At 64.3% G+C, this 57,384-nt stretch carries 48 protein-coding genes and 2 pseudogenes (1 of these 50 only partly in view); 24 read left to right on the top strand and 26 right to left on the bottom strand.

Annotation, left to right across the window (positions count from 1 at the left end; all coding sequences use genetic code 11):
- Window positions 1-57 carry the start of a Bug family tripartite tricarboxylate transporter substrate binding protein gene (locus QTI33_RS33100; RefSeq protein WP_286510834.1) on the bottom strand. 918 nt of this gene lie to the left of the window's left edge, so 57 of the gene's 975 nt are visible here — the first part of the coding sequence; the start codon lies at window positions 55-57; its stop codon lies off the left edge, out of view.
- Window positions 58-83: 26 nt separating this feature from the next.
- Entirely contained in the window at window positions 84-965 is an 882-nt protein-coding gene (locus QTI33_RS33095; RefSeq protein WP_286510833.1) for a TauD/TfdA dioxygenase family protein, read from the bottom strand.
- A 22-nt stretch (window positions 966-987) separates the two neighbouring features.
- Here QTI33_RS33095 and QTI33_RS33090 point away from each other — a divergent pair, with 22 nt between their 5' ends.
- The 6 genes from QTI33_RS33090 (at window position 988) to QTI33_RS33065 (ending at window position 7,325) form a co-directional block, all read left to right on the top strand.
- Complete coding sequence (locus tag QTI33_RS33090; protein WP_286510832.1) at window positions 988-2,040, top strand: LysR family transcriptional regulator; 1,053 nt, start codon at window positions 988-990, stop codon at window positions 2,038-2,040.
- Between the two features lie 150 nt (window positions 2,041-2,190).
- Window positions 2,191-3,189: a tripartite tricarboxylate transporter substrate binding protein gene (locus QTI33_RS33085; RefSeq protein WP_286510831.1), complete on the top strand. Its 999-nt coding sequence runs from the start codon at window positions 2,191-2,193 to the stop codon at window positions 3,187-3,189.
- Between the two features lie 54 nt (window positions 3,190-3,243).
- The gene (locus QTI33_RS33080) at window positions 3,244-3,375 is read left to right on the top strand and encodes a hypothetical protein (protein ID WP_286510830.1); all 132 of its coding nucleotides are present in this window, start codon (window positions 3,244-3,246) and stop codon (window positions 3,373-3,375) included.
- Between the two features lie 54 nt (window positions 3,376-3,429).
- On the top strand, window positions 3,430-4,419 hold the full coding sequence (locus tag QTI33_RS33075) for a tripartite tricarboxylate transporter substrate binding protein (RefSeq protein WP_286510829.1): 990 nt from the start codon (window positions 3,430-3,432) through the stop codon (window positions 4,417-4,419).
- A gap of 552 nt (window positions 4,420-4,971) precedes the next feature.
- Window positions 4,972-5,799, top strand: a complete 828-nt coding sequence (locus QTI33_RS33070; protein WP_286510827.1) for a transporter — start codon at window positions 4,972-4,974, stop codon at window positions 5,797-5,799.
- A 50-nt stretch (window positions 5,800-5,849) separates the two neighbouring features.
- Window positions 5,850-7,325 (top strand): DUF1254 domain-containing protein, encoded by a 1,476-nt coding sequence (locus QTI33_RS33065; RefSeq protein WP_286510826.1) that lies wholly within the window; start codon window positions 5,850-5,852, stop codon window positions 7,323-7,325.
- A gap of 704 nt (window positions 7,326-8,029) precedes the next feature.
- Here the strand turns inward: QTI33_RS33065 and phaZ are convergent.
- The 5 genes from phaZ to QTI33_RS33040 are packed head-to-tail and all read right to left on the bottom strand — an operon-like array spanning window position 8,030 to window position 12,331.
- On the bottom strand, window positions 8,030-8,845 hold the full coding sequence (gene phaZ / locus QTI33_RS33060) for a poly(3-hydroxyalkanoate) depolymerase (RefSeq protein WP_286510825.1): 816 nt from the start codon (window positions 8,843-8,845) through the stop codon (window positions 8,030-8,032).
- Window positions 8,846-8,853: 8 nt separating this feature from the next.
- Entirely contained in the window at window positions 8,854-10,500 is a 1,647-nt protein-coding gene (locus QTI33_RS33055; RefSeq protein WP_286510824.1) for a fatty acid--CoA ligase, read from the bottom strand.
- Between the two features lie 17 nt (window positions 10,501-10,517).
- Window positions 10,518-10,775, bottom strand: coding sequence for a DUF1289 domain-containing protein (locus QTI33_RS33050; RefSeq protein WP_286510823.1), 258 nt, complete (start codon window positions 10,773-10,775; stop codon window positions 10,518-10,520).
- A 52-nt stretch (window positions 10,776-10,827) separates the two neighbouring features.
- Window positions 10,828-11,883: a beta-keto acid cleavage family enzyme gene (locus QTI33_RS33045; protein ID WP_286510822.1), complete on the bottom strand. Its 1,056-nt coding sequence runs from the start codon at window positions 11,881-11,883 to the stop codon at window positions 10,828-10,830.
- Window positions 11,884-11,929: 46 nt separating this feature from the next.
- Entirely contained in the window at window positions 11,930-12,331 is a 402-nt protein-coding gene (locus tag QTI33_RS33040; RefSeq protein WP_286510821.1) for a carboxymuconolactone decarboxylase family protein, read from the bottom strand.
- Between the two features lie 139 nt (window positions 12,332-12,470).
- Between QTI33_RS33040 and QTI33_RS33035 the strand changes: the two genes are divergently transcribed.
- Window positions 12,471-13,475 carry an AraC family transcriptional regulator gene (locus QTI33_RS33035; RefSeq protein WP_286510820.1) on the top strand — a complete coding sequence of 335 codons (1,005 nt, stop codon included), beginning with the start codon at window positions 12,471-12,473 and terminating at the stop codon, window positions 13,473-13,475.
- A gap of 17 nt (window positions 13,476-13,492) precedes the next feature.
- Here the strand turns inward: QTI33_RS33035 and QTI33_RS33030 are convergent, their stop codons facing one another.
- The 6 genes from QTI33_RS33030 to QTI33_RS33005 form a co-directional block, all read right to left on the bottom strand.
- Window positions 13,493-15,310 carry an alpha/beta fold hydrolase gene (locus QTI33_RS33030; protein WP_286510819.1) on the bottom strand — a complete coding sequence of 606 codons (1,818 nt, stop codon included), beginning with the start codon at window positions 15,308-15,310 and terminating at the stop codon, window positions 13,493-13,495.
- Window positions 15,311-15,338: 28 nt separating this feature from the next.
- On the bottom strand, window positions 15,339-15,803 hold the full coding sequence (locus QTI33_RS33025) for a MaoC family dehydratase (protein ID WP_286510818.1): 465 nt from the start codon (window positions 15,801-15,803) through the stop codon (window positions 15,339-15,341).
- Window positions 15,804-15,838: 35 nt separating this feature from the next.
- Window positions 15,839-16,867 carry a YeiH family protein gene (locus QTI33_RS33020; protein ID WP_286510817.1) on the bottom strand — a complete coding sequence of 343 codons (1,029 nt, stop codon included), beginning with the start codon at window positions 16,865-16,867 and terminating at the stop codon, window positions 15,839-15,841.
- Window positions 16,868-16,881: 14 nt separating this feature from the next.
- Complete coding sequence (locus QTI33_RS33015) at window positions 16,882-18,204, bottom strand: MFS transporter (RefSeq protein WP_286510816.1); 1,323 nt, start codon at window positions 18,202-18,204, stop codon at window positions 16,882-16,884.
- 241 nt (window positions 18,205-18,445) lie between these two features.
- Window positions 18,446-19,570, bottom strand: a complete 1,125-nt coding sequence (locus tag QTI33_RS33010) for an AI-2E family transporter (protein WP_286510815.1) — start codon at window positions 19,568-19,570, stop codon at window positions 18,446-18,448.
- On the bottom strand, window positions 19,554-19,943 hold the full coding sequence (locus tag QTI33_RS33005; RefSeq protein WP_286510813.1) for a hypothetical protein: 390 nt from the start codon (window positions 19,941-19,943) through the stop codon (window positions 19,554-19,556). Before QTI33_RS33005 ends, QTI33_RS33010 begins: the two co-directional genes overlap by 17 nt.
- A 280-nt stretch (window positions 19,944-20,223) precedes the next feature.
- Here QTI33_RS33005 and QTI33_RS33000 point away from each other — a divergent pair, with 280 nt between their 5' ends.
- A complete protein-coding gene (locus QTI33_RS33000) occupies window positions 20,224-21,714 on the top strand; it encodes an MltF family protein (protein WP_286510812.1) in 1,491 nt (496 codons plus the stop codon).
- A gap of 143 nt (window positions 21,715-21,857) precedes the next feature.
- Here QTI33_RS33000 and QTI33_RS32995 read toward each other — a convergent pair whose 3' ends face one another.
- Entirely contained in the window at window positions 21,858-22,136 is a 279-nt protein-coding gene (locus QTI33_RS32995; protein ID WP_286510811.1) for a hypothetical protein, read from the bottom strand.
- A gap of 479 nt (window positions 22,137-22,615) precedes the next feature.
- Window positions 22,616-23,614 carry a GlxA family transcriptional regulator gene (locus tag QTI33_RS32990; protein WP_286510809.1) on the bottom strand — a complete coding sequence of 333 codons (999 nt, stop codon included), beginning with the start codon at window positions 23,612-23,614 and terminating at the stop codon, window positions 22,616-22,618.
- 124 nt (window positions 23,615-23,738) lie between these two features.
- Here QTI33_RS32990 and QTI33_RS32985 point away from each other — a divergent pair, with 124 nt between their 5' ends.
- The 5 genes from QTI33_RS32985 (at window position 23,739) to QTI33_RS32965 (ending at window position 27,828) form a co-directional block, all read left to right on the top strand.
- The gene (locus QTI33_RS32985) at window positions 23,739-24,992 is read left to right on the top strand and encodes an acyl-CoA dehydrogenase family protein (RefSeq protein ID WP_286510808.1); all 1,254 of its coding nucleotides are present in this window, start codon (window positions 23,739-23,741) and stop codon (window positions 24,990-24,992) included.
- A gap of 5 nt (window positions 24,993-24,997) precedes the next feature.
- A complete protein-coding gene (locus QTI33_RS32980; RefSeq protein ID WP_286510807.1) occupies window positions 24,998-25,726 on the top strand; it encodes an NAD(P)H-dependent oxidoreductase in 729 nt (242 codons plus the stop codon).
- A 126-nt stretch (window positions 25,727-25,852) separates the two neighbouring features.
- The gene (kce, locus tag QTI33_RS32975) at window positions 25,853-26,785 is read left to right on the top strand and encodes a 3,5-dioxohexanoate:acetyl-CoA acetone transferase (protein WP_286510805.1); all 933 of its coding nucleotides are present in this window, start codon (window positions 25,853-25,855) and stop codon (window positions 26,783-26,785) included.
- 42 nt (window positions 26,786-26,827) lie between these two features.
- Entirely contained in the window at window positions 26,828-27,679 is an 852-nt protein-coding gene (locus QTI33_RS32970; protein ID WP_286510804.1) for an SDR family NAD(P)-dependent oxidoreductase, read from the top strand.
- Between the two features lie 26 nt (window positions 27,680-27,705).
- On the top strand, window positions 27,706-27,828 hold the full coding sequence (locus QTI33_RS32965; RefSeq protein WP_286510802.1) for a hypothetical protein: 123 nt from the start codon (window positions 27,706-27,708) through the stop codon (window positions 27,826-27,828).
- Between the two features lie 305 nt (window positions 27,829-28,133).
- On the opposite strand, the gene QTI33_RS32960 is transcribed toward QTI33_RS32965, so the two are convergent.
- Window positions 28,134-33,926, bottom strand: coding sequence for an autotransporter outer membrane beta-barrel domain-containing protein (locus tag QTI33_RS32960; RefSeq protein ID WP_286510801.1), 5,793 nt, complete (start codon window positions 33,924-33,926; stop codon window positions 28,134-28,136).
- A gap of 457 nt (window positions 33,927-34,383) precedes the next feature.
- Between QTI33_RS32960 and QTI33_RS32955 the strand changes: the two genes are divergently transcribed.
- From QTI33_RS32955 to QTI33_RS32935, 5 genes and pseudogenes are all read left to right on the top strand, one after another.
- Window positions 34,384-35,754 (top strand): DUF1254 domain-containing protein, encoded by a 1,371-nt coding sequence (locus tag QTI33_RS32955; protein WP_286510800.1) that lies wholly within the window; start codon window positions 34,384-34,386, stop codon window positions 35,752-35,754.
- 42 nt (window positions 35,755-35,796) lie between these two features.
- A complete protein-coding gene (locus QTI33_RS32950) occupies window positions 35,797-37,197 on the top strand; it encodes a DUF1254 domain-containing protein (protein WP_286510799.1) in 1,401 nt (466 codons plus the stop codon).
- A gap of 630 nt (window positions 37,198-37,827) precedes the next feature.
- A complete protein-coding gene (locus QTI33_RS32945) occupies window positions 37,828-38,604 on the top strand; it encodes an enoyl-CoA hydratase/isomerase family protein (protein ID WP_286510798.1) in 777 nt (258 codons plus the stop codon).
- 3 nt (window positions 38,605-38,607) lie between these two features.
- Complete coding sequence (locus QTI33_RS32940) at window positions 38,608-39,627, top strand: Bug family tripartite tricarboxylate transporter substrate binding protein (RefSeq protein WP_286510797.1); 1,020 nt, start codon at window positions 38,608-38,610, stop codon at window positions 39,625-39,627.
- Between the two features lie 161 nt (window positions 39,628-39,788).
- Window positions 39,789-40,545 (top strand): annotated as a pseudogene (locus QTI33_RS32935) (acyl-CoA dehydrogenase family protein); the annotation flags it as partial.
- A gap of 78 nt (window positions 40,546-40,623) precedes the next feature.
- On the opposite strand, the gene pcaF reads toward QTI33_RS32935, so the two are convergent.
- Window positions 40,624-41,829 carry a 3-oxoadipyl-CoA thiolase gene (pcaF, locus tag QTI33_RS32930; protein WP_286510796.1) on the bottom strand — a complete coding sequence of 402 codons (1,206 nt, stop codon included), beginning with the start codon at window positions 41,827-41,829 and terminating at the stop codon, window positions 40,624-40,626.
- A gap of 77 nt (window positions 41,830-41,906) precedes the next feature.
- Complete coding sequence (locus QTI33_RS32925; protein WP_286373054.1) at window positions 41,907-42,875, bottom strand: Bug family tripartite tricarboxylate transporter substrate binding protein; 969 nt, start codon at window positions 42,873-42,875, stop codon at window positions 41,907-41,909.
- Window positions 42,876-43,079: 204 nt separating this feature from the next.
- Here QTI33_RS32925 and QTI33_RS32920 point away from each other — a divergent pair, with 204 nt between their 5' ends.
- The 4 genes and pseudogenes from QTI33_RS32920 to QTI33_RS32905 all read left to right on the top strand — a co-directional run bounded on the left by QTI33_RS32920 (window position 43,080) and on the right by QTI33_RS32905 (window position 47,232).
- Window positions 43,080-44,309 carry a CaiB/BaiF CoA transferase family protein gene (locus QTI33_RS32920; protein ID WP_286510795.1) on the top strand — a complete coding sequence of 410 codons (1,230 nt, stop codon included), beginning with the start codon at window positions 43,080-43,082 and terminating at the stop codon, window positions 44,307-44,309.
- Window positions 44,309-44,926 (top strand): glutathione S-transferase family protein, encoded by a 618-nt coding sequence (locus tag QTI33_RS32915; protein WP_286373056.1) that lies wholly within the window; start codon window positions 44,309-44,311, stop codon window positions 44,924-44,926. The genes QTI33_RS32920 and QTI33_RS32915 overlap by 1 nt, the downstream gene beginning before the upstream one ends.
- A pseudogene (locus QTI33_RS32910) lies at window positions 44,919-46,450 on the top strand (3-hydroxyacyl-CoA dehydrogenase). Before QTI33_RS32915 ends, QTI33_RS32910 begins: the two are co-directional and overlap by 8 nt.
- The gene (locus QTI33_RS32905) at window positions 46,447-47,232 is read left to right on the top strand and encodes an enoyl-CoA hydratase-related protein (protein WP_286510794.1); all 786 of its coding nucleotides are present in this window, start codon (window positions 46,447-46,449) and stop codon (window positions 47,230-47,232) included. Before QTI33_RS32910 ends, QTI33_RS32905 begins: the two are co-directional and overlap by 4 nt.
- A 384-nt stretch (window positions 47,233-47,616) precedes the next feature.
- Here the strand turns inward: QTI33_RS32905 and QTI33_RS32900 are convergent, their stop codons facing one another.
- The 8 genes from QTI33_RS32900 to QTI33_RS32865 form a co-directional block, all read right to left on the bottom strand.
- Window positions 47,617-48,555: a Bug family tripartite tricarboxylate transporter substrate binding protein gene (locus tag QTI33_RS32900; protein WP_286510793.1), complete on the bottom strand. Its 939-nt coding sequence runs from the start codon at window positions 48,553-48,555 to the stop codon at window positions 47,617-47,619.
- 370 nt (window positions 48,556-48,925) lie between these two features.
- On the bottom strand, window positions 48,926-49,750 hold the full coding sequence (locus QTI33_RS32895; RefSeq protein ID WP_286373061.1) for an amidohydrolase family protein: 825 nt from the start codon (window positions 49,748-49,750) through the stop codon (window positions 48,926-48,928).
- Entirely contained in the window at window positions 49,747-50,319 is a 573-nt protein-coding gene (locus QTI33_RS32890) for a carboxymuconolactone decarboxylase family protein (RefSeq protein WP_286373062.1), read from the bottom strand. Before QTI33_RS32890 ends, QTI33_RS32895 begins: the two co-directional genes overlap by 4 nt.
- 107 nt (window positions 50,320-50,426) lie before the next feature.
- Window positions 50,427-51,395 carry a LysR substrate-binding domain-containing protein gene (locus QTI33_RS32885; protein WP_286510792.1) on the bottom strand — a complete coding sequence of 323 codons (969 nt, stop codon included), beginning with the start codon at window positions 51,393-51,395 and terminating at the stop codon, window positions 50,427-50,429.
- A 91-nt stretch (window positions 51,396-51,486) separates the two neighbouring features.
- A complete protein-coding gene (locus QTI33_RS32880; protein ID WP_286510791.1) occupies window positions 51,487-52,047 on the bottom strand; it encodes a hypothetical protein in 561 nt (186 codons plus the stop codon).
- Between the two features lie 133 nt (window positions 52,048-52,180).
- Complete coding sequence (locus tag QTI33_RS32875; RefSeq protein ID WP_286510790.1) at window positions 52,181-53,164, bottom strand: Bug family tripartite tricarboxylate transporter substrate binding protein; 984 nt, start codon at window positions 53,162-53,164, stop codon at window positions 52,181-52,183.
- Between the two features lie 42 nt (window positions 53,165-53,206).
- The gene (locus QTI33_RS32870) at window positions 53,207-54,265 is read right to left on the bottom strand and encodes a Rieske 2Fe-2S domain-containing protein (protein ID WP_286510789.1); all 1,059 of its coding nucleotides are present in this window, start codon (window positions 54,263-54,265) and stop codon (window positions 53,207-53,209) included.
- Window positions 54,266-54,365: 100 nt separating this feature from the next.
- Window positions 54,366-55,241, bottom strand: a complete 876-nt coding sequence (locus tag QTI33_RS32865) for a helix-turn-helix transcriptional regulator (protein ID WP_286510788.1) — start codon at window positions 55,239-55,241, stop codon at window positions 54,366-54,368.
- Between QTI33_RS32865 and QTI33_RS32860 the strand changes: the two genes are divergently transcribed.
- Both QTI33_RS32860 and QTI33_RS32855 read left to right on the top strand, forming a co-directional pair.
- On the top strand, window positions 55,216-56,538 hold the full coding sequence (locus tag QTI33_RS32860) for an ABC transporter substrate-binding protein (protein WP_286510787.1): 1,323 nt from the start codon (window positions 55,216-55,218) through the stop codon (window positions 56,536-56,538). The genes QTI33_RS32865 and QTI33_RS32860 overlap by 26 nt on opposite strands.
- Before the next feature lie 36 nt (window positions 56,539-56,574).
- On the top strand, window positions 56,575-57,384 hold an 810-nt coding region (locus QTI33_RS32855; protein ID WP_286510786.1), incomplete at its 3' end, for a branched-chain amino acid ABC transporter permease.

Raw genomic sequence — 57,384 nt, 5'->3', positions numbered from 1 at the left:
CGCGGCGATCGCCGCATTCGCCAGGACCGCCAGCGCGAGAAGTCTTGTGAGTTTCATGACGTCTCCGTTCGAATGCGCTGCGTTCAGGCCGCTTCGGCCATCGGGCTCTGTGCCGCGACCCGTGCCGGGTCCGCCGCAGCAGGCGCATGGCCATTGATGGTCACCCGATGCCCATGTCGGCGCGCCGGGAAGTAGTCAAACAAGGCGTGGTGCTGCGTGCAACGGTTGTCCCAGAACGCGATCGAATTGTGCTCCCAGCGAAAACGACACTGGAACAGAGGGTGCGCGAGGTGGTCATAGAGAAAGCCCAGCAGTGCATCGCTCTCTCCCCGATTGAGCTGGGGAATATGCGTGGTGAAGCCGCTGTTGACGTACAGGATCTTCCTGCCGGTTTCGGGATGGACCGTCACGACCGGATGCTCAGTGCGTGAATAGGCAATATCCACCGGCTTGACGCCAAGACCGTTTAACCAGGGCTTGGCGCCATCGTGGATCGCGGTCAGGCCTTCAAGGAAGGTCTTCATGCTCGCCGACAGGGCGTCATAGGCGGCGTACATGCTCGCCCACAGCGTGTCGCCACCCACAGGCGGAACCTCCGTCAGGTGGAGCATGCTGGCCATGGGCGGAGCCTGGTCACAACTCACGTCGGTGTGCCAGCTTTCGCCGGTCGCACGGGTGGACTTCGCATCCGCATGAACCACCAGAAGCTCCTGGTGCTCTGGATGGCGACTGCGCTTGACCGGGTGCACGTGGAGCGAGCCGAATTGCCTGCCCAGGCTCATGTGCTGCAGCGGTGACAACTGCTGGTCGCGGAAGAAGATCACCTGGTTGTCCCAAAGCGCCTGCTTGATCTGCGCGAGGACCGGGGGTGCGACTGGTCGACCGAGGTCGACGCCGAACACTTCGGCGCCGATCGTCGGGGTGAGCTTGCGGATGGTCAGATTGCCTTCATGGTTGGCGTTCATGGGTCGTCTCCGATGGGTTTCGTTGGGCGATGCGCTGACCGAAGTCTGGTCAAAGCCGCTCGAAAACACCAATGAAAGCCTGGGCCGCGCGCATTACTCTTTGGTTATGTCGACCCGCCGCCGCCCACCCGCTTCAACACCAGTCAGCGCACAGGCCTTTCTGCAACGACATCTCAAGTTGCGCCAACTTCGCCTGCTGGTCGCGCTCGACCAGCATCGGCACGTCGGCCGGGTCGCCGAGGCCATGCACCTCACACAGCCCGCCGTGTCGAAGGCCCTGGCGGAACTCGAGCGCGGCCTCGGGATGTCACTCTTTGCTCGGACGCCCCAAGGGCTGGTTCCCACACCTGAAGGCGTTTGTCTGACCCGCCATGCGCAATCCGTCCATGAAGACCTGAACCGCGCCGCCCTCGCGCTGGATTCGATCGGCCAGCCCGAGGTCTGGCGCGTGGCGGTAGGGGCTATGCATGGCACCACATCGGTGATACCCATGGCTTTCGAGCGCCTGCAACGACAACGGACGCCGACGGCAGCTTTCGATCTCACGGTGCAGGAAGGCTCTCCTGACCTGTTGCTGCCCCTGCTGCGGGCGGGCAAGCTGGATGTCGTGATGGGCGTGGCGCCGGAACGAAGCGCCGCGGCCGATCTGAACGTCGTGCCGCTCTATGTCGACCCCATGGTGTGGATGGTGGCGCCCGGCCATCCACTGGCTCGCGCCGCTCGACCGACATTTCACGATCTTGCCGATTCGATTTGGGTATTGCCGCCCCGCGTGGCGCGGGTGCGCGCCGTGATCGACGCGATGCTCCGCAAGAACAGGGTGCTCGTGCCATCCAGGCTGGTGGAAACCGTGTCATTTGATTCGTTGCTGGGCATGGTTTGCGACCACGGCGCGGTTGCGTTGTCATCCAGACGGCTTGCCCGCAATGCCGAAACTCGCGGGCTCGTGCATGTGCTCGACATCGACATGGCCGGGCTGGTCCTGCCGATCTCGGCGATGACGTTGGTCGAGCCGGAATCGAGCGCCTATTCGGTCGAATTCGTCCAGTGTCTGGTGGAAGCCTCGGCACGATAGATAGATAGGCTCCTGGTGCCGCATCGGGCGCCTGTTAGTTCGCCTCCATGACCAAATAGTTATGGGCATGGCTTGGGTTTTCATTGGTGTTTTGGGGCAGCGTTGTTCACACTTCAGTCAACGCATTCAGAACATCCATTGGAGACCCCCATGAAGCCACGCCTGACGTCCCCCCTTCCCCGCCGCGCCCTGGGAGCCGCCCTGGTTGCCGCTTTCGCCATGATGGCCGCGCCTGCAGCGTTGGCACAGACCCCCTCCGACAAGCCGATTCGCATCGTCGCGGCCGGGCCGGCCGGCGCGACCACCGACATCGTGGCGCGCCTGCTGGCCGACGGCCTGCAAAAGGAGCTGAATCAGACAGTGGTCGTCGATCCGAAGCCCGGCGCCGGTGGCGCGGTGGCAGTCAACGATCTGATGCAGGCGCCGCACGACGGCCATACGGTGCTCGTCGCCCTCAATGCGCTGGTCAGCGAGATTCCTCATATCGTCAAGCTGCGCTTCGACATGGCCAAGGAGATCAAGCCCATCGCCGAACTGGGCCGCGCCGGCATCGTGATGGTGGGTCACCCGTCGGTACCTGCGAAGAGCCTGGGCGAGGTGATCAGCTATGTCAAGACCTCTCCGGGCAAGGTGAGTTATGCCTCCTACAGCGCCGGCACGCTGTCGCATGTGATGGGGCTGCAATTGAACAAGGCTGCCGGCATCGATATGTCACACGTCGGCTACAAGGGCTCAACCCCCGCGCTCACCGACGTGATGGGTGGGCACGTGCCACTGATGTTCGACGGGATCCCGACCGCGATTCCGATGATCAAGGCCGGCAAGATCGTCCCCTACGCGGTCAGCCTGCCGCAGCGTTCTCCACTTTTGCCCAACGTGCCGACCTTCACCGAACTCGGATACCCGCAACTCGAGGCGACGGGCTGGCAGGGCCTGTGGGTGACGCCCGACGTGCCGGCAGCGGCACAGACCCGGTTGCGCGAAGCGGCCCTGAAGGTGATGGCGCAACCCGCGACGCGCGAACGCCTGAAGGAATTGGGCCTCGAAGCGGGCCAGCAGCGGACGCCGGAGGAGTTGGCGAAGTCACTGCGCGTCGACTACGACCGCGTTGGCGCCGTGCTGAAGTCGATCGACTTCAAACCCGAGTGAGCAAGGGTGCAGCGGTGTTCGAACAGCTCAAGAAACTCGTCGCCGCGGAACCCAGTGGTCGACCTCGGAGATTGCCTGACGCAGCGCGAGCGCAAGGTGCAGGTGCTGGCCGGCAACGGATTCACGCTGAGCGAGAAGCAGGTTCGTCGACTGGCCATCCTTCGGGGGCCTATTTCTCACATGTAGACGGCGGAGCGGGCTCTTGGAGTCCACGCGCTCTGTGAACCAAAGGAAAGTTTCATGCGTACATTTGGCAAGGTGAAGCTCTACACAGGGCTCTTGGCGGCATTGCCCCTCGCGCTGACTGGCGCCAACACTGCGGCGCAGGGCGCCTACCCGGCACAGCCTCTCAAGATGGTGGTCGGCTTTGCGCCTGGGAGTGCCACCGATGTGCTTGCTCGAATCGTGGCGCAGGGCCTGTCGGAACGGTTGAGCCAACCGGTCGTCGTCGACAACAAGTCCGGGGCCGGAGGGAGTCTTGCAGCGGATGCCGTTGCGAAATCCAGACCCGATGGCTACACGTTGCTGTTCGTATCGAGTGCGATCGCCGTCAATCCCGCCGTCTATCCGAAGCTCCCATTCGATGTCACCGCGGATCTGACACCCATCTCGCTTGTCGGCCGCGCCCCCATCATCATGCTCGTCAACCAATCGGTCCCGGCGAAAGAATTGAGTGACTTCATTGCGTTCGCAAAGACCAAACCCGGTGCGCTGAATTTCGGTTCGTCCGGCCAGGGCGGAGCCGCCCACATGGCCACCGAGCTTTTCGGCATGACCGCTGGGGTGAAACTGACGCATATTCCCTACCGAGGCAACAGCCAGGCCATCACCGCGCTTCTTGCGGGTGATGTCGATGTGATGATGGACACCCTCATCAACGCACTGCCCCAGCTCAAATCGCCGAAGATTCAACCGTTGGCCATCACGGGTGATGCACGCTCGCCACTCGCACCTGACGTGCCCACCTTCCGAGAGATGGGATTGCCCCAGTTCGACGCCCGAGTCCTGTTCGGTGTGATGGGACCGGCAAGCATGCCGCGGCCGGTGGTCGAGCGGATCAACAAGGAAATCGCCGCAACGTTGAAGTCCAAGGATGTAGCGAAGCGGCTGTCAGAAGACGGAGGACTGACGATTGACGGGGGCAGCCCGGAGGAGTTCCAGTCCACGCTTCGCAAGGAACTCCCGATTTGGAAGAAGGTTGCCGCGGAGGCGAAGGTCGTCGCTGAATAGTGAGGACGAAAGTGCCTCGGCCTTCAGTCCTCGTCTCTCGGATCGGTTGAAGATCGAGCGACCGCTTCCACGCGACGAGATTGGCGCACCGAACCTCCGTATCGAACCCTGAACGTCTGTTCGCTGGAATGTCGAAGCGGGCGTTCATCTCGATCTCGTTGGTCGCTTTGCATGCCACCTCCGATCGAAGGTCAGGTTCCGACGTACACCGGTCGTGCACCGGCGAGGATGTCAAGGTCAGCTTTCAGAAGTCGCAGCCATTCGGCTCGAAATCTCGACCGGCAGCAACCAGTCTGAAGCACGCTTTCGAGCCTGGCCGTCGAACTGGGCCTACCGGCCACTTGCGGCCGTTCCCCTTGCATCCCTGCGGCGCCCGCTAAAACCGAAAGCGGACGCTTGATGACCGACATGGATGCCCGCGAGATGCCGTCGAGGGTGTCTGCCAGAAGGGCGCGCCTCCGTATCCACCCTTGAGTGCAATGTCTATTGGCCTTTGGGGCAGGTGCACGGTGACCTCTTTGGCCGTATCCTCGGCCTCAATCACAGAGGGGGATGAAATTGATTCAGCCTAGGCGTCTCGTTGCGTCCCTCATGGTTGCGGCTAGCCTCGCGTTGCTGCCCTCAATGCCATCCATAGCGCAGCAAAGCAATGAGGAGCTCGCCAAGGCTGCACAGAATCCGTTGGCCAGCCTGATCAGCGTGCCCTTCCAGCTCAACACCAACTTCGACTCCGGCCCCGAAGAACGCACACAGAACGTGCTCAATATCCAGCCCGTGGTCCCTTTCAGCCTCAACGAGGATTGGAACTTGATCTCGCGCACCATCATGCCGCTGATCTGGCAGCCAGCCTCCACGCCCTTCGAAGGATCGACCTTTGGGCTTGGCGACATCCAGCTCAACGGATTCCTGTCACCGAAGAACTCGGGCAGCTGGATATGGGGCGTCGGTGCCGTTGCGCAGTTGCCTACGCACACCAACGACCGGTTGGGCAACGACCGCTGGGGACTCGGCCCAACCGCCGTCGTGCTGCATCTCGAGAAGGGCAGCCCATGGGTCTTTGGTGCGCTGATCAACAACATCTGGTCGGTGAGCGGCTCTTCGACTGATCCGAAGATCAACCAACTGACCCTGCAGCCCTTCCTGAACTACAACTTTCCGGGCGGCTTTTACCTGACGTCATCGCCGCTAATCACGGCGAACTGGGAAGCGGCCGGCGGACAGAAGTGGATCGTGCCGATGGGTGGTGGGGTCGGGAAGATCGTGCGCTTCGGCAAGCTGCCCGTGAATCTGCAGGCCTCGGCTTACTACAACGTCGAGCGGCCTGACAACGCGCCTCGCTGGGCATTGCGGTTGCAGGCGCAGCTTATGTTCCCCAAGTAAGTGGTTCAGCCTCGTCGATTCTCGATACCCCACAAAGGACAGGAAGCATCATGAAATCTCAGCTGACGCGACTCACGAGTTGTGCCACCGTCGCCGCCGCCATGGCGCTCACGACAGGGTGCGCCACCAAGAGCGACCCTGTGTCCCAGGCCGCCAAGGCGGACGTCGCCAGCGGCGTCGCAGCGCCGAGTCTTGCCGAGACGAAGGCCATCGCCGAAGAGGCCTTCATCTACGGCCTGCCTATCGTGATGAACTACGCGGTGATGAACGAGTACGCCGTGGACAAGGGCGGCCCGCAATTCAAGGCACCTTTCAACCAGATCAAGAACGAACCCCGCGTCTACACCTACCAAGACACGGCGGTCATCACGCCCAACAGCGACACGCCGTACTCATTGCTTTGGCTGGACCTGAGGGCCGAACCGATGGTGCTCTCGGTACCCGCGGTGGACAAGAAACGCTACTACGCAGTGATGCTCAACGACGGCAACACCTACAACTTCGGCTACATCGGCAGCCGCGCGACGGGCAGCGGGCCGGGCAACTACATGGTCGTCGGGCCGGACTGGAAAGGCGAAACGCCGCCCGGCATTCGCAAGGTGTTCACATCGACCACGCCCTTCGCGCTCGCGGCCTACCGCACGCAGCTTTTCAACGCCAAGGACATGCCGAACGTGGTGAAGGTGCAGTCGGGCTACAAAGCCCAGCCGCTGTCGGCGTTCCTGGGGCGCGCCGCGCCGCCGGCGGCATCGGCCGTCAAGTTTCTCCCGGCCACCACCGCAGGGATCAAGCAGAACTTCTACGAATACCTGGACGCCGCGCTTCAGTATGTTCCACCTTCCGCTGAAGACCGGGACGTGCGCGCACGGATCGCTCGCATTGGCATCGGCCCGGGCAAGACCTTCGAGTTCAAGGACCTGTCGCTCGAACATAAGGCCGCTGTTGGGCTGGGCGCGAAGGCCGGCGACGAGAAGGTTGACAAGTGGCTGGCCAGCGGCTTGAAGAACGTCAACGGTTGGAACATCGGCTCCTTCTTCGGCGACCGCAACTTCTACAAGCAGGACTGGCTGATGCGCGCCGGCGCTGCCAAGGGCGGTATCTACGGCAACGATGCGGTCGAGGCCGCGTATCCGTTGACCCGCGTGGATGAGAAGGGCCAACCGCTTGATGGCAGCAAGCACAACTACACGCTTACGTTCCCAGCCGGTCAGACACCCCCGGTGAACGCTTTCTGGTCGGTAACGATGTACGACGGCAAGAGCCAGCTGCTGATCAAGAACCCGATCAACCGCTACCTCATCAACTCGCCCATGGTCCCGAGCATGAAAAAGAACCGCGATGGTTCGCTCACGATATACATCCAGAAGGACTCGCCCGGCAAGGCGCTCGAATCGAACTGGCTGCCTGCACCGGACGGCCCGATCTACCTCGCAATGCGCCTGTACTGGCCGAAAGATACCCCTCCTTCAATCTTGCCGGCCGGCGAGGGGACGTGGAAGCCACCAGGGATCGTGGCTTCCAAGTGAAGTCTGTCGTTGTCGGCTGACCTCTATCGCGAAGGTCTGCTGTCTGGAGCACTGCGGACGTTCGAGGCGCGAACTCGAAAGGCGGCAAAGGGCCCTACCCTGCCTGTCGTCGGCGCCAGTCGTACGGCAGGTGCGCAACGATTGCTGTCCTCCCTTCCGCAGGGCGAACTCACGCTGTGACGCCGATTCCGGTCACCCAGGTGCCACGAAGATCCCGGGACCAACGACCGGTCCCAAGGTGTTTCGGACATCGCCCATGCTGCTCCTCCCCCTCACGGGTGCACCAAGCGAATTTCGAAGCCGATCGAACGACCGCTGTTCACGTCGCCGAAGTGGTAGTCCGGGCCCAGAAGAGACTTTCGAGTTGGAGGTCTTCATGTCCGAAGTGCGATGCGAAGCCGTCGTCCGGCCGTTCGGCCAGCATCCCAGGGCGCGCCCAAGCGAGCCGGGGCTCACCGAAGCTCAAGGTTGATCTTCTGTCGCCAGAACTTCCCGAAGATGAAGGGGTGCGGGGGACGTCGTTGCCGGCATGAACTGACGCGCTAGCCCTCCTTGAAAGTTGGAGAACATGTCTCACGCGAGGTTGTGTCCGTCCGAAGTTTTTTTGCCTTTTGCTGTCGCCCTTCCGTTTCGAGACGCCAGCGCCGCCGGCCAACTTCGCAAGACGTACTCGCCGCTGGCTCTTTCCGAGAAGGAAGTTGCTCTCAAGACTTGTCGAGAAACGCGCGGATGGCCGCGACGGAATCGTCGGGGCGGGTCAACAGGAACAAGTGGCCGCAATCGAAGACCTTGAGATCCGAATTCCGGATCAACATGCGCATCAGCTTTGCGTTGGCCAACGGTACCAAGGGATCGTCGGCTCCTGCCATAAGCAGCGTGGGCTGGCGGAGGCCAGGTAGCCAATGGATGCTGGTCCAGCCCGCGATCGCAACGAGCTGCAGATAGTAGCCGAGCTTCGACTGCCATTTGATGTGCCGAATCAGCTCAGTGGCCAACGACGGATGGGTCCGGAAGTCGCCGCCATAGATGTCGCCGCTGATGCTACGCGAGTACTTTGCGTCGGTATAGCGCCTTGGAGTTGCCATCTTCCACAACACGGTGGGGCTGGCCGGAATCATGGCTAGGCCAGCGGCGGTTGCGCAGAGAACGAGCCGACGGCAGCGGTCGCTGAAGCGGTATGCGAACTCCTGTGCGGCGGCGCCGCCCCAGGAGACGCCCAGCACATCCGCCTGCCCGATCCGAAAGCGATCCAGAATCTGCGTGGCCATCCGCGCAATGCCACAGAGCCGATATGGCCCCTTCGGCAATTGCGATTGACCGACACCGGGAATGTCGAAGATGACGATCTCTCGCTCCGGCATCCTTTCGGCCAGCGGCGCGAGCAGCTCGATGTTGCCGCCGATACCGTTGAACATCAGCAGAGGCACGCCCTTGCCGTTGCCCGCCTGCCGAGCGACGCGCACGGGCAAAGGATCGGCGGCGGTACCGAGATTCATCATCTCGATTGCAAACGTTTTCATTGATGAACTCAAGCCGACAGCTCGCGCAGTGCCTTCTTGTTGATCTTGCCGACACTCGTCTTCGGGATCTCCGAAACAAAGGCGATGCGGTCGGACGCCGGGACCGCAAATTTGCTGATTCGCTTCGCATCGACGTGCCTCAGAAGGCGTTCGCGAATCGCGAACGACTCGATTGGCATCCCGGGCTTGCGGACGACGAACGCCATCGGGCGCTCGCCCCATTTTTCGTCGCGGACGCCGATCACGGCGCACTCCTGTACGCCAGGGACTTCGGCGATCAGTCCTTCCACCTCTATCGATGACACCCACTCGCCACCGGTCTTGATCACGTCCTTGATGCGATCGACGATCTGGACGAACCCGTCTGGTGCCATGACGGCGATGTCCTGCGTGTGCAGATAGCCACCGGCCCACAGTTCCTCGGAGGCCTCGGGCTTCTTGAAGTAGCCTTGCGTGAGAAATGGAGCACGCAGGACGATCTCCCCCTGGCCCTTGCCGTCGCGCGGCATGTCGTGCATCTCTTCGTCGACAACACGAAAGTCCACCAGCGGCACGGGGCGACCGGGAGAACACCGCATGCGCACCTCATCTCGCGGGTCGGCCGCAGTGAAGCCGGGCGGAAGCTGTGCCAGCGACACAATGGGTCCGGTCTCCGACATGCCGTAGCCGGCAAAGACATCGATGCCTCGGGCGAGAGCCGCCTCGCACAGTACTGGCGAGAGCGCCGAGCCGCCGATGATCATCTTCCAGCCAGAAAGATTCTGCATGCTTTCGTGAGATGCCTGCAGCATCATTTGCAGGATGGTCGGGACGCAGTGGGAAAAGGTCACCCGCTCCGACTCGCGTAGCCTCAGTAGGGTGTCAGGCACGTAGCGGCCCGGCAGGACGGTCCTGAGACCCAGCATGACGGCGACGTACGGTAACCCCCAGGCCAACACATGGAACATCGGCGTGATGGGCATGTATACGTCCTCGCGGTGCAGGCGCTGCCCTTCCTTCTGCGCGCCGAGGCTCGTGGCCGCAACCAGCGCATGCAGGACGATGTCACGATGGCTGTAGCTCACGCCCTTCGGATCGCCGGTCGTTCCCGTGGTGTAGAAGGTCGCGGCCTTCGTCTGTTCGTCGAAGTCGCGGAACTCGAATTCGGGCGAGGCCTTCCCGAGCAGCGCCTCGTATTCGCCCGCCACGTCCAGTATCGTGGACGGCACGTCATGGCCGTCGGCCATCACCACGATCTGCCGCACGCCCCGGAGGCCATCCTTGATCTGCTCGAGGACGGGAACGAATTCCGCGTGCACCAGCACGATCTCCGCGTCTGAATCGTTCAGCGTGTAGAGGATCTGCTGTGGCGACAACCGCACGTTCACGGTGAACAGCGTGGCGCCCATCATCGGAATGCCGAAGTAGCTTTCCAGGTAGCGATGGCTATCCCAGTCCATGACGGCCACGGTCGTGCCGTGACGCGCGCCCAGCGCGCTCAAGGCCGACGCGAGCCGGCCGATGCGCCGGCGGAAGTCACGAAAGCTGTAGCGCATCTCGCCGCGATAGCTGATTTCTTGGTCGCCGTGAAGGCTCAGCGAGTTGACCAGCAATTGCTTGATGAGCAAGGGGTAGGTGTACGCCGACGGCGTAGCGGTGATGAGGTTGGGGTGCATTTTTGTCTCCGTTTTTCTCAGGGGTTTGGCTGTGGCTCCAATGGCGCGGTGCGAGGCCGGTCTATGCGGCCGGCCGTGTCGTCAAGAGCAGGCGTGAACACTGCGCTCATGCGCAGTTCAATCAATGCAAGCACTTCGGCCTTGTGCTGCTCGGCCATCCGCGGCCAGGCGCCGATTTCCAGCGCAGTCCTCTTGCATCCCTGGCAGTACCTCCCGTCCTGATCCATGCGGCAGATGCTGATGCAGGGGTCTGCAATAGGATGGTTCTGGCTCATCGCGGTGTGCCGAAATACGGATTGGCGAAGCGGTTTGCAGGGAGCACCGTGCTCAAGCCGAGATGCGCAACGGCACGCCACGCTGGCCCGGCGCACGGTTGGGCGGCATGCCCAGGCGGGCCAGCGTCTCGTCGGCATCGCTCCAGAACCGGCCAATGCCGAAGATGCTGCGTGCCTCCGCGCCGGTGGCCACTTCACGGCGCAACTCGCGCGCCTGGCGCACGACCATCTCGATCTGCTGCACCGAGGTCATGCGCTCGCCGTGCGGGCCAAACAGAGTGTCCTCGATGCCCACCCGCACATGCATGCCAAGCGCGATGGCCATCGTGTTCATCGGGTAGATGTGGCGGTTCAGCGTCTCCAGTGTGAGCACCGCTCCGTCGGGCGTGCGCCGTGCAAACTCCAGCATGTCGGCCGGATGCAAGCCTGCCGAGCCGCCGCCGATGGCCACGTAGTTGAGGTTCAGCGGGCCGCTGTAGACGCCACGGCGCACCATGCGCAGAAGGCTTTCGAGGCCCGTCAGGTTGCCCAGCATGAAGTGCGGCTGGATGCCGTTGGCCACCAGGCGGCGGATGTGCTCCTCGTGCCACGACGGGTTGGAGGGCACAATCATGTCGCGATAGGCGGCCTGCACCACCGGGTTGGCGAGAGAGGTGCCTTCGACGTCGGCCGCTGTCATCAGCTCCATCACGTTCATCTGCTGGGTGTTGACCGCCACCGTGACCTGGTCGGGCCGCGGGTCGAGCTCGGCCAGCATGTGGCGCGTGTCGTCGCTCATCCACTTGGCGGCCTGGCCTTCGCTCTCAGGGGCGAAGGAGATCGAGCCGCCCACCTGCAAGATCATCTGCGGCACCGCTTCACGCAGTCGCGCCAGCATCTCGTTGAACTTGGACAGGCGCTTGCTGCCCTTGCCGTCGTCTTCGCGAACGTGCACGTGCAGCACGGTGGCGCCGGCGTTCCAGCAGTCGACTGCCTTTTGCACCTGCTGGTCCATCGTGACGGGGATGTCGTCGGAGTCGCCGGCGGCCCATTGGGGGCCGTAGGGGGCGACCTGGATCACGAGCTTTTGCTGGTTTTCGGGCAGGAGGGAATCGTCGAGGAAGTGCATGGTTGTCTCCGGAAAGGGGTTCAGGTGGTTGGGTTCAGATGGGGAATCAGCCGACGGTCGCGCCATTGCGCTCGGCATGTGCGGCGGCTTCTTCGAGCAGGATCGGTGCCCCCAGGCTCATCGTGTGGATGCCCAGCACGCTGACGCACTGCAGCACTGCATTGATTTCTTCCTTCGTGGCACCGAGTTCGAGCGCCTTGCGGATGTGGCGGCGCACGCCCGGGCCGTACATGTGAGTGCACGAGGCGTCCACGGCGATCGCTAGGAATTCGACGGTCTTGGCGTCGAGCACGCCCGACACCATGGGCGCGACGCCCATGGCCATGAATTTCTCCGTCCATTGCGCGTCGAGCGTGGCAAAGGCATCCCAGGCGGGATTCCAGTTGCCGGTGTTGCGCATACGGTCGCAGACCGGCGTGGTCGAGGGGGTGTTGTCGTGTTGTTGCATGGCCTTGTCTCCTGAAGTTGTCGCTGGGGGCGTTGACGTTTTCGGCTGGTTCGAGGGCTAATTGTTCCGGGAGAGGACTTGTCCTGATTGACCAGCGGTGACACGCGTTTAACCTTGGGGGACGCCAAAACACCCAGCCATGTCGAATCTCGTTCGCAGCGCCAGCCTGACCAACTACGCCGAGGTCGCGCGTGAGGCTGGCCTCAATCCGCTGGCCCTGCTCGCCGAAGTGGGCCTCAACCCGGCCTGCCTGCAAGACCCCGATCTGCGGATTCCGACCGACGCGGTGCGACGCCTGCTGGAGATTTCGGCGAACGCCAGCGGAATGGACAACTTCGGACTGCGCATGGTCGAGACACGGCAGCTGTCGAACCTCGGGGTCGTGGCGCTGGTGGCGCGGGAGGAACCCACGGTGCGGCGCGTGGTGCGCGCCATGCTGCGCTACAGCCATTTGCTCAATGAATCTGTCTATGCGAAGCTCGAAGAGGCCGAGGGCGTCGCAGTGATCCGCGAAGCGTTGCTCCTCGGCCATGAGGGCTCTTCGCGGCAGGCAACCGAGCTTCTCGTCGGCGTCATGTTCCGCAACCTCAAGTATTTTCTGGGCCCCGACTGGAGCCCGATTCGGGTGTGCTTCACCCACGCACCGCCGCGGGACCCAGGCCTGCACATTCGTCTTTTTGGCTACGTCGTGGCGTTCGGGCAGGACTTCAACGGACTGGTCTGTACCACGCGCGACATGGATGCGCCGAATCCGATGGCCGACCCGGTGATGGCACGCTATGCCCGGCAGATACTGGATGCCACCGCGGGAGCGGGCCGAATGGAAACGGTGGGCAGCGTTCGCCATATCCTGCTCGTGCTGCTGCCCTCGGGGGACTGCTCGATCGAGCAGGTGGCGCAGCAACTCGGCGTCGACCGGCGTACCGTGCATCGACGTCTTCTGCGCGAGGGCACCACGTTTACCGACCTCGTGAACACGGTCCGACGCGAGATGGCCACGCACTACCTCGAGGATGGCAAGCGCCCCATGTCTCAGGTCGCCGACTTGCTGGGCTTTTCGGCACCGAGTGCTTTCTCGCGTTGGTACAAGCAGCAGTTCGGCGAGGTTGCCGGGCGGCGGCGCCGTCCGGAAGCACGAACCTAGCGGCCGAGCGAGCGACGCTACTTCACCAACACGTACTCGCCCGGCGCCGCGCACAAGGGGCGATGGGTGGGCGAGCCGGCCTGGTCCGGCGCAGCGATCGTTTCACCCGATCGTTCCCGCATCCACGCGCGCCAATGCGGCCACCAGCTTCCGTCCTGGCGCACCGCGGTGCGTGCCCATTCGTCGGGATCGGCTTGGCGGCTCGGCGCGCTCGCAAAGAAGGCCTTCGGTGCGCCCGGCGGATTGATCAGGCTCTGCAGGTGGCCCGCGTTGGCAAGCACGAAGGTGGTGTCGTCGCCGAACACGCGCGCCGTCGCGTAGCAGCTCTTCCACGGCGTGATGTGGTCGGTGGTGCCGCCGATCACGTAGGCGCCGATGTCCACCTTCGACAGGTCGACTGGAACGCCCCGGATCGTCATCGTGCCTGCGTTGACATACGGGTTCTTCTCCATGATCTCGAGCAGGTCGGAGTGGAATCTTGCTGGCAGCCGCGTGGTGTCTGCGTTCCAGGCGAGGATGTCGAAAGCCGGCGGCTTGTTGCCGAGCAGGTAGTTGTTGACCCAGTAGTTCCAGATCAGGTCGTTGGGCCGCAGCCAGGCGAACATGGCGGCCATTTCGGAGCCCTCCACCACGCCCTTTCTGCTTGCGCGCGAGCGCGCCAGGCGCGCCGCCGCGGGCGAGTTGAACAGGCCCATCGTGCTCTCGCTCATCGCGCGCGCGCCGTCGAGCACGCACACCGCCAAGGTGACACTGGCCACCTTACGGTTTCCGGTGCCTGCGAGCCAACCCAGATAAGCCGCCAGCGTCATGCCGCCGGAACACGAACCCCACATGTTCACGTCGAGGCTGCCGGTGATCTCACGCGCTACGTCCACCGCCTCGTCCAGCGCCATGGCGTAGTGCTCGACACCCCAGTCCCGATGGACGGCCGTCGGATTGCGCCAACTCACCATGAACATCTGCACACCGCTGTCCACGGTCCATTTCACGAGGCTCTTTTCCGGCGCGAGGTCGACTGCGTAGAACTTGTTCACCTGCGGCGGAACCATGACCAGCGGGCGCCGATACACCTTCGGCGTGGTGGGCGTGTACTGGATCAGCTCGAAGGTCTCGCAGCGGTAGACCACCTGGCCCGGCGAGCTGGCCATGTTTTCGCCGATCTGGAACGGAGTGCTGTCCACCTGACGGGGCAACATGTTGTTGTGCCGCAAGTCGCTCACGAGGTTCCGGGCGCCTTCCACGAGGCTCATGCCGCTGGAGTCGACGGCCTTGCGCACGGCGGCCGGATTGCCCAGCAACCAGTTGCTCGGCGCCAACGCATCGGTCACGAGGGCGGTGAGGAATTGTGCCTGGCCCTTCTCGCGCTCGCCCAGCGTTGACTCGGCGACGAGTCTGTCGAATTCATCGCGCGCGAGCAGGTAGTTTTGCATCAGTCGCTTGTAGAGGAAATTGCCCTTCCAGGCTGGGTCGGCGAAGCGGCGGTCCTTGGGGTCGGGAGCGAGTTCGGAGCGGCCCTGGACGATCTGTGCCAGGGCCTTTGCATAGCGGGCTGTGGCGCCAGCGATGGCGTCCGGCGAGGCGGCGGCCAGTTCAAGCAGCGTCTGCGCGGCCTGAGCGAGATCGCCGGCCTGCAGGCCTAGGAGCGGATTTGGCGTCAGCGTGTTCTCGCTGGCGCGTGCCACCAGGTCGATGAGTGCGTGGATGGCGACCATCGAATCGGATGGCGCACGGTCGCGGGGCGCGGCGGGCCTGGGGTGGATCGCTGGCTTCCCCGAAGAGGCCTTCTTCGGTTCGGGCGCCCGGGTGGAGGTCGGTGCCTGTGTCTGTGTGGCCATGTCTGGTCTCTCTGTGCTTGTCCTGCGGTCAGGCGATCAGCAATACCATGGAGTGCGCCACAAGGGCCGGCTTGGCCTCCCCCTCGATTTCCATCGAGTTCTCGGTCGTCAGCAGGTGGCGTCCATGGCCCTTGTCCTCCAGAGAAACGATGCTGACGTGGTTGCGCACTCGCTTGCCCGCGCGCACGGGCGCGACGAAGCGGACCTTGTCCAGCCCGTAGTTCACAACCTGCCTGACGTCCATGCGCGAGATCAGCACGTCAAAAGCCGTGGGTGCGAGCAGCGAAAGGGTCAGGAAGCCATGTGCGATGGTGCCGCCGAAGGGGCTGTCGGTCCTGGCGCGCTCCCTGTCGACATGGATCCATTGCGTGTCGTTGGTGCACTCGGCGAACAGGTCGATGCGGGTCTGGTCGAGCGTGATCCAGGATGAGGAGGCGACGCGCTGCCCGGCGAGGGCGGCGAGGGATTGAAAGGTGAACTCGGGGTGTGACATGGCGGTGGATAGCTCGATAGAAGACAGGAAATGGCTCAATGGGCCAGGACAAGGAACATTGCGACGATGATCGCCAGGAACGCCGTCTCGATCACCATCAGCACGATCGGCTTCAGGCCCACGGTGGCAAGGTCCTTCAGGTGCGATTTCATTCCGATCGCCGCCATCGAGACCACCAGCAGCCAGGTCGAGAGCGTCTGCAACGCCTGTTGCAAGGCCGCGGGAATCAGCCCCACGCTGTTGATGACGACGATCACCGCGAAGGCCATGACGAACCAGGGAAGAAGCGGCGGCTTAGGTGTGCTGCCCGGCCCGGCGACGTGGTGCTTGCGGTAGGACAAGGTGATCACCAGGATCACCGGCAGCAGCATGGCGACGCGCAACAGCTTGACGATGGTCGCAATATCGCCGGTTTCCTTGGACATTCCGTAGCCGGCGCCGACCACCTGCGCCACGTCGTGGATCGTCCCGCCCAGGAAGACGCCCGCCTCCTGGCTGTCCAGGCCGAGCAGGCTGGTGATCATAGGATAGAGCACCATCGCCAGTGTCGAAAGCGTGCTCACGCCGATCACCGTAAAGATGGTGGCGCGCTCCTTGAGCTTGTCGTCGGCTTGAACAGGGATGACCGCAGCGATCGCCATCGCCGCCGAGGCGCCGCAGATGCCTACGGCGCCGCCCGTGAGCACGCCGAACCGGCTCCTGTAGCCCATCAGGCGCGCCAACCCGGCGCCGAAGCAGATCGTCAGCGCCACCGAGAGCACCGCCATCGCGACCGGCATGGCGCCGAGCGCCGTGATCTGCCCGAACGTGATGCGCACGCCCAGGAGCGCCACGCCGATGCGCAGCAGCGTGCTTGCCGAGAACCGGATGCCCGGCACACAGCGGCCTTCGGTCGACAGGAAGTTCAACGCCATGCCTAGCAGCAAGGCGAACAGCATCGATGAGATGCGGTAGTGCTCCGCCAGCGAGATGGCGGCGACCGCCACGACCACCGACACCAGGATGCCGTGGAAGTTCGTGCGGGCGGGCTTGCGCCAGCCGGCCAGGGTCAGGGATACATTCATGGGTAGGACTCGCGTCAGGCCGCTTGCTGCGCGCCCCCGGCCCGACTGCGTGCAGCCGCATCGAATTCGTAGCTGCGCGAGGCGAGGACGAAGCAGACCGCCGCTGCCAGGGCGAGGCCCGGTGTCAGCGTCAGTGCAAGCTTCAGCCCGATCAGGTCCGACAGCACGCCGACGATCAGCGGGCCTGGCGCGAGGCCGATCAGGTTGTTGGCCAATGTCATCGTGGCCGCGACAGTTGCGCGCACGCCAGGGTGGGTGACATCGCAAACGATGGCACTTGAACATCCGCCTTGCGCCGCGGCGAACAAGGCGCCGAGGAAGATCATGCTCAGCCCGAGAGGACCGGGCGGCAGCGCGAACGCAACGATCAGGATCAGCGCGGTCAGGAGCGAATAGGCGGCCGGGACCAGGGCTCGACGCCGCGGATGATTGCGGCTCAGCCGGTCGGCCAGGCCACCGCCGAAAAGCATGCCGATGCCCGCCGCCAGGACGGCCACGCCGGCCATCAGCCCGGCCTTCTTCACGTCCATGTCGTGGTAGCGGGTGAAGTAGGTCGGCAGCCACGCGATGAGCATGGCCGGCATCGCCATCTGCAAACCGCTGGCGAGGTAGGTGAAATTGCCTGAACGCACGGCAAACACCTCGCGCGCTACTTGCGCCAGGCCGGGACGTTTGGGCGCCTCGCCGCCGCGCGCAACGTCCGGCGTCAACTCGACGGTCGTGTAGTCGCGCACGACGAAAGGATAGATCAAGGCCAGCAGCAGCCCCGGCGCGCCCACCACGAAGAAGGCCATGCGCCAGCCGGAATGGGCTGCGACGACGCCTCCCAGAACCACGCCGAGCACCGAGCCGAACAGACTCGCCGACAAGAAGGCGCCCAGTACGGCGGCACGCTGCCTGGCCGGAAACACGTGCGCGAGCAGCGCGGCCCCTGCAGCGCCGTAGGCTGCTTCGCCCAGGCCCACAAAGGCCCGTGCCCACAGCAGCTGCCCGTGGTTTTGCGCCAGGCCGCACGCGATGGTCGCCAGGCACCAGACGAAGGCCATGAGCGTGATGCTCCTGACCCGGCCCCAGCGGTCGGCGACCAGCGACATCGGCACCGTCAGGACGCCGACGACCAGTGCAACCACGCTCACCAGCATCGCGAGTTGCGAGTCCAGCAAGCCCCAGTCGGCCTTGAGTGCCGGGATCACGGCACCAATGACTTGCCGCGAGAGGTAGTCGGACAGCATCAGGCCGAAGGTGAGTGCGAAGACCACCCATGGGTAGGCACGCGGCAAGCGGGCGAAGGCGGCGGAGAAGGGTTTGGCGGCAGGGGCGGGCAGCGAGGGATTCATGGCGTTGTCTCTTGGGTGAGTTTTTGGGCGCGACATGGGGCGGGACATCGCGTGAAGGCAGTGTCTGCGCGCAGCTCGATCGCCGATTGACAGATGGGGACACCGAATTTCCCTCTCGGGACACGGAGGTGCTGCACGAAGGTCGATCATTGGCAGGGCTGCGCCCGTGACCGCCTTCGGCCTTGGGCCACACGCCGCCAGCCTCCCGCCCCGGCGGGAATGACCCGTTGCAAGTCGACACCTAGTCGATAGCCTGCGAGGCGCGCTCCGATGGCAAGGTGTCCGGATGGGTTGCGACCCACCACATGAAGATCTGATAACCCAGGGCCAATAGGGTCGCACCGACGAACATTCCTTCGATGCCGGCGCTTGCCAGGCCGCCCAGTGCGCCCAGCAGGACTACGGGCATGGGCGCATCGACACCGCGGCCCAGAAGCAGCGGCTTCAAGACGTTGTCAAGCATCCCCGCAACGAACAGCAGCACGCTGTAGAGGACGGCCGAAGCGGTGCCGTATTCACCGCTCATCCAGAGATAGGCGATGACTGGCAAGGTGACGATGAGCGCAGGCGCCTGCGCGACACCCAGTACCAGCACGACCATTGCGAGCACACCTGCGAACGGAACTCCGGCGACCATCATGACCAGACCCACCACGATGGCCTGAACGAAGGCGACGCCGAGGACGCCCAGCGCCACGGCGCGAATGGTCGCGGTGGAAAGTCTTACAAACTCTCCGCCGCGCAGCGGCCCCACGATGCGGCCGAAGATGCGCCGGGTGCTTGCGGCTCCCGACTCACCAAAGGCCATGATGATCCCGGCGATGATGAAGGACGCCAGGAACAGCAGCACCGTGCCGACGATACCGGCCACCATCTCGAGCGCTTTCCGGGCTAGGTCTCCGATCTGCGGCTGCATCCGCCGGACCACGCTCAGCAAATCCTCATGGGCCTGGGACCAGAGGGCGTGGACCCTTTTTCCGACAACGGGCCATTCGGCCACGCTTGCTGGGGGCTCGGGAATCCGCACGCTGTCGTCGCGCACGCTGGCGACCAAGTTATGAACCGAATCGCCCATGGAGGCCAACAGCACGGCGGTGGGGGCAACGATCAGCACGATGCCACCGAGCACCAGCAAGGTGGCCGCAAGCCCCTGTTTCCCCCCGAGCTTGGTGGCGAGTCTTTGATGTGCCGGATAGAGGGTGACCGCCAGGATGAGGGCCCAGACCATCAGCGACAGGAATGGCGAAAAGATCTGGTAGCACAGCAGCGTCAAGGCCAGGATCAGGCCCGCCCTGATGAAGACGTCAAGCAGCTTCCGGGACATGCGCGCTTCCAGTTCGAGATCAGCTTCACGGAGCGTATTCATGGCGGCGTTCCTCTTCATGCAGCGCCCCTATTTGCTGGTGTTCGCTTGGGGCAAGTAGTCGTCTGCCCAGCAGCTTTGCGGTGCGCTGGGATCCTTCTTCGTCTCTGGCCGCCACCGCCACGTCGTGAGCCAGGGTCAATTGGTCCTTGGCAAGCTCTGGTTTGTCTATGGACGCCCGGCCCAGTAGCGCCAAATCCTGACGGGTCCTTCCCGGCGGCTGAGCATCCCCTGCTGGTAGGCGAAGATCAGCAATCCGGCAACGCTGGCAATGAAAGCCACTGCGGCAAATGCCGAGCGTGTCAAAGAGAGAGTTGACATCGACATCCTCCTGCATGGACGTGGTGAGAGGGGTGTAGCCGATCGCGCTTTGCACTGTACGCGCTTCAGTTGCGCGCCGTCGCCCCGCATTCGTCGGACGGCTTGCGGCGTCAAGTCGGCGCATTCGTACGAGAGCCAGTGTCCGCGTCGAAGGAACTTTGACGATTGACCTGCCGGGACACGGGGTTGCCATCCCGGGACATCTCGGGGAAAACCCGTGCATGCTCGAGTGGTGCTAGCGCGGTTGCACCGATCCACCAACAGGCGCAGCATGCTGACACAGGCCAGACCTAAGGCGCCCTACGCGCAGCGCACAAAACCGGAGGAACTCGAAGATGAACACCGACCGTCGACTGCTGCGCTTTGCGCTTGCCTTATTGCTGTGCGGAGGCCTCGCGTTCGCCCAGGAACCGGGCTCGAAGAAGGAGCCCGGAAAAACCCTGACGATCGACCTGACCCACGCGAAACCGTGGACCGGCGACCTCGACGGAATGATCGAGCGGCGCGTGATCCGCGTGCTGACCGTCAACAGCAAGACCTTCTTTTTCGTCGACAAGGGCGTGAACCGCGGCATCGTCGTCGACCACTTTCGGCTGCTGGAGGACGAACTCAACAAGAGGCTTGCGGCCGAAGGCAAGCTCAAGAACAAGAACCTGAAGGTGCGGGTGGTCTTTATCCCGATGGGGCACGACCAACTGCTCACTGGACTTGCCGCGGGCAAGGGCGACATCGCCGCAGCCAATCTCACGATCACGCCGGAGCGCCAGAAGCTGGTGGACTTCTCCTCAGCGGGAATGAGCAACGTCAGCGAGGTTGTGGTAACGGGGCCGGCCTCACCGAAGATTGCAGACCTGGACAATCTCGCCGGCAAGGACGTTTTCGTGCGCAAGTCGTCGAGCTACTACGAAAGCCTCCTGGCGCTCAACAAGAGGTTCGCCGCCGAAAAGAAGGCACCGGTCAATCTCAAGGAAGCCCCGGAAACGCTGGAAGACGAGGACCTTCTCGAGATGCTCAATGCCGGCCTCGTCCCCATCGTCGTTGTTGACAAGTACATCGCAGAATTCTGGAAGCAGATATTCCCCAAGGTCACCGTGCACGACAATGTGGCAGTTCGCACCGGCGGCGAGATCGCCTGGGCTATTCGCAAGGACAGTCCGCAACTCAAGGCGCTGGTGGACGACTTCGCCAATCGCAACAAGCTCGGCACTTCGATGGGCAACCAGCTGCTGACGCGCTACCTGAAGAACGTCAAGTACGTGAAGGATGCGGCTTCGGAAGAAGAGCGCAAGAAGTTTCAGGCGCTGGTCGACTATTTCCGCAAGTTCGGCGACCAGTACAACGTGGATTGGGTGTTGATGGGCGCTCAGGGCTACCAGGAGTCTCAGCTCAACCAGAACGCAAAGAGCAAGGTGGGCGCCATCGGCGTCATGCAACTGATGCCCGCCACCGGCAAGGACATGAAGGTGGGCGACATCACGCAGACCGAGGCAAATATCCACGCAGGCGTCAAGTACATGCGCTGGATGATCGACCAGTACTACGAGAAGGAACCCATGACGCCACTGGACAAGGCGTTGTTCGCCTTCGCCTCGTACAATGCCGGTGCGGGCCGCATTTCATCGATGCGCAAGGAGGCTGCCAAGCGCGGCCTCGACCCCAACGTCTGGTTCCAGAACGTGGAGTATGTGGTGGCCGAGAAGATCGGGCAGGAGACGATCACCTATGTCAACAACATCTACAAGTACTACGTCGGCTATCGGCTGATGCAGGAAAACCGGGTTGCGGCGAAGGAAGCCGTCGAAAAGGTCAAAGGCGGCACCAAGTAGGAGTTCGCTTTCTTGCACTCAGTGCGGCCCCGACATCTCGTTGCCTCCACCCGCACCGGCGCTCGCGCCTTGCGCCTTTGCGGCCACTTGCTGGCGAACCAGACCAATGTGCTCGCGTAGCGTAAAGGCTTCGCTGGCGTAGCTCACAGGGGTGCGGCCTCGCGCGGCGGCCTGCTCGATCCGGCCCAAGTCTTCCAGCCATTGCCGGATCGGCAACGCACCGGTGCTTCGAGGAGCAGGTTGACGATTGGCGGCGACAACCCTTCGCGCGAAACCAACATCGCCCTGGTTCCGATCAACTTGACGTCAGTCACGGGAATGTGTTGTTCAAGATCGATCGTCCCGGGTGGCAAAGTCAACTTTGTGATGTATGAAAACTTGCGCTGATAGGCTTCCGCGCGTGCCAGGCTCAACAGTTCCAAGTCAAGCGCGCGTTCTCTTCCGCGCCGCCCGTCATGCGCTCCTCAACCGTCACGCGCTCGCGCGCCAGAATCTCTTTGTAGCGCCGCGCGTACTGGTGGTACATGCCGTCTTGCAGGCCGGACGCGAGCACGATGTGGCGCGGAATCGAGCGCTGCAGCAGCCATGCGCCAAGGATCCGCGACGGCGATGCATGCCACCGCGAGCGACGCCCAGCGCACCCGATCACGTCGTATTGTCATCGGCAAATCACGAAGTTTCATGCGCCATACTCGCGTCAATATCAGCGGAGGAATCAGCACGCGTCACTTGGCTTTCGGCGTTCAACAAGGGAGAAGTTTGCAATGCCGACGGATGTTCGCAATTGACGGACGGAGACATCCATTTATCAATCCGGGAATGTGCGGGAAAGCACGAATGCCCGCCTTGAAGCGATCCCATCCGCAGTTGACTTGTCGAAGCTGCGGCGCTGCGTTGAGGTCTAGGGGGACTCGGCACCCATGGACTGGTATCGACTTCGATAGGCGCCCGGGCTCAGTCCCATGCGCTCGCGAAACAGCCGCGAAAAGGAACTGGGGTCGTTGTAGCCCACCTGTGACGCGATCTGATCGACGCCGAGATCGCTGGCTTCCAGGAGGGCTCGAGCGGAGTCGATACGCAGGTGTTGCAAGTAGGTCAGCGGGGACTGATCGAGGACGGCGCCGAAGCGTCGGACCAACGTCCTTTCGCTCACGGCCAACTCGGCAGCAAGCTCGGATATGCGCACGGGTCGGGCCATGTTCGATTGCAACCAGTGCTGCGCGCGATGAACCACCGCGTCGGTGTGGCTGATGTCCGCGAGCATGGGCAGGTAGGGCGTCTGGGTCGTCTGGCTGACGTCGATGAGCATGCTCTTGGCGCATTGCGACGCGATCGCCGGGCCGGAGAATCGTTCGACTACTCGAACCGCCTGCAGCAGGTAAGACGCCGAGGCGCCGGCGCAGAGCAGGCGATCGACTTCCGTGAGCACGGGTCGCAATTGCAGATCGACACGCGGAAAGCGCGTACGGAACTGTCGTTCCAACCACCAGGTCGTCGTGGCGATGCGCCCGTCCAGGAGACCTGTCTGAGCCAGGATGAAGGTGCCCGTACAGTTGGCCGCGAGCCAGGCGCCGCGACGCCACTGCGATGTGAGCCACGCGCACACGGTGGACTGATCCTTGAGCAACTGGTCGAACTTCGAGTGGCCGGCGTAGTGCAGGCTCGGTATGAAGACGAGGTCGAAATGTTCACGCGCGCCGACCTTATGTGTCTGCAGTTGCAGGCCATTGCTTGCTGCAACGGGTTCGCCCGTCAGCGACACGAAGCGCCACTCAAAGAGCGCCGCGGAAGCACCCTGCTGCCTACGCAAATGCGAATTCGCCACCTGCAGGATGTCGGCGAACCCGCCAAGGCTGGAGGCATAGCAGCCGTCAAAGGCAAGGATTGCGGCACGAGGCATGGGTTGTCCGATTTCGCATTGAAAACGTCAATTTCGCCAATGTACCGCGGAAGCCCCGAAACCTAGACTCGTCTCACATCAACGGGCCGGCAGCGCCCACCACCCCCCACAGGAAACACGAGACATGAACGCCGGAGACAACACCATTGCACTGACACAGCAGGCGCCCGGGCGCCATCAACCGAAGCTCTATCACGACCTGCTCACGCCCGCGGAAACGCTGGCCATCCGCGAGGAAGTTCGCCGCTTCGCCGACGAGCACGTCGCGCCGGTGGCGTGGGAGATCGGCCACCGCGAGGAGTCGGTCGAGAATTTCCCGCGCGAGCTGTTTCGCAAGATGGCCGATGCCGGCCTGTTCCGCGTTCCCTTCGCGGCCGAGGTGGGCGGACGCGGGCTGAAGTACCCGGCCTGCGCCACCGCCGCGCTCATCGAGGAACTGGCCTACCACTCGAACTCCGTTGCGGCCGTCGTCGACGTGCATTGCATCCTGGCCGGCCATGCGCTGGAACATGCATCGCCTGCGCTGCAACAGCGCTACCTCGCGCCCCTGCTGGCCGGCGAGAAGATCGGCAGCTTCGCCACCACCGAGCCCGATGCCAGCACGGACCTGAGCATCAAGACGATGCAGACCTTCGCGAACCGCGAGGGCGGCAGCTATGTGGTCAACGGCCGCAAGCGCTTCATCACGAACGCGCCGGTCGCCGATTTCGTCGTGCTGCTGTGCGCGGAGGAAGGCCGCATGACGGAGATCGTGATCGACCTGGATTCACCGGGCGTCCGCGTCGGCGCGCCCGATCGGAAGATGGGAAATCACGGCCAGTTGACCGCCGACATCTATTTCGACAACGTGCAGGTTCCGGCGGAGAACGTCGTCGGCGCTGTCGGCGGCGGTCTCAAGATTGCCTTGCAGACCTTGACCTACGGACGCATCGGCATCGCCGCGAGCGGCGTCGGCATGGCGCAGGCCACGTTCGACCACGGCGTCCAGCGTCTGAAAACGCGGCAGGCATTCGGCAAGAAGATCGCGCAGTTCCAGTACTGGCAGTTCAAGCTGGCCGAGCGCGCCACCGAGATCGAGAATGCGCGCAACCTCTACATGAAGGCTGCCCTGCGCATGGATGCGGGCGAGGCATTTCCGGAGCCCGAGGCGGCCATGGCGAAGTGGTACGCGACCAACCTCGCTGCCGAGTTCGCGCGCGATGGCGTGCAGATCTTCGGCGGCTATGGCTTCATGGCGGAGCTGGCGGCCGACGGCTCGCACTACCGGGTGGAGGAGATCTACCGTGATTGCAAGATCGCGGAGATCTATGAAGGCACCAACGAGATCCAGAAGCTCGTGATTGCCAGGGCCATCTTCGGCAAAGACATCACGGGCTGAGCGCCATGAAGGTCTTCATCGTTCACGCTCACCCTGAGCCCCGTTCCTTTAGTGCCGCACTGAAGTCGGTGGCACTCGAAGAGCTTCGTCACCAGGGCCACGAAGTGCAGGTCTCGGACCTGTACGCCATGAAGTTCAATCCCGTTGCGTCGGCCGAAGACTTTGGCGTGCGGGCCAATCCCGATTACTGCACCTACGCGTTGGAGCAACGGCAGGGAATGCAGACGGGCACGATTGCCGCCGACATTCAGGCCGAGCTCGAGAAGCTGCTGTGGTGCGACCTGCTTATCCTGAACTTTCCGGTGTTCTGGTTCTCGACCCCCGCGATCCTGAAGGGCTGGATCGATCGCGTGCTGGTTTCGGGGACCGTGTATGGCGGAAAGCGCTTCTACGACCGTGGAGGCCTTCGCGGCAAGCGTGCACTCGTGAGCCTGACGCTGGGTGGACAGGAACACATGTTCGGCGAGAGTGGTATCCACGGGCCGTTGAAGGACATGCTCAGGCATCTCCTGCAAGGCACGCTCGCCTACACCGGCATGGGTGTGCTCGAACCCTTTGTCGGTTGGCATATCCCCTACGTATCCGACGACCAGCGGCGGCATGTTCTCGAAGCATGGCGCACGCGCTTGCAGTCCCTGAGCTGCGAAGAGGCGCTGCTCAGGTTTCCCAGCCTGTCTGAATACGACGAGCGCCTGTATCCGCGAGCCAGCCAACAACTCCTTGCGGAGACCTGATTGGGGCACAAGACGTTTTCGACATGGGTCGGTACTCGGAATGTCCCAATGGGGTAAATCCATGTCACTCCTGGTCAATCGGCCTTCCACCGACTCGGAACAATCAAGCTTCCAAAGGAGCAACGCATGTACCAACAGAATGTCGTCATCATCAGCTGCGCCGTCACCGGTGCGATCCACACGCCTTCGATGTCGCCGTACCTGCCTGTGACGCCAGAAGAAATCGCAGAGTCTTCGATCGCGGCGGCAAAGGCGGGCGCCGCCATCATCCACCTGCATGCCCGCGACCCGGTGACCGGCAAACCGGACCAGCGCCCAGAGGCTTTCATGCCCTTTCTGGGGCGCATCAAGGGCGAATGCGATGCGGTGGTCAACCTGACTACCGGCGGCTCGCCTTACATGTCGGTGCAAGAACGCATCCGACCCGCGACCGAGTTGCAGCCCGAGGTCGCCTCGATGAACATGGGTTCGATGGGGTTCGGCTTGTTCCCGATGCTGGATCGCTTCAAGGAATTCAAGCACGACTGGGAGCGGTCGTACCTGGAGGGCAGCAAGGACCTGGTCTTCCGCAACACCTACGGTGACATCGAAACCTCGCTGCGGGAACTGTCGGCCAGCGGCACGCGCTTCGAGTTCGAGTGCTACGACACCTCGCACCTCTACAACCTGGCCCACTTCATCGATCGCGGGCTCGTCAAGCCGCCCTTCTTCGTCCAGACCGTGTTCGGCATCCTGGGCGGCATCGGCGCACATCCGGACGACGTCCTGCACATGAAGCGCACCGCGGACCGCCTTTTCGGCAACGACTTCCGATGGTCGGTGCTCGGCGCGGGCCGCAATCAGATGAAGGTGGCGGCCATGGCTGCGTCGATGGGGGGAAATGTGCGCGTCGGGCTGGAAGACAGCCTGTGGATCGCTCCAGGAAAGCTGGCCGAGTCGAACGCGGAGCAGGTGCGCAAGGTCCGCGAGATCCTGGAAGGGCTTGGCCTGCAGGTCGCGACGCCGGCGCAGGCGCGCGAGATTCTTTCGCTCAAGGGCGCCAAGAACGTCGGGTTCTGAGTTGGCCCGCGCGACTGGCCTTGCTTACTCATGAGGCACCAGATGAATGAAGAGAAGAGACTGCGTGCGGCCCGCCTGGCCGGCAAGGTCGCCCTGGTCACCGGCGCCGGCCCTGGCCTGGGCGGCGTGATTGCAGAGGCGATGGCCGACGAGGGCGCGCATCTGGTGCTGTGCAACATCGACCAGGGGGCGCTGCAACACACGCAGTCTCGGCTCGAGGCACAGGGTGTGCAATGCCTCGCGCTGCGCTGCGATGTCTCCGATAGCGCCGCCGTCGACGCGATGTTCACGCAGGCTGTGCAGCGCTTCGGCACGGTCGACATCCTGGTCAACAACGCCGCGCGCGTGCCCAATGCGCCCGCCGAGGAGACACGGCGCAACCTGCACCAGCAATACGTGACGACGCCGATGCCGCGCCAGTCGCTGGGCATCGTGTCTTCGCTGTCCGACGACGACTGGCTCAAATGGTGGGGAGTCAACATGCACGGCGTGTTTTTTTGCACCCGCGCAGCGCTGCGTCTCATGGAGCCACGGCGCTCGGGCAAGATCATCAATAACGCCTCGATCGCCGGGCTGGGCGCTGGCAGCACGCACAGCCCCGGCTACTCGGCGACCAAGGCCGGCGTCATCAGCCTGACCAAGACCAGCGCGCTGGATGTCGCCGGCGCCAACATCTACGTGAATGCCATCGCCTGCGGCGGCATCCTGACGCCGCCGTTGGAGGACTATCTCGCGCGTGCCAGCGAAGAGCAGAGGAACCGCGTGAACCAGTTGATCCCGCTCGGGCGAGTCGGCCGGCCTGAGGAATACGCCTCGCTCGCGGTGTACCTTGCCTCGGACGAACACTACCTGGTCGGGCAGGTGATCAGCCCCAACGGCGGCATGATCATCTGATTGCCACAGTCGAAGGGAACATTTACATGAGCGCGCTGACGGTTGCGGCCACCGCTGCCGATCTAGCCATCTTGGAGTGGATCGCACAGGCCGTATCGCTATCCGCGCGCGAGAGGCAACGTCAGGATGTCGCCCTGAAGCAGTCATGAGTTTTAGATGCGCGAGCGGCAGCTCATGGCCGGGACTGCCATTTCGCAAACCCAACCGATAGCGGTCTATGGCCGACGATGCGATCACGTCGAAAGCCGGCTACCAGGCACGGCCGCGAACTGGAACTCGCGGCCAGGAACGGAAGTTCAGGGGTAGAACAATCCCCGTCCGGAACCGGTCGCTAAGCAGTCATGAGGCGTGCACCTCGTCCGTCGGCTCCGTGCCCTGAACCGACATTCGGGCAACCGAGATTGCACGGCGCAAAGCGGCCGTCTTCCGACGAGCCGAGGCTCAGGTTTGGACGCTACCAAGCCACCCGTACTCCGGCGTTGCCGCTGAAACCTTTGCGATGGTCGCCGCTGATGTCCGTGGTGTAGCCGGCCGTAGCGTAGAAACCGACGGCGCGCGTGATCTGGACATCGACCCCGGCGCCAATTTCCAGCGCCGTCGTGTCGCCGCCGCGTGTGGCGATCGGCACGCCACCGAATACGACCGAATCGGCGCCGCGCGAACCGTGCCAGATGTTCGCCCGCAGCCAGGGCTGCCATCCCATTCCGCCTTGCTGCATGGCGCCCTGCAGGCGCACGCCCAGACGGCCGGTGACGCCGTCGGTGTCGTCATAGGCGATCGTCGAGAAGCGATCCTGTGTGCTGTCCAGCGAGGTGCGCTGCCAGATGATCTGCGCCTGAGGCTCGAGTGCCCAGCCGCCACCCAGCACAATCGGATACCCGGCCTCGAGGGAAGCCGTGAAGGCGCTCCCCTCGGTGCTTGTGCCGACCCCACGATTGGAGCGCGGGGTGCCGTCGAACCACGTTTGCATCAGGACGCCGTCGACGTACCAGCCCGACGGACCGATGTGCGTCCAATAGGCGCCGAGGCTGTTGTTCTCCAGCTCGATCCGGCCAACCGGGATGTTCGTTCGGCCGAGCGCTGTGCCGCTCACGTCGCCGCTCGCCTGCCCGTGGCCGAAGAACACGCCAAACCGGTCGCGATGGCCGTCGGCACGGTCGATGCCGTACAGGTCGACGCCGACCTGCATGCCCCACAAGCTGCCATCGAATTCGGGGCTGACGGCGCCTGACCAGCGCTGCTCGGTCGATTGGCCGAGCAAGCGGCCCCAACCGGCTGCCAATGGACCATTGCCACTCAGGCGCATCTGCTCGCCTCGACGCTCGTGAAACGTGCCGAGCGTGACCAGACCCAGTTCGCCCGCGAGCGCCGGCACGGCCGCCTGCACGGCCACTTCGGGACGGTACAGCGGCGTTGCCGGTTGGCCCGGTGCAACTGCCGCCACGGGAGGGGAGTTCGGCGCCGCTTGTGGCGCCGGCGGCGGCACGGGCATTTCCGCCGTCGCGACCGGGGTGGGGGGCGCGGTCGAGCGCAAGTACCAGTTGTCGGCCGTGCCGGCCGTCAAGCCGCCACGAAACAGCACGTATTCGTAGGGCCCTGCTGCCACCGGTGCCGCCAGCGAGAACGCACCCGCCGCCGTTGATCCACCATTCACCGCCTCGACGACCGGGATGCCGTTGCCGGTGGTGAGGGCGCCGGCGCCGCCGAGATTGACGACCTGCATGGCGGTCGAGCCCGTGGCGGTGCCGCCGCCGCCGATCACCAGCTTGTCGGTGGGCGAAGCGTCGCTGCCCAGTTGCGACTCGACGCGCAAGCTTCCGCCTTGGCCGACGTAGTTCCCGTTGATCGTGAGCGTGCCGATCGAGTTGCCAGGCGAGACAACTCCGCTGTTGAACACGTTGCCGAAGATCGTGCCGTTACCACCCAGCGTGCCGGCGGCGGCCACGGTCGTGGCGGAGGCGATGGAGCCGTTGACCCAGAGGGTGCCTTGCTGCACGGTCGTCGGGCCGGCGTAGGTGTGGTTGCCAGGCAGGATCAGCAGGCCCGGGCCCTGCTGCACGACCCCGCCGCTACCGGAGATCAAGCCGGTGAACGTGAGCGCATCGGACCGGTTGAACACCAGCGTGCCGTTGTTCGCCACGTCCCCAATGAAGCTTCCCGTCGTGCCGCCATTGCCCAGTTGAAGCGTGGCGGGTGCCGCGATCGTCGTCGCACCTGCATAGGTGTTGTCGGCCATGAGGATCGTGGTGCCGGCCAGCGCGTTGACGGTGCCGGTGCCGCTCATCCGTGGTGCAAACTCGTAGCCGGACGAGGTGTGGTTGAAGTTGACCGTCGCCGTGCCGTCGACCATCGTCAAGGTGGGCGTGTCGAGTCGGCCTGGCGCGGCAGGCGCGTTGCCGGTCGCCCCACCGATGTTCAGCGTTCCCACCGACCCCGGAAAGTACGCCACGTAGGTCACTGGCGCGCTGACCGTGGCCCCTTCGTTGATCGTCAGTGTTCCGGTGCCGCCATTGCCGACGGTCAGGTCGGGGCCCGTGTTGATCCAACTCGAACCGGCGCCCGTCACGAGGGCGTTTCCCACGCCGCCGGCGACGCGCCCGACAAAGCCCAGCACGCTGGTCACCGTGCCCCCATCGGAAACCGTCAGCGAGCCGGTGCCGGCGCGCGCCACTTCGAAGCTCGAGTCGCTCGCCAACGTGGAGCCTGCCCCGCTGACCACGGCCCTGGCTTGCGCGCCTGCGTTCTCCCCGATCACCACACTGCCGCCGCGCACCAAGCCGGCCTGGTCGATGGTCATCGTGCTCGTGCCGGACAGCAGGCTGAGGAATCCGCTGGTGGTCCAGCGCGACCCGCCGCCGCTGACGCGGATGGTGGAGGTTGCACCGCCCCGGAATGCGCCGAGTGCGAACTCGCTCTGGACAACCCCACCGTTCTCGACCGTGAGCGACCCCGCACCGGCGTCGCCGATCGTGAGGCCGCTGCTGGTCGTCCACACGGAGCCGCTGCCCGTGACCATTACGGCGCCTTGCGAACCCGGGTTGGCGCCGACGACGCTCGTTGTGCCGGAGACCCGGCCGCCGTTCTCGAGAATCAATCTGCCGTTGCCAGAATTGCCGACGGTGACCGTGGCGGCCGGTGAGTTGATGGCACCACCGCGCACGTTCAAGGTGCCGCCGTCGACCGTGGTGTTGCCCGTGTAGGTGTTGCTGCCGGTGAGAACGAGCGTTCCGGCGTCGGTCTTGACCAGGCCGCCCGAACCCTGGATCGCCGCACCGATGGTGGCGGTCATCGCGGTGCCTGCAGCAGTGCCGTCACCTACGCGGATGACGGTAGAGGGCGTCGTGGTCGTCAGCGGCTGGCCACCGATCGTGTAGCCGTCCACTGCGAACTGCGCGCCGCTGAAGGTCACCGGGCCCGCGCCGTTGTCCACCGTCAGCGCGCCGGGCGTGCCCTGGAAGATCGCAAAGCCGTTTGTCTGCCACGGCGCATTGACGGTGCCGCTGCTCTCGGTCCAGGCATCGTTCGCAGGCGAGGCGAGCCACGTGCCGGATCCACCGTTCACAGTGGTGTTGTTGAAGAGCGTGCTGTCGCGCCCGTCCCAGAAGGTCAGTGCGACGCCCTGAGTGTTGACCAGGTTCACCTGGTTGGCCACCGAGGTCTGCACGAAGTAGGGGCCACTGCTGGCGGGCAGCGTGCCCAAATTCAACCCCTGGTTGTTCAAGGCGCCGCTGTAGTTGATGACCCGGTACACGCCTGGACCGAAGTTGCCTCCGGCCGACTGCGTGACGTTCAGCGTCCCGTCGAGCAGCAGGTTGCCGCCCACCACCATCAGGTCATTGAGGGGCCCGCCTGGCACATTGGCCTGGCCGAATTCATAGTCGAGCACTGCGCCGGCTGCGAGGGACAGGTCACCGCCGATGGTCAGAGTTCCGGGGCTGGCGCCGGGCGCGATTTGGCCGCCGTCCTGCACCGCCACCGAGCCGGCGATGCGGCCGGTGCCCCCTAGCGTCGCGCCGCTCAGGACGGTTGTTGCTGCACTGGCGAGCGAGCCGTTGACCTGCAGCGTGCCGCCGCCAATGGTCGTCGCGCCGGTGTAGGTGTTGTTGCCCGTCACCGTGAGCGTGCCGGCCCCGATCTTCGTCAAGGCGCCGGCCCCACTCGCGACGCCGCGGTACTCGCTGGAGAAGCCGTTGGTGTCCACGGCGCCGCCACCCGCCAGCAGGCTGACCAGCCGGTCGATGAAGCCGAAGTCAGATGCCAGGTAGCGAAGGGTGCCGCCATCGAACACGATGGCGTTTCCGAGCGAGCCCAGGTTGCCGGGGCTGCTGAAGGCCAGTACGCCCTGGTTGATGATCGTCGCGCCTGAGTAGGTATTGCTTGCAGTGAGAGTCAGCACGCCTGCGCCGTTCTTCGTCACCGACCCGGTGCCGCTGATGACACCACCGTAGTTCAGGTTGTCACTGCGATTGAAGACCACCGAGCCGTTGTCGACGATGTTGCCTGCCACGGTGCCGCTCGCTGCCCCGATGCCGATGTGCAGCTGGGTTCCTGCTTGCACCGTCACCGGACTGGTCAGCGTGCCGCTGACGCGCAGCACGCCGGCCTCGATCTGCGTGTTGCCGAAGGCACCGCTGCCGGAGAAGGTCCAGTCGGTTCCGGTCATCCGCAAGGTCTCGAAGTTGGCGAACGCGTTGGAGGCGGTGCCTGTGCCCTCGAGGATGACGCCGTCGGTCCCTGTGCCGCCATCAGCGAGCCCGGTGATCTGCGAGCCTGTTCGCAGGGTCAGCGTGTCGTTGCCGGCGCGCAGGTCGATCGCGGTGCCGACGTCGCTGCGGATGACACCGGAATTGATCAGGGCTTCCTGGCCGTTCACGCCGCGCACCCCGAAGCCGCTCGCGCTGGTGATGGTGCCGGTGTTCTCGATCCTGGAGATGAAGCTGCCCGCCAAGGTGTTGGACAGCACCCCGTCGGAATTGGTGCCCGTTGCCTGGATGGTGCCGGTGTTCAGCAGGCTGTTGTTGTTGCCCTGCATAAAGACACCGAAGGCGTCCCGCCCGCCGACCAGCAGTTGGCCGCTGTTGGTGATGGTGGTGTCGCCGTCATCCGAGCGCATGCCGTTGCCGCGCTGGCCGCTTACGTTGACCGTGCCGCGGTTCTCCAACGCGTTGTCCGACCCGGCCAGCACGTACAGGCCATGTGCTCCCGTGCCGCTGACGTTGATGGTTCCCATGTTGCGCAACACGTTGGCGGCGCTGCCCGCCACTTCCATCGCGCTGGAACCGATGCCGCTGGCCGTGATGGACCCGCCGGCCACGTTCTCCAGGGTGTTGCCGGATCCACCAGTTACCAGCATCCCGAAAGCCCGGTTCACGGTTTCCGAACTGCCGCCAGACGTGGTGATCGAACCGGCATTGGTCATCGACGATTCGCTCGCTTCGTTCAGGATCATCCCGTGCGAGCCTTGGCCGCGCGTGACGATGGTGCCGTCGTTGCGCAGCGTGTGGAAGAGTCCGCCGGCGACGCCTATCCCGAACGCTTCGTCCAGGTTGGATTCGATGATGCCGGTGGCGGTGTTCGTGAGTACCGACAGGTTGGTGGCCTGCGCATACATCCCCGAGCCCTGGACCGTGTTCAACGTGATCAGCCCCGCGTTGATCAGCTGGTTGCCATTGGTGCCGGAGGCCAGCAGGCCGGCCGCGAGGTCGCCATTGAGGGTCATCCGCCCGCCGGCCTCATTGCGCATCACATTGTTGGCCCCGACGCTGGCAAAGGTCAGAGAGTTGAACCCCGACGTGGTGAGCGTCCCAAAGTTGCGCAACGTGCTGTCTTCTCCAAGCGCGATGACACCGATGGTCTGCGTGACCGGTTGAATGCTTCCGAAGTTGTTGAGCTGCGCGCCCGCACCCAGCGTGATGAGGTTGCCACTACCGTTGCCCGTGATTACGGCATCCGCGTTGATATTGACCGTCACGCCGGAGGCTGCTGACGCATCGAGCGGTGTGGTCGTGGATGCCGGTCCAGTGCAGGTGACCGTCTGGCCGTTGGCTGGCGGGTTGGGCAGGCAGTCTGCCCTGGCCGGTCTGGAATGCGTGGATGCAAGGAGGCCGGCAATGACAGAAGCCGCGATGGCGGTGATCGTGCGGGTGAAGGGAGCGATGCGGTGGAACCCGGGGTGCCCGTTGCGCGAGCTGCACATGGGGCTGACTGGCTGCACTAACATGGCAATAGGCCCTTCCTTGTTGTTCACGGGAGCAATCCGACTCGAGCCGGTGATCGCTTTGTGAGCTTTCTATCATCCCGCCTTGCGACTGCGCAAGCGACGGCGAAGCGTCCCAGGGTGCAACTTGCGTTCGTAGCCAGGTCTCATCGCCGACTCCAGCTTGGATGCGGCAACTTCACGGTACGCTGCCCGTTACCTTTGAAAGCCACTGCAGCAATGCAATTTGGATGTCTGCGCCCTGGACGGCGCTGTTCATGACTTGCTCGAAAGGCGACGACGCGAACGCGGTCTCGTGGCATCGCCCGACCGATTGCGGCTTTGGAGGCGGAAAACAGTCGTCGGTAGCGGTCGCGCGCACGCATCAAGAGCGTCTGGCCTTCCCACACTGACTTGCGGCTGACCTCCCGCACTGCTCGGTGCTCGAGCCAACCATTCGGTATGCTCAATGGCTCATCCTTACCTTCGTCCCGGAGTGGACCTGCACATGAATCGCTCTCCCCTGAAGTTTGGCTGGCTGCTCGGTCTTTCGCTGATTGCTGCACCTGCACTGGCGCAAGTTGCGCCATCGCCTGCCCAGATTCGAGCCATCGCGAAGGATGCGTACATCTATTCCTTCTCGATGCTCGAGAACTACAACACCATGTACAAGCAGGTCGGTACGCCCGCCGGACGCGAGTACGTGGGCGGATTCGGCAAGTACCGCCACTACGCCGAGGCCTATGCGCCGGAAAATCATGACGTTGTCACGCCCAACAACGACACGCCGTACTCCTGGGCATGGCTCGACCTGCGCGCCGAGCCTTGGGTGGTGAGCTTGCCGGCAGTGGCCGACAAGCGCTACTACGTGCAGCAATGGGTCGATCTGTACACCTACAACTTTGCCTACGTCGGCTCGCGTGCCACCGGCAACGGAGCTGGCAAATTCATGATTGCCGGCCCCGGCTGGAAGGGAAAGACGCCTGCCGGCATCAAGAAGGTGTTCCGCTCGGAAACCGACATCGTCATGACCCTGACGCGCACAGCGCTGAACGGGCCGGAAGACGTCGACGCGGTGAAGGCGGTGCAAGGCGGCATGAAGTTGGAACCGCTCAGCAGCTACGAGCACAAGACCGCACCGTCTGCCGCGCCGTCCATCACCTTCCCGCCGTATGACGTTGCGAAGGCGCGTTCGCACGACTTCATTGGCTACCTGAATTTCCTGCTGCAGTTCACGCAGCCGCCGCACCCGAGCGAAGTGGCGTTGATGAAGCGCTTTGCGACCATCGGCATCGGCCCCGGCAAGCCGTTTGACGCCGCAAGCCTGCCGCCGGAAACGCTGGCCGCCATCGACCAGGGTGTGAAGGATGCGCAGGATGCGCTGGCGGCAAAGGCCAAGGTCACGTTGTCGTCCAACGGTCTCTTCGGCACGCGGGCCGACCTGAAGAACGACTATCTGACGCGCGCCATCGCGGCTGAGAAGGGCCTGTACGGAAACTCGCTGGTGGAGGCGTGGTACGGCGGCTACGTGGGTGACGGCACCCAGCTGCAGACCATCCACTTCACCAAAGGGGCGTTGCCGCCCGCCAAGTTCTTCTGGTCCATCACCCTCTACACGCTGCCCGACCGCTTCCTGTATGCCAACGACCTCAAGCGCTACTCGATTGGCGACCGCACTAAAGGTCTGCGGCGCGACGCCGACGGCGGCCTGACGCTGTATGTTGGGCATGCCTCGCCGGGTGCGGACAAGGAGTCCAACTGGCTGCCCGCACCCGACGGCAAGTACAGCGCCGTGGCCCGCATCTACGGTCCGAGCAAGGCGGCCATGGACGGCACGTGGAAGCTGCCGCCGCTGACGCCGGCAAGCACGTCCAAGTGAGCAGGTCCAAGCCCATCCATACCCTCAATACATAGGAATCTGATGATCAAGAGACGTTCCATCTCACTGGCATTTGCGGGATCCGTGGCGCTCGCAGCGCTGCCGTCCGCCATCGCCGCGACCGCGCTTTCGCCTGCGCAAGCGCGTGACATCGCAAGGGAGGCCTACATCTACGGCTTTCCCATGGAAGACAGCTACAGAACGATGTACGCGTTCTCCATCGCGAAAGGCAACCCTGAATACAAGGGACCCTTCAATTCGGTGTTGAACATCGCTCGGGTGTTCACGCCGGACGACAAGGCTTTCGTCACGCCGAACTCCGACACGCCCTACACCTTCCTCGGCCTTGACCTGCGTGCAGAGCCGATCGTGCTCACGCTGCCAGCCATCGAGAAGAACCGTTACTACGTCTTCCAGATGATGGACCTGTACACGTTCAACTTCGACTATCTGGGAACCAGGACCACGGGGAACGGCGGCGGCAAGTTCCTGATCGCGGGGCCGCAGTGGAAAGGCAAGGCGCCCAATGGCATCACGAAGGTGATCCGTTCCGAGACCGAGATGATCAACGTTATCGGGCGTACCCAGTTGTTCAATCCGGCAGACCTGGACAAAGTGAAGCAGATCCAGGCAGGCTACAAGGTCGAGACGCTTTCGGCCTTCACCGGCAAGACCGCGCCCGCACCGCTGACCGAACCCGAATGGATCAAGCCGCTGAGCGCGACGGAGCAGCGCACGTCGCTTGAGTTCTTCAACGTTTTCAACTTCGTCCTTCAGTTCGCGCCCACACATCCCAGCGAGAAGGCGCTGCGCGCCCGCTTTGCGCAAGCGGGCATCACGCCAGGCAGGAAGTTCGACGTGGCCGCATTGCCCCCCGACATCAGGACCGCCATGGAGCAAGGCATGGTCGACGGGCAAAAGCAGATCGATGCTCGCCGCGCGCAACTGGCGGGAAAGATCGACACGCTCTTTGGCACCCGCGCCTACCTGAAGAACAACTACCTGGACCGCGCCGTCGGCGCGCAGGTGGGAATCGGCGCCAACTCACGAGAAGAGGCGCTCTATCCGATCTACGAAAAGGATGCGTCGGGTCAGGCGCTGGACGGCAGCAAGAACCGCTACACCTTGCGCTTTGCGAAGGGCCAGCTTCCACCGGTGAACGCCTTCTGGTCGCTCACGATGTACGGCCTGCCTGACCAACTGCTGGTGAAGAACGAGCTCGACCGCTACCTGATCAATTCGCCCATGCTGGCGGACCTCAGGCCCGACGCCGATGGCGGGCTCACGATCTACATCCAGAACGAATCGCCGGGCAAGGACAAGGAGGCCAATTGGCTGCCTGCGCCCACGGGACCATTCATGCTGACCATGCGGTACTACTTGCCGAAGGCCGAACTGCTGAGCGGGCAGTGGAAGTCACCTGTGGTGCGGGTGGCGCCTTAGCCCGGCCGTCCGCCAAGGTGCCGCTCTGCAGCGAATGCCGACATCGAGGCTAGGTCCGTTTGATGCGGGGGACCTGCCGTTCCCGGTGGGCTTGGAGAAGTCCGCAACGGGCCCGGAGCGCCGGTTCGAGGTATTCCACAGCAGCCGCTCACGCGCGACTTGGTCATCGTCCTCCGTTGCCGGCCGTGATCTGACGCCTGCGGCATCGGCGACTGTCAAGTTCCAAAGTAGACCAGCCGTTCGTCAAGAAAAGCGCCAAGGTCGGGTAACGGCGACCGCTGTCATTCAGCAGCGAAATTCGAACGACAGCAGACAGTCTGAACCGGAAGTAGCCTCTGCGCAGGCAATCAGGACCCGGCCAGGAAGCGGTCGGTGGCTCCGCCCCCGAGCTATGTCCGCGTCAGGTGAAACCGGTCGTCACCCGGCTTAATGGCTGTATGCATGGCAACACCAGCTTTGGACAGACAGTTTTTGCCGCCGGACTGCGCGCTCCCGCCGCTCCTGCCCACACGTGACTTGTTGAAAGTCGCATATCAGCTCTGTGGGAGCGATAGCTTCGTCATGGCAGGCCCTTCACTAGACTGGCAGCACTGAACAACATGAGCGCGCTTTGCGCCGGAAACGGAGACCATGAACGACCTGACCCAACTCAACTACGAGCTGAACAACTTCGTAGCCACCCTCACCCTCAACAGCCCGCCCGTGAATGCGCTGACGCGCACGCTCAATGACGAACTCACTCTGGCCCTCGATCGGATCTCCGAGATGGACGAAGTGCGCGTCGTCGTGCTGACCGGCGCGGGCAAGGTGTTCTGTGCCGGAGCCGACCTCAAGGGCCGCGCGTCGGTCATCAAGGGGCCCGGCGACCTGCCCGCACATTCGAGGCGGACTCGCGAATGCTTCCATGCGATCCGGGAATGCGCCAAGCCGGTGATCTGTGCGATCAATGGCGCTGCGCTCGGTTCCGGTGTCGCGATGGCCGCCTCCAGTGACATCCTGATCGCATCGGAAAAGGCATCCCTCGGCCTCCCCGAAGTCGACGTTGGACTGCTCGGCGGCTGCCGCCACGCGATGCGGCTTTTCAGCCACTCTCGCCTGCGCCGGATGATGTTGACAGGCATGCGCGTACCAGGCGCTGAACTCTATCGGCTTGGGATCCTCGAAGAGTGCACGACACCGGAGGACCTGATGCCCAAGGCACTGGAGATCGCTACCACCATCGCCTCAAAGAGCCCGGTGTCGACCCGCATGGGCAAACACACGCTGAACGTGATCGAGGACATGAGCCTGCGTGACGGCTATCGCTACGAACAGGACATGACAGCGCTGATCGGCAAGACCGACGACGCGAAGGAAGCGCAGCGCGCGTTTGCGGAAAAGCGCGCGCCGGTCTTCACGGGACGCTGAGCCATGGCGTCCGATGACTCATGCCTACGTCTGGGCAACCCGCACCCGACGCGACGCGGGATGCTGCTGGCCTGCGGGTCGTTCGGGCTTTCGGCGCTTGGTCTGCCTGCCCAAGCGGCCGGGTATCCGGATAAGGCGATCCGCCTCGTGGTGCCTTTCCCCGCAGGTGGCGCGACCGACTTGATGGCACGCACCATGGGTCAGAAGTTGGCAGAAAGACTTGGCCAGGCCATGATCATCGACAACCGCGCAGGTGCTGGCGGCGGCATCGGCGCCGAAGCGGTGGCGACTGCGGCGCCGGATGGCTACACCCTGCTGTTCGCCACCATGGGTTCGCTCACCATCAACCCGAGCCTGTACAAGAATCTGCGCTATGACCCGGCCAAGAGCTTCGAGCCCATCACGCTGACGCACAACACGTCGAACCTGCTCGTAGTCAATCCGGACGTGCCCGCCAAGTCGGTGGCCGATCTCATCGAGCTTGCGCGCAAGAAGCCCGGAGAGTTGACCTTTGCATCGGCGGGCAACGGCACGACCAGCCACCTGTCCGGCGAGCTTTTCAAGAGCCTGGCCAAGGTCGACCTGACGCACGTCCCCTACAAAGGGAGCGCGCCCGCGCTGACCGATTTTCTCGGCGGCCGCACTTCGATGATGTTCGACACCGCATCGAACTTCGTCGAATACGTCAAGACCGGGAAGGTGCGCCCGCTCGGGCTCACCGGACGCAAGCGCTTGCCGACCCTGCCGAACGTGCCAACCATCTCCGAAACACCTGGCATGGGAAGCTACGAAATGTCGCTCTGGCTCGGGGTGCTCGCGCCGGCCGGCACACCCGCCAGCATCGTCTCGAAGCTGCATGACGAGATCGGCGCGGCCATGTCGTCGCCTGACATCATCCGCCAGATGGCCGATGCCGGTATCGAGGTTCGTCTCAGCACATCGAAGGAATTCGCGGCACTGATTCGCGCGGATACAGCGAAGTGGTCAGAAGTGGTCAAGCGCTCCGGCGTGCGCCTCGACTGATTTGCGATTGCCCGCCGTCCCGTCGCTCGCGAGACGGCTTCATTCCTTCGGCAGCATTCCAATTCTAAAAGGCAGGGATCAGGGACGCGGCCCTCAAGACTGAAGGACACACCAGGTTCGCCGAACCCTCCCCGAAGACATCGCGCTGCCAATGCTTCGACTCGAACCTTAATCACGCACTTCTGTACGAATTGATGGGCCGTATCGGCAAGGTGCTCAACTGCTCGGCGCCCGACACCGGTAAAATGAAGTCCATTGAACTCCACGGGCATCGAGGTGCAGACCAGCAGCTGGAGACGCTGCTTCGCGGCGAGATCCGGTCCGGCTTCCTGGTGACCGAACCGGCTGCTGCCTCTTCGGACGACGCAAACATCCAGTGCACCATCACGCGCGATGGCGACGAGCAAGTGGTTCGCGTCCGGCGCGGGCAGTCCGAGCTGCAAGATCTTCATCTCGATGGGAAAGGCCGGCCGGCCTTGACGCGCCGCGCCATGCGCAACAATCGATGGTGCTGGTGCCAGGCGACACGTCCGGCGTGAGCTTGCGCCTCCCGTCGGCGTTCGGCTATGACGACGCGTCGCTCGGCCACATGGAAGTTCTTTTGGAAAACGTTCCCGTGCCGGTCAAAACTTCCTTCTGGGCGGAGGCCGCGGCTTCGAAATCGCCCAGGGCCGCCTCGGGCCCGGCCGCATCCAACCACTGCATGCGTTCCATAGGCGCCGCGGAGCGCGCGCTGGAGTGATGTGCGACCGGCTTCGTTCTCGCATCGCCATCGGAAATCCGCTGGCCGAGCAATCCGTGGCATGAACGCATCGCCGAGTCGCGCTGCTTGATCGACCAGGCGCGATTGCTGACGCTGAATGCTGCGCACAAGACGGACACACGGTCGGCAACAAGGAAGCACACGCCGAGATCGCGGAGAGCAATCTGGCGCACGTTTGACTTCGAGCGCGCAAGATCTACGGAGCCCTTGCGTCGAGCTCCGTAGGACACCTATCAAACTCGTTCCAGGACGACCGCGATGCCCTGGCCGACGCCGATGCACATCGTGCACAGCGCATAGCGGCCGCCGCCCTTGTGCAGCTGGTTGATCGCGGTGGTGGCCAGGCGGGCGCCGCTGGCGCCCAGCGGATGGCCCAGCGCAATGGCACCGCCGTTGATGTTGACGCGCGCGTCGTCGTCCTTGAGGCCGAGCAGGCGCAGCACCGCGAGGCCCTGCGCGGCAAAGGCCTCGTTGAGTTCGATGACGTCGATCTGCTCGAGCTTGAGGCCGGTGAGCTGCAGCACCTTCTGCGTCGCCGGCGCCGGGCCGATGCCCATCACGCGCGGCGCCACGCCGGCGGTCGCCATGCCGACCACGCGGGCGCGCGGCGTCAGGCCGTGCTTGGCGGCGCTGGCCTCGTCGGCCAGCAGCAGCGCCACCGCGCCGTCGTTGACGCCGCTGGCATTGCCGGCGGTCACGGTGCCATCGGGGCGCACCACCCCCTTGAGTTTGGCCAGCGCCTCGAGGCTGGTTTCGCGCGGATGCTCGTCCTTGCTGACGATGAGCGGATCGCCCTTCTTCTGGGCCACGCTCACCGGCACGATCTCGCTGTCGAAGAAGCCCGACTTCTGGGCCGCGACGGCGCGCTGCTGCGAGGCCAGCGCCATGCGGTCCTGGGCCTCGCGCTCGATCTTGTAGTCGGTGGCGACGTTCTCGGCGGTCTCGGGCATCGAGTCGACGCCGTACTGCGCCTTCATCAGCTTGTTGACGAAGCGCCAGCCGATGGTGGTGTCATAGACCGCGTTGTTGCGGCTGAAGGCGCTTTCGGCCTTGGGCATCACGAAGGGCGCGCGGCTCATGCTCTCGACGCCGCCGGCGATCATCAGGCCCGCTTCGCCGGCCTTGATGGCGCGCGCCGCAGTGCCCACGGCATCGAGGCCCGAGCCGCACAGGCGGTTGATGGTGCCGCCGCCGACCTCGATCGGCAGGCCGGCCAGCAGCGCGGCCATGCGCGCGACGTTGCGGTTGTCCTCGCCAGCCTGGTTGGCGCAGCCGTAGAGCACGTCGCCGACCGCCTGCCAGTCGACGTTCTTGTTGCGTTCCATCAGGGCCTTGAGCGGCACTGCGCCGAGGTCGTCGGTGCGCACGCTCGAGAGGGCGCCGCCGTAACGCCCGAAGGGGGTGCGGATGGCGTCGCAGATGAAGGCTTGGGTGGACATTTCGCGGATCCAAACGATTGAGAAAAACAGCGCCGCTGCGGCGCTGAGCACTTCGAAATGATCAGGTGTTCGCCGGGTCAGTCCAGTTTGGCGCCCACCGCCTTGGCCAGTGAACCCCAACGCTCCGATTCGGCGGCGATGAACGGTCCGAACTCCTCGGGCTTGCTGCCGACGACTTCCACGCCCTGCTGCTCAAATTGCTGCTTCAGGTCGGGCGAGCGCAATGCGGCTCCGACGGCGCCATACATCTTGCTGATGATCTCGGGCGGTGTCCGCGCCGGCGCGAGCATGCCGTACCAGTTGTAGGCCTCGGCCTTCGGTAGACCGAGCTCGCCCACCGTAGGGACATCCTTGAGCACGGGAATACGAGTGGCGTTGGTCACCGCCAACGCGCGCACCTTGCCCGACTGAATGAAAGGCAGCACAACGGGGATGTCTACCAACATCATGTCGACCTGACCGCCCATGAGGTCGGTCAGCGCCGGTGCCGCGCCCCGGTAGGGAATGTGGTTGATGTTCAGCTTGGCTTCCCGCTTGAGCAGTTCGGCCTGGAGGTGCGGCGTGGTGCCGCTGCCGGCCGATGCGTAGTTGATCTTGCTGGCGTCGCCCGTGGCGGCGGCCTTCAGGTCCGCGAAGGTCTTGTATTTCGAACTGGCGGCCACCACAAGCACCGCCGGCACCTTCAATGCCTGGGTCACGGCAACCAGATCCTTCTGCGGGTTATAGGGCATCGACGGGACGATGTGCGGAACGATCGCCAGTGCGCCCGCCGAGGAGAACAGCAGCGTGTAGCCGTCGGCTGGCGATTTGGCGACCGCGTCGGCGCCCAGCAGGCCGCCGGCGCCGCCCTTGTTGTCGATGATGATCGATTGGCCGAGGGACGTGCTCAGCTTGGCTCCGAGTGCGCGGGCTGTCTGGTCAACCGGCCCACCAGCCGGAAATGGAACGACCAAGCGGATCGGCTTGGTGGGATAGGCCTGCGCCCATCCCGAGGCTGCTGCCAGAGCAAGGGTCAGTGCAGCCGCGGATTTGAAAAGTGCATTCATGGTCGATGTCTCCAGTTTGTCGTGGATGGACTTTAGGGACCGGGGCGATTTCTGCCACCACGCTCTGGCGCATAGCTGATATGCGAGGCCGGGCACGCGAGTCCTGGCCGGTATGCGCCGCGGCGCATCACAGTCTTGCGGCCCCACACGTAGCCCAAAGCGGATCCTGATTCCAGAATTCAGTCCACCACAAGGAGACTTCAAATGACCACCAACAAGGGCCCGCTGTCGCACGTCAAGGTGCTCGACCTGAGCCGCATCCTCGCCGCGCCCTGGGCCAGCCAAATTCTCGCGGATCTGGGCGCCGAGGTGATCAAGGTCGAGCGGCCCGGCGCCGGCGACGACACGCGCACCTGGGGGCCTCCGTTCCTCAAGGACGCTGAAGGCAACGACACGAAGGAGGCGGGCTACTACCTTGCAGTCAATCGCGGCAAGCGCTCCATCACAGTCAGCCTGGAGAAGCCCGAAGGCCAGAAGATCGTCAAGGAACTTGCCAAGCGAGCCGACATCGTGCTCGAGAACTACAAGGCAGGCACGCTGGCGCGCTATGGCCTGGATGAGGCATCGCTACGCAAGATCAACCCGCGCCTCATTTACTGCTCGGTCACTGGCTTTGGTCAGACAGGACCGCGGCGCGACCAGCCGGCCTACGATTTCCTGATTCAGGCGATGGGTGGCCTGATGAGTGTGACCGGCGAGAAGGATGGTCGGCCAGGTGGCGGACCGCAGAAGGTCGGCATCCCGATCGTCGACCTGATGACAGGCATGTACACCGCCGTTTCAGTGCTGGCCGCATTGGCACGGCGCAACGAAACGGGCGTGGGCGACAACATCGACATCGCGATGCTCGACGTGCAGGTCGCCACGCTGTCCAATCAGGCCATGAACTACCTGGTCTCGGGCAAGGTGCCGCGCCGCAACGGCAACGCCCACCCCAATATCCAGCCGCAGGACGTCTACGCCTGTGCGGACGGCGATGTGATCCTGGTGGTTGGCAACGACGGCCAGTTCGCGAAGCTGTGCGAGGTGTTCGGGCGGCCGGACTGGATCGTCGACGAGCGTTTCGCCACCAATGCACAGCGGGTGCGCAACATCGGCGAACTGTCGGGCCTGTTGCGCGACGTTTTCGCCGAATGGGAGCGCGACCGCCTGATTGCGGCGCTCGACAAGGCAGGCGTGCCTTGCGGCCCCATCAACACCGTGGCGGATGTTTTCAAGGAACCGCAAGTCAAGGCGCGCGAGATGCTGCGCTACGTGCCCCATCCGAGTGGAGTCGACGTCCCGCAGGTGGTCAGCCCCATGCGCTTTACCGAGTCGCCGCTGCAGACACAGTCGGCGCCGCCGCTGCTCGGCCAGCATAGCCAAGACATCTTGTCCGAGTTGGGCTACAGCGCGGCCGGCATCGATGCGCTGCGCGGAGCTGGAGCGATCTGATGTCCGCGACGATGAAGCTGCATTGGTCGCCCAAGTCGCCTTACGTGCGCAAGGTGATGATCTGCGCGCACGAACTCGGCGTTCTGCCCCGGCTCGAACTCGTGCGCTCGGTCGCAGCCATGCTCAAACCCAACGCGGCCCTCATGGTGGACAACCCGTTGTCGAAGATCCCGACGCTGGTGCGCGAAGACGGCTCGACGCTCTTCGACTCCATTGTGATCTGCGAATACCTGAACGATCAGGCCAACGGCTCGCTGTTCCCAAAACAAGGCGAGGCACGGTGGCAAGCATTGCGCTGGCATGCGCTGGGGGATGGCCTGCTCGATGTCCTGATCCTGTGGCGCAACGAGCGTGAACGCGAACATCCATTGCGGGCGCTGGCGGAGGCCTTCGAGCTCAAGACCCGCGCCTCGCTGAAGCTGCTCGATGCGGAGGCCGACGCGATCGGCAGCGCGCCGTTCTCCATCGGCCACGCGACGCTTGGCTGCGCCCTGGGATACCTCGACTACCGCTTCGACGCGTTCGGCTGGCGTGCGCTGGCACCCCGTCTCGCCGACTGGTTCGCCACGATGCAGGCCCGCCCTTCCTTCCAATCCACGGAGCCCGTCGATGGTTGAACAACACACCTCACCCCGTGGCGAGGCATTGCCGCTGGACAAGAGCGTCATCGTCATCGGTGCCGGCACCATGGGCAGCGGCATCGCTGAAGTGGCGGCGGCCGCCGGCCACACGGTCTACTTGCGCGACGCCAACGACGCGGCGGTCGAGCGCGGCCTCGGCATGATCCGCGCAAGCATGGACAAGCGGGTGGCGCGCGGCAAGCTCGACAGCGCGGCGTGCGAGGGAGCACTGAAGCGTATTCGATCCACACTGCCCGACGGCGCGATGGCCGGGGTCGGCCTCGTCATCGAGGTCATCTACGAAGACCTCGATGCCAAGGTGGCCGCGCTGTCTGCACTCGAGCCTCATCTATCTCCGGATGCCATCGTGGCCACCAACACCTCGTCGCTGTCGGTCACGGCGCTGGCCGGACGACTCAAGCGACCGGAGCGTGTCGTCGGCATGCATTTTTTCAACCCGGCCACGGTGCTGCCGCTGGTGGAAGTTGTCAGCGGCCACGTCACCGCGCCAGAGGTGGCGAAGACGATCTTTGCGACGGCGCTGGCCTGGGGCAAGACACCGGTGCACTGCCGCTCGACGCCGGGCTTCATCGTCAACCGCGTGGCGCGCCCTTTCTACGGTGAAGCGCTGCGGTTGCTGCAGGAGCAGGTGGCCTCGCCCGCAACCCTCGATGCCGTGATGCGCGAGTCCGGTGGCTTTCGCATGGGACCTTGCGAACTCATGGACCTGATCGGGCACGACGTCAATTTCGCGGTCACGCGTTCGGTGTACCAAGCCTTCTTCGACGATCCGCGCTACAAGCCGTCGCTGGTGCAGAAGGATCTGGTCGATGCCGGCTGGCTCGGGCGAAAGTCCGGCCGTGGATTCTTTGACCATCGAGACGGTGCAAGTCCCGTCGTGATCGACGAGCTCTCTACGGACCAGGCACCCTTGGTCGTCCGGGTTGAAGGCGACCTCGGTCCGGCGAGACCGCTGGTCGATCTTTTGGAAAAGGTTGACGGAATCCGACTGAAGCAGACGGCGGGCGATGGCCTGCTGCGCGTCGACGGGCTCGTGCTTGCGATGACCGATGGCCGCACCGCGACCGAGCGGGCCGCGGCGCTGGATGAGGCGGTGGTGCTGTTCGATCTCGCGCTGGACTACGCCAGCTGTGGTCGGATGCCATCGCAGCGGCGGCGCAGGCGAGCGATGCCGACGTACTCAAGGCCGCGGGACTCTTCGGCGCATTGGGCAAGCGTGTCTCGCAACTCGAGGACGTGCCCGGCATGTTGGTGATGCGCACGGTGGCCATGCTGGTCAACGAAGGCGCTGAAGCCGTGTACCAGGGCATCGCCTCCGCCGAAGGTGTCGATGCCGCGATGCGCATGGGTGTCAACTATCCCGTCGGCCCGATGGCCTGGGGACGCGAAATCGGCCTTGCAACTGTGCTTCGGACGGTTCGAAACCTGGGCGCAAGCTATGGCGAGGACCGCTACCGCGGTTCGGTGTGGCTGCAACGCGAAGTGCAGGCCGCGTCATGAATACCGAGACCGTTTCTCCCATGGTGCGCTGCGACCGCAGAGGCCGTGTCGGCATCGTGACCATCGATCGGCCGAAGCGTCGCAATGCCTTGAATCTCCAGGTCAAACGCGAGCTGGTTGAGCACCTGGAGGCGCTGGCCAGCGACAATGCCATTGCCGCGGTGGTGCTGACCGGCAGTGAAGGCTATTTCGTCGCCGGCACCGACATCGGCGAGATGTCGAGCATGCGACCAAGCGACCATGTGCGCCTCGAAACGGATCGCGTTTTCCACGTCGTGCGGCAACTCTCGAAGCCGGTGATTGCCGCAGTGGAGGGCTACGCGCTTGGCGGTGGCTGCGAACTGGCGCTGGCATGCGACATCATCATCGCGGCCGAAGATGCGAAGTTCGGTCAGCCCGAAATTCGTGTCGGAATCATGCCCGGTGCAGGCGGAACGCAGCGGCTGCTGCGCGCCGCGGGCCGCTACAAGACCCTGTTGTGGAGCCTGACGGGCGACATGATCCCGGCAGGCGACGCCTACATGTCCAATGTGGTGAGCGAGCTGGTGCCAACGGGGCAGGCGCTGGCACGTGGCGTCGAACTGGCCGAACAGATCGCTTGCATGCCGCCGCTGGCGGTGCATGCGATTCGCGACGCGGTGCGGCTGGGAGGCGACGTTCCGATAGATACCGCGCTCGCACTGGAGCGCCGCTACTTCGAGCGGCTGTTCGACAGCGAAGACCAGAAGGAAGGCATGCGTGCCTTTCTGGAAAAGCGCGCGCCGCGGTATGAGGGGCGTTGATCATGAGAGAACAGTCGTTCACCGGTGTCGAAGTCGATAGCCTCGACACGGCGCCCGCCGATCGCCTCCCTGGCCTGCTGCGGGGCCCCGCGTCCGGTGGCGTGGATCACGACGATCGATGAACAACGACGGGTCAATGCGGCGATCGTTCAATCGTTGCGACCGAACACAACATTGAGTTCATGAATCGGAGCGCCCAGGAATTCGCTCCTGACGTCTGTGAGGTCGAGGCGCTCGGAATTCCGCTACTTGTGAGCCGGCACGTGCATCCGCTGCATGTGTCAGTCTTCCGGTGCTGCAGTCGGTTGTCCTGCTGCATCGAGGCAAGGCAGCTGCCAGTGCGGCAGCAGAAGCGCTGAACACCACCGCCTCGCCGATTCATTGTCATTCCACGGTCGCACCGGACTTCCTGACGATCTCGGCCCACTTTGGGATCTCGCCGCGAATCAGCGCTCCGAAGGCCTCGGGGCTGCCGAAGGTGGGCTCGATGCCAAGCGTCGCCAACTGCTCGCGCAATGGCGGCGTTGCCATCGCGCGCCCCAGCGCGGCGTGGATCTTGGCGACCACCTCCTTCGGCGTGCCGGCCGGCGCCAGCAGGCCGAGCCAGTTGGAGACCTCGTAGCCCTTGACGCCGGCCTCCGCCACCGTCGGCACCAGCGGCAGCGCCTGCAGCCGCCGGCTCGAAGTCACCGCGAGCGCGCGCACGCGGCCGGACCTGATGTGCTCCTCGTAGACGGTGTAGGAGTCGAAGGTCATATCGATGCGGCCAGCCAGCACGTCGGTCAACAGCGGCGCGCTGCCCTTGTACGGCACGTGCAGCATCTTGACGCCGGCCATGCTCTCGAACAGAGCGCCGGCCAGGTGGCTCGAGCTGCCGTTGCCGGACGAACCATAGGTCAACGCGCCGGGTCTGGCCTTGGCCTGGGCGACAAGTTCGGCGATATTCCTCGCGCTCACCTGCGGCCCGACCACCAGCACGCGCGGCGTCAGGTGCGTCACGCTGATTGGCGCGAAGTCCTTCAGCGGGTCGTAGCGCAGCCTGGGATAGAGGGCCGGGTTGATCGCCTGCGTGCCCATGGTCGCAAAGAACAGCGTGTAGCCGTCGGGCGCCGCATGGGCAGCAGCCTCGGCCGCGGTGGTTCCGCCAGCGCCGCCGCGGTTGTCGACGATCACCTGCGTGCCGAGTTCGGTACCAAGCCGCTGCGCCATGCCGCGCGCCATCACGTCGGTGGCGCCGCCGGCCGGGAAGGGCACGATCAGGCGGACCGGCTTGTCGGGGTAGGTTCCCGCGAACGAGGGTGAGGCCGCGAACGCCAGCGCCATTGCGAAAAGTAGCGCGCGACGGTCCCTGCGGCTGTTCGCAGCGGAAGTTGGTTGTGTCATCGGTGTCTCCCGCGCGCCCTAGTGGCGCGCCAGCTGTGATGCGAGCGCAGCGGACGGCTGCGGGCATCGGCATTGAGTTCCCGGGGTTGGTGGTCTCGGCAAGGACACTGTCGGGTGCCGTGCCCGCCACGACCCCTTGCGCCGGCTGCGGTCGCATGTCGAGGCTGTTCTGCGCACTGTCGACCATCTTCCTGGCCGACACCTTCATACCAACGCAGCGTGTCGTTCGGCGACAACGACGAGTCCGCGGCACCGTGATAGACCGCGAGCTTGCCTCCGCCTGCTGGGCGACCCATCGCGGCGGCCGGATTCATCGGTACAGCCGCTCCGGATTGGCGCGAAGCACCTGGCTTGCAATGGCCTCGTCTCCAGCCCAATCCCTGAACATCGAGAGCAGTTGCGCAGCGTTGGGCGTGGGCGTCACCCGGAGGTGCGGCCAGTCGCTGCCCCACACCAATCGCTCGGGGTTGGTTTCGATCATCCTGCGCTGAAAGGCCCGCCCGGCTTGCCAGTCAGGTGCGCCGAGAAGGTTGCGATAGGCACAAAGCTTGACCCAGATCCTGCCCGACGCGAGCAGTTCGAGCAGCGCCCGAAACCCCGGTTCGTCCGTGCCGGCATTCACGTCGAAGCCGCCCATGTGGTCAATCACGATCGGAACGGGCAGCGCTAGCAATTTCGAGGCAATGGCGGGCAGTGCCTTGCAGTCGGTCCATAGTTCGGCATGCAGCCCGGCGTCGGCGAGCGCGGGCGCTAGCTCCAGCAGGTCATCGAAGGATGCGCTGCCAGCGAAGTTGCTGCCTGGGCCGCTTCGATGACTGAAACGTGCGCCTCGCACGCCGTGATCACGCAGGTCATGCAGCGCAAGCTCGTCGCCTGGTTGCACCACGACCACGCCGCGCAAGGAGGGTCGTGCCGCCAATGCACTGAGCAGCAGTGTGTGGTCCTTTCCGTATGCGCTTGGATGCACCAGAACGCCGTGCGCGAGCCCAAGTCGTGCGAGCAGCGCCAGATAGTTCGACTCGATGGCTTCCGGAGGTGTGTAGTTGCGCTCGGCCGCCAACGGAAATTGGTCGTAGGGACCGAACAGATGAGCGTGGCAATCCCAGCCCGCGCCTGCAGCGTCGAACTCGCTCATTGCAGGTCTGCCTTTTGTGGGAGCTGGAAGGCCGGTGCGACGCCATCAGGCAGTGGAATCTCGTGGCAGTTGAGCGTCATCGCGACCATCGTGTAGTAGCCGATCAGAGCAGTCAGCTCGACCACCGTGCGTTCTCCGAAGCGGCCAAGCGCGGTGGCGTAGGTTGCATCGGAAACCGAGTTGTGCCGGTTGAGTTCGACCGCGTAGTGGTAGACGGCAGCGTCATCGGCCGAAAGGCCGGGCGGTTTGGTCTGGGCAAGCAGCGCTTCGATGATCGGCTGTTCGATGCCAGCCTTCTCGGCTTCGGCGCGATGCGCATACCATTCGAAAGGCGAGTTGCAGGCGCGACCCGTGACCAGGATCGCGATCTCCGACTGCCGCGGCGTCAACGTCGTGCCATAGCGCAGCAGGGCGCCGATCGCCTGCCATTTGTCCGCGAGCTCCGGATTGTGGAGCGCGGCTCGGAGTGGACCCTGAATCCGCCCGCGCGGCCCTGAAATGATCTTGTCGTAGACGGCGCGCTGCTCGGGATCCATGGTCTCCGGCGCGGGCAGGGAAATTCTTGGCATGCACGTGTCTCCAGTGGTCGATCGTTGCCAAAGAGCTTAGGCGACCGGGACCGTGCGCGCATCCGTGCGCGAGGCAACGCTGCTATGCGTGCGCACGCAAGACGAGACTACGCGGGACCGCCGGAGTGCCACATCCCGCTGCGCGCGCTGTCTTCCACGACGCTGACGATTTCCGCAGCGACCGCAGATACCGCCCGTGCGGGCCCCTTGGTGCGCGCCAGGGCCATGGAAACGATGCGCTGCAGTGGCGGAGAAACGATCTTGGCCGCTTGCAGACGCCCTTCCTGTAATTCGGCCCACACCGCGTGGACGGGTAACACGGTGTAGAGCCGAGCTTCGGCGACTGTCGTTCGCATCAGCGGAAGCGAATCGGCTTCGATGGCCGGCGCCAGAGTGATGTGCTCCTGCCGGGCCATCGCGTCCAGTGCCGTGCGCAGCCCATTCGGAGCGCTCGGCAGGATGAAGGGCAACTCGTGCAGGGCGGAAAAGGCAACTTCGGGTGCAGCAGTCAATCGGTCACCTGCGGGGCCGATCAGGTAGCTATCGACGGTGGCAAGCGCCTGCTCCTGATCGTAATGTGCACTGCCGTACCGATAGAGAATGGCTATGTCGACGCGCGCGTCGGACAGCCATTCCTCTACCTGACCACTCGAGCCTTCGAGGATCTTGAGCTGGATTCCCGGATGGCGTTCGCGCAACTGTTTGAACAGGCGGCCGACTATCGGATTGGTGATCGAGGGCAGCGATCCGATGGTGACTCGGCCAGAGGGCTCGCGCGCCTCACCATGGATTTCCAGCTCTAGCTGCTCCGCATCCGAGAGAAGGGCCTTTACAAGCGGGAAGATGCGCTGGCCGACATCGGACAGCGCCACGCCGCGGCCTGTGCGATTGAAGAGCCGCGCCTTGCAATCCCGCTCCAGCGCGTTCAGATGGCGGCTCAGCAGGGATTGATTGCTGTCCAGAAAGAGGGCTGCTCGTGTCAGGCTGCCCAGTTCCGCAATGGCCAGAAATGCCCGCCACTTCTGCAGGTCAGACGCGATGTCAAGCTGGATGTGAGTGGCTTTGCCAGTTTGCATCGGACTTCGCCCGCATCGTTGTAAGCCTTCCATTGTCCGGCTTGTGCACAGCACTCAAGTTCCGGGTTTCCCTTACCACCCGTCGCCCAGCTCACTGGAGCTTGGCCGCCACTTTGAGCTGCGGCACGGCGCCCGCGCAATTTCGGTTGTGGTCCTCGATCGCCACGATGGTGACGGCGCCCACGATCAAAAGGGCGGCCATGTAGTGCTGTCTCGCGGCGCGGGTTTGAGTGTGCTCGTTCGACCGGCCCGCGATGACGGGGCTGCTGATCGAGCTCCCCACGCCGGCCAGCGTGCTGATGAGCGCATTGCCAGCCGGCACGGCTGCACACAGATCGAGGGCTGGCATGGACCAGAACGGACTCATGGCCGCGAAGGTGCCCGCGGCGTCGCGAATGAGTGCGACCAGGCCAGCGGCACACCAGCAGGCGTCGAGGGCGGTTTTCCGCCACTTCCAGAAGCTGCTTTCGCTTTGCACACCTGCCGCTGGCCGCTCAGTCACGGCGGACAGCAAAGGGCCCGGAACGCCATTTGGCGGTTTATGGAAGCTGCCCTTCGCGCGCGGCGTCGTTCTGACCAGCCGTTCCGCCCGCGATCGACGCTGGCATTGAACTCGAACTAGCTTAACGTTGTCGGCGAGGTCACGTTCCAAGATACACCAGCCCTTCGTCAAGAAAAAGGCCAAGGTCAGGTTTCGGCGACCGCCGTCATTCGGCAGCCAAATTCGAAAGGCCGCAGACCGTCGTCTGAAGCTGCCGTACCGGCAGCAGTTGGTGAGACGGGCGCTACTGCGCCTCGATGCCAAACTCCTGCATACGCTTCGTGATCACCTCGAAATCGCGCTTGTAATTCTGGCTGAACTGCTCGGGCGTGGTGTTGAGCATCTCGAGCCCGCGCTCGGCCATCTTCGCCTGGACCTCGGGCATCGCTGCCGCTGCGCGCAGTGCCGTGGTCAGTCGCTCGATCACTGCGGGCGGCGTCTTGGCCGGCGCCACGAAGGCGATCCACACCGCGGCTTCGAACAACGGATCGTCGAAGCCGAGTTCGCGCATCGTCGGCACCTGCGGCAGCACGGGCGAGCGCTCGCGACCCATGATCGCCAGCGGCACGACCTTGCCGGCCTGCACGTGCTGGCGCGCGAGGCCGGCGGAGGTAAGGCCGATGCTCACCGTGTTGCTCAGCAGGTCGGCCATCACGGGCGCTTCGCCGCGCTGCGGCACGTGGACCATGTGCGAATCGAGCTTGCGGTTGAGTGCCTCGCCCGCGAGGTGGCCGAGCCCGCCGGGCCCCCAGGTGCCGTAGCTCAACTGCTGGCCCGGCTTGGCCGCCAGCTTCTTGAAATCGTCCATGTTCTTCACGCCGAGCTCGAGGTTGGCCGACAGAATGGCCGGGCTGCGCACCACCTGCGTCATGAAGACGAAGTCGCGCTGCGGATCGTAGGGAAGGCTCTTGTACAGCGCGACGTTGTTGATCAGCGAATCGCCGAGCGTGATCGCGATCGTGTAGCCGTCGGGTGCCGCGCGCGCGACTTCGCCCATGCCCACCGCGCCATTGGCGCCGGCGCGGTTGTCGACCACCACAGGCTGGCCGAGCGACTTCGACACCTGCTCGCCGATGAGCCGCGCCACGAAGTCGTTGGCACCGCCGGCCTGCGCTGTGACGACGATCCGTATCGGCTTGGTCGGGAACGTGCCTTGGGCGAAGCCTGCACCGGGCAGGGCCGCAATGGGGGCGATGAGGCTCAATGCCAGGAGGAATCTGCGGCACATCGGGGGTCTCCTTCTTTTGTGTGGGTGAGAGGCGGGAAGGCTTCAGTCCATGGTGCCGATCGCAGCGGGTGCAGCGGATGCAGCGGCCGTGGCGGCCCGTTCGCGCTCGACCTCCTGCTGCAGCAGGCGGCGAAAGCGCACCAGGGCCTGGTCCATCGCAAGCAGCAGCATCGGCGTCCGGTCGTCGATGTTCCGGTGCTGCGCCGTGATCGTCTCGCGGTCCTCCTCGAAGGCCGTGACGAGGCCGCGGTAGATCGCTTCGGTCACGGCCGGGTCCCGGATGCTGCTTCGATGCGACTGCTGGAAGAAGTAGTGGGTCGTCGTTTCAGTCTCGGGCGTGAGCGTCTGGCAACTGTGCAGTTGCACACCGCCGCGCAGGTCGCCGGGCGGCTGGCCGACGGGCGCGCCACCCGACTGCATCAGCAAGGTGCCGGGCAGCACGAAGTCGTAGATGAAATAACGGTCAACGTTGCTGTCGAAGCTCTGGAACGAGCGCCAGAAGGGCGACGGAGGCACGTCGGGCACGTGCCGCGTTACGCGGATGCCGCTCGGGACGGGCTCGATCTTCGGCACGGCCTGCGCGATGGCGGTCGATCCGCCCAGGGTGCTTTCGTGCACGTAGCTCAGATGCGAGAAGTCGAGCAGGTTGTCGCAGACCAGCAGGTAGGGCGTGTCGTAGTGCACGTAGCCCGGCTTGTACGCCCAGTCGGGGTGGTCGCAGGAGAAGTTGTCGGGCAGCAGCGCTCGGTCGACCAGCGCCGGATCGCCCATCCAGACGAAGACCCACTTGTTGTGCGAGACCACCGGATAGGTCGGCACGCGCGTCTTGGCCGGAATGCTCGCGAGGCCCGGAGCCTCGATGCAGATGCCCCTCGCGTCGAATTTGAGCCCGTGGTAGCCGCAGCGCACGCAGTCGCCTTCGCGGCGCCCGCGCGACAGCGGCGCATGGCGGTGGCAACAGCGGTCCTGCATCGCGACCAGGCCGCCACCTTCGGTGCGGTAGACGAGGATCGGCTCGCCGAGCACCCTGCGCGTGAACATGCCCTCGGCGGGAATCTCGTGGTCCCACGCGATGACGTACCAGCAATTTCGAATCCACATGCCTGTCTCCACAAGATGCGAGCAATGTAGGGATTCCGGGCGCGCTCGTCTGTCCCCGCAGAAGGGTACAAAAAGCGCTTTGCGCCGCGCGCGGCGGCGGCTATTGAATGAAGCGAAGCAGCTGCTGGCGACCGTGGATCGCAAGCTTGGCGTAGGCGCGCTTGCGCAGCGTCGCGACCGTCGATGGCGCGATGCCGAGCTCGGCCGCGATGCCGTCGGCGCCCACGCCGCAGGCGATCAGCGCGCACACCGAACGCTCCCGCGCGGACAGCAGCGGTGCGGTGCGTTGCAGCGTGCGCTCGATGTCGGGCGCGCGCAATTGCAGGTCGTTCGAGGCCAGGTGCGCGCAGAGCGCGCTGCGATGCGCGCGCTTGAGGATCGGTGCTAGGCCCAGCAGCCGCTGGACGTCGCGCTCGTCGAAACTGCCGTCGCTCCGGTCGCGATAGAGGTTGATCGCGAACAACGTGCGCGGCAGTGGCGCATAGAGAAAGCTCAGCCTGCCCGTGAGCCGGCGGCCGACGAAGATCTGCTCGCGCCAGCCGGCATCGGGAATATCCGCGACGTCATAGAGCAGCGCGGTCACGGGCGCCTGCATCGAGGTCTCGCCAGCCATGCGCGTCGCAAGCCGCGTGAGCTCGTCGGCCTGCCGGAAGCGGCTCTTGTAGAGCGAGAAGCATTCGGCCGTGATGTTGTCGTGGCGGCCGGTGGAATGGCCCTCGACCTGCGAGGGCACGCCATCGACGTATTCGATCAGCGAGATGTATTCGACGGGCAAGACGTGATTGACGAAATCGAGCATCTCGCGCGCAGGCGCCCGACCCTCGCCAGCATCCAGAAGGCGCGCCACTGCACCCGCATCCAGCATGTGCCCTGCCGGCGGACTCTCGAGCAACCAGGTTGAAGCCATGAAGCGGGAATATAGGCATGCCGCACCGGAATCAACAGGGTGGATGCCCGAGGCGCGCGTTTGCCCCATACGGGTAAATACCAATCTGTTGGGATTGCAACTAGTTGATATGCCAAGCAAAATACGCCAACCGGAGCAGTCCACAAGCGGTGGCATTTCGGGCACCAACCACTACTGGAGACTCACGATGAAATTCCACCGTCGCGCCATTGCGTGCGCGCTCTTCGCTTCGGCCGCGTTGTCGCTCGCCGCTCCCACGGCGATGGCGCAAGCCGTCAAGGTCGGCATCGTCGGTCCCTTCTCGGGCCCATTCGCACACTACGGCACGCTCTTCAAGGCTGCGGCGGAAGGTTACGTCGCGAGCCAGGGCGGCAAACTTGCCGGCAAGGACATCGAGTTCATCTACCGCGACACGGGCGGACCGAACCCGGCGTTGACGAAGACGCTGGTCCAGGAACTCATCGTGAAGGACAAGGTCGATTACCTGGGCGGCTTCGTCTTCACGCCGAACGCCATGGCGGTCGCACCGCTGATCCAGCAATCACAGACCCCGACAGTCATCTTCAACGCCGCCACCTCGGCCATCACCGACAAGTCGGAATTCTTCATCCGCACTAGCTACACCTTGTGGCAGGTCACCGTACCAGTCGCGCAATGGGCGGCCAAGAATGGCATGAAGAAGGTCGTAACTGCCGTCACCGACTACGGTCCCGGCATCGACGCCGAGACCGCGTTCAAGAGCGAATTCACCAAGCAAGGCGGGACGGTCGTCGAAAGCATCCGCATGCCGATCGCCACCACCGACTTCGGGCCTTTCGTGCAGCGCATCAAGGCGAGCGGTGCGCAGGCGGTCTACACCTTCCTGCCGGGCGGCCCGCCGAACCTGGGCTTTGTGAAGGCCTACAACGAGAACGGCCTGGCCAAGGGCGGCATTCAGTTCCTCGGCTCGGCCGAGACCGACGAATACGACCTGCAGAAGTTTGGCGACGCCGCGCTGGGCCTGACGACCGCCTTCCACTACTCGGGCGCGCACGACTCGCCCGCCAACAAGAAGTTCGTCGCCGCGCTCAAGAAGCAGGATCCGAACGCCGTTGCCAACTACGCGTCGGTCGGCGCCTGGGATGGCATGTTCGTGATCCACAAGATGATCGAGGCGACGAGTGGAAAGAAAGACGGCTCCGCTGCAATCGCAGCCGCCCGCGCGCTGAAGTGGGAGAGCCCGCGCGGTCCGGTCAACATCGATCCGAAGACGCGCCACATCACGCAGAACGTTTACTTGCGCAAGGTCGAGAAGGTGGGTGACCAGCTGGTCAACAAGGAACTGCAGAGCTTCGGGCCGCAGACCGACTACGGGCTGGACAAGTAAGTCGTCGTCCAGACTTCCCTGCGAGAGATCCACTACGTGAACACCTTTCTCAACATCCTGATCGACGGATTGGCCTACGGGATGGTGTTGTTCGTCATCGCGGTCGGCTTGTCGGTGACGCTCGGCCTGATGCGCTTCGTGAACCTGAGCCACGGCGCGTTCGCGATGGTCGGGGGCTACTCCGCGGCCCTGCTGACACGTGAAGCCCAGTGGAGCTTCTGGCTCGCAGTGCCGGCCGCGATCCTGGCCACGGCCGTGCTCGGCGGCGTGCTCGAGGCGCTGGTGCTGCGGCATCTCTACCGCCGCAAGGAACTCGAGCAGGTGCTCTTCACGATCGGGCTCAGCTTCGTGTTGATCGCTGCGACCAACGCGCTGGTAGGGCCGCAGGTCCAGATGATTCCGCTGCCGCCGCTGCTCGCGGGTTCGGTCGACCTCGGCTTTCGTACCCTGCCGGCCCAGCGCCTGCTGGTGATCGGCGCCGGTTGCGCGGTGGCGGCGCTGGCCGCATGGACAGTGACGCGCACCCGCTTCGGCATCTGGTTGCGTGCGGCCGTCGACCACAGCGGCACCGCTTCGGCGCTCGGCATCCCGATCCGCACAGTGCAATGCGCGAGCTTTGCCGCGGGCGCGGCGCTGGCCGGCCTGGGCGGGATCCTCGGCGCCGAGCTGATGCCGCTCGAACCGTATTACGCACTCAAGTACCTGGTTCTGGTGCTGGTGGTCGTCTCCGTCGGTGGCATGGGTTCGATCACCGGCTCGCTGGTGGCCGCCGTCCTGCTCGGCGTCATCGAGACCGCGAGCAAGTACCTCGCCTCGGAATGGGGAAGCCTGTTCTTCTTTGTCGCG

Source organism: Variovorax davisae (assembly GCF_030316845.1).
GTDB lineage: Bacteria > Pseudomonadota > Gammaproteobacteria > Burkholderiales > Burkholderiaceae_C > Variovorax > Variovorax davisae.
This window is presented reverse-complemented; position numbering and strand designations above follow the sequence as displayed.

What these genes read in the sequence shown, in the direction of transcription:
- QTI33_RS33075 (WP_286510829.1), top strand. Translation starts at nt 3,430, where the DNA reads ATGCGTACATTTGGCAAGGTGAAGCTCTACACAGGGCTCTTGGCGGCA.
- QTI33_RS32900 (WP_286510793.1), bottom strand. Translation starts at nt 48,555, where the DNA reads ATGGCGCTGGCGTTCGCGGCCTCACCCTCGTTCGCGGGAACCTACCCC.
- QTI33_RS33085 (WP_286510831.1), top strand. Translation starts at nt 2,191, where the DNA reads ATGAAGCCACGCCTGACGTCCCCCCTTCCCCGCCGCGCCCTGGGAGCC.
- QTI33_RS33045 (WP_286510822.1), bottom strand. Translation starts at nt 11,883, where the DNA reads ATGCACTTCCTCGACGATTCCCTCCTGCCCGAAAACCAGCAAAAGCTC.
- QTI33_RS32895 (WP_286373061.1), bottom strand. Translation starts at nt 49,750, where the DNA reads ATGAGCGAGTTCGACGCTGCAGGCGCGGGCTGGGATTGCCACGCTCAT.
- QTI33_RS32965 (WP_286510802.1), top strand. Translation starts at nt 27,706, where the DNA reads ATGAGCGCGCTGACGGTTGCGGCCACCGCTGCCGATCTAGCCATCTTG.
- QTI33_RS32940 (WP_286510797.1), top strand. Translation starts at nt 38,608, where the DNA reads ATGGCGTCCGATGACTCATGCCTACGTCTGGGCAACCCGCACCCGACG.
- QTI33_RS33035 (WP_286510820.1), top strand. Translation starts at nt 12,471, where the DNA reads ATGTCGAATCTCGTTCGCAGCGCCAGCCTGACCAACTACGCCGAGGTC.
- phaZ (WP_286510825.1), bottom strand. Translation starts at nt 8,845, where the DNA reads ATGAAAACGTTTGCAATCGAGATGATGAATCTCGGTACCGCCGCCGAT.
- QTI33_RS33055 (WP_286510824.1), bottom strand. Translation starts at nt 10,500, where the DNA reads ATGCACCCCAACCTCATCACCGCTACGCCGTCGGCGTACACCTACCCC.
- pcaF (WP_286510796.1), bottom strand. Translation starts at nt 41,829, where the DNA reads ATGTCCACCCAAGCCTTCATCTGCGACGCCATCCGCACCCCCTTCGGG.
- QTI33_RS33025 (WP_286510818.1), bottom strand. Translation starts at nt 15,803, where the DNA reads ATGTCACACCCCGAGTTCACCTTTCAATCCCTCGCCGCCCTCGCCGGG.
- QTI33_RS33095 (WP_286510833.1), bottom strand. Translation starts at nt 965, where the DNA reads ATGAACGCCAACCATGAAGGCAATCTGACCATCCGCAAGCTCACCCCG.
- QTI33_RS32955 (WP_286510800.1), top strand. Translation starts at nt 34,384, where the DNA reads ATGAATCGCTCTCCCCTGAAGTTTGGCTGGCTGCTCGGTCTTTCGCTG.
- QTI33_RS32920 (WP_286510795.1), top strand. Translation starts at nt 43,080, where the DNA reads ATGACCACCAACAAGGGCCCGCTGTCGCACGTCAAGGTGCTCGACCTG.
- QTI33_RS32925 (WP_286373054.1), bottom strand. Translation starts at nt 42,875, where the DNA reads ATGAATGCACTTTTCAAATCCGCGGCTGCACTGACCCTTGCTCTGGCA.
- QTI33_RS32865 (WP_286510788.1), bottom strand. Translation starts at nt 55,241, where the DNA reads ATGGGGCAAACGCGCGCCTCGGGCATCCACCCTGTTGATTCCGGTGCG.
- QTI33_RS33065 (WP_286510826.1), top strand. Translation starts at nt 5,850, where the DNA reads ATGAAATCTCAGCTGACGCGACTCACGAGTTGTGCCACCGTCGCCGCC.
- QTI33_RS33030 (WP_286510819.1), bottom strand. Translation starts at nt 15,310, where the DNA reads ATGGCCACACAGACACAGGCACCGACCTCCACCCGGGCGCCCGAACCG.
- QTI33_RS32875 (WP_286510790.1), bottom strand. Translation starts at nt 53,164, where the DNA reads ATGTGCCGCAGATTCCTCCTGGCATTGAGCCTCATCGCCCCCATTGCG.
- QTI33_RS32915 (WP_286373056.1), top strand. Translation starts at nt 44,309, where the DNA reads ATGTCCGCGACGATGAAGCTGCATTGGTCGCCCAAGTCGCCTTACGTG.
- QTI33_RS32945 (WP_286510798.1), top strand. Translation starts at nt 37,828, where the DNA reads ATGAACGACCTGACCCAACTCAACTACGAGCTGAACAACTTCGTAGCC.
- QTI33_RS33050 (WP_286510823.1), bottom strand. Translation starts at nt 10,775, where the DNA reads ATGAGCCAGAACCATCCTATTGCAGACCCCTGCATCAGCATCTGCCGC.
- QTI33_RS33010 (WP_286510815.1), bottom strand. Translation starts at nt 19,570, where the DNA reads ATGAATACGCTCCGTGAAGCTGATCTCGAACTGGAAGCGCGCATGTCC.
- QTI33_RS32990 (WP_286510809.1), bottom strand. Translation starts at nt 23,614, where the DNA reads ATGCCTCGTGCCGCAATCCTTGCCTTTGACGGCTGCTATGCCTCCAGC.
- QTI33_RS33015 (WP_286510816.1), bottom strand. Translation starts at nt 18,204, where the DNA reads ATGAATCCCTCGCTGCCCGCCCCTGCCGCCAAACCCTTCTCCGCCGCC.
- kce (WP_286510805.1), top strand. Translation starts at nt 25,853, where the DNA reads ATGTACCAACAGAATGTCGTCATCATCAGCTGCGCCGTCACCGGTGCG.
- QTI33_RS32885 (WP_286510792.1), bottom strand. Translation starts at nt 51,395, where the DNA reads ATGCAAACTGGCAAAGCCACTCACATCCAGCTTGACATCGCGTCTGAC.
- QTI33_RS32970 (WP_286510804.1), top strand. Translation starts at nt 26,828, where the DNA reads ATGAATGAAGAGAAGAGACTGCGTGCGGCCCGCCTGGCCGGCAAGGTC.
- QTI33_RS32870 (WP_286510789.1), bottom strand. Translation starts at nt 54,265, where the DNA reads ATGTGGATTCGAAATTGCTGGTACGTCATCGCGTGGGACCACGAGATT.
- QTI33_RS32890 (WP_286373062.1), bottom strand. Translation starts at nt 50,319, where the DNA reads ATGCCAAGAATTTCCCTGCCCGCGCCGGAGACCATGGATCCCGAGCAG.
- QTI33_RS32950 (WP_286510799.1), top strand. Translation starts at nt 35,797, where the DNA reads ATGATCAAGAGACGTTCCATCTCACTGGCATTTGCGGGATCCGTGGCG.
- QTI33_RS32860 (WP_286510787.1), top strand. Translation starts at nt 55,216, where the DNA reads ATGCCCGAGGCGCGCGTTTGCCCCATACGGGTAAATACCAATCTGTTG.
- QTI33_RS33000 (WP_286510812.1), top strand. Translation starts at nt 20,224, where the DNA reads ATGAACACCGACCGTCGACTGCTGCGCTTTGCGCTTGCCTTATTGCTG.
- QTI33_RS32905 (WP_286510794.1), top strand. Translation starts at nt 46,447, where the DNA reads ATGAATACCGAGACCGTTTCTCCCATGGTGCGCTGCGACCGCAGAGGC.
- QTI33_RS33040 (WP_286510821.1), bottom strand. Translation starts at nt 12,331, where the DNA reads ATGCAACAACACGACAACACCCCCTCGACCACGCCGGTCTGCGACCGT.
- QTI33_RS33070 (WP_286510827.1), top strand. Translation starts at nt 4,972, where the DNA reads ATGAAATTGATTCAGCCTAGGCGTCTCGTTGCGTCCCTCATGGTTGCG.
- QTI33_RS32980 (WP_286510807.1), top strand. Translation starts at nt 24,998, where the DNA reads ATGAAGGTCTTCATCGTTCACGCTCACCCTGAGCCCCGTTCCTTTAGT.
- QTI33_RS33020 (WP_286510817.1), bottom strand. Translation starts at nt 16,867, where the DNA reads ATGAATGTATCCCTGACCCTGGCCGGCTGGCGCAAGCCCGCCCGCACG.
- QTI33_RS32985 (WP_286510808.1), top strand. Translation starts at nt 23,739, where the DNA reads ATGAACGCCGGAGACAACACCATTGCACTGACACAGCAGGCGCCCGGG.